Below are 42,267 nucleotides of genomic sequence, written 5' to 3'. Positions count from 1 at the left end.
CAGAACCTGGTGGTCACGGGTTCCCTGGTCACGATCGTTCCGTTGGTGGTCGCGTTCCTGTTGTTGCAGCGGTATTGGCAGTCCGGCCTGGCCGCAGGCGCAGTCAAGGAATGACGTATCGACGCTGAATGGTTGCATGCGCCGGGACATTGCCGATGCGGCGGTCTCGGGCACATGCATCGTTATGGCAATGGTCATGTCGCAAGACCGATATGCCACGAAGGAGACAAGGAGGCCTTCATTGATGAAACACAGGAAATTCCGGTGGCCGGCCGCGCTGGAAGGGCAGCAGGCCCGCATCTGGTACGGCGGCGACTACAACCCGGACCAATGGCCCGAGGAAGTGTGGGACGACGACATCCGCCTGATGCGGCAGGCCGGCGTCAATCTGGTGTCGGTGGGCATCTTCTCATGGTCGAAGATCGAGCCGCAGGAAGGCGTGTATGATTTCGACTGGCTCGACCGCATCATCGACAAGCTCGGCAAGGCCGGCATCGCGGTCGACCTGGCATCCGCCACGGCGTCGCCGCCGATGTGGCTCACGCAGGCCCATCCCGAAGTGTTGTGGAAGGATTACCGTGGGGACACCTGCTGGCCGGGTGCACGGCAGCATTGGCGTCCCACCAGCCCCATCTACCGTGACTACGCCTTGAACCTGTGCCGCAGGATGGCGGAGCATTACAAGGACAACGCGTATGTGGTGGCCTGGCATGTGGGCAACGAATACGGATGCCACAACCGCTTCGACTATTCCGATGACGCGATGCGGGCGTTCCAGCGTTGGTGCGAGGCCCGATACGGCACCATCGACGCGGTCAACGAGGCATGGGGCACGTCGTTCTGGTCGCAGCGCATGAACGATTTCTCCGAAATCGTCCCGCCGCGTTTCATCGGCGACGGCAATTTCATGAATCCAGGCAAGCTGCTCGACTGGAAACGTTTCAGCTCGGATGCGCTGAAATCCTTCTATATCGCCGAACGCGACACGCTGGCCGAAATCACACCGGACTGTCCGCTGACCACCAATTTCATGGTGTCCGCCGCCGGCACCGGACTGGACTACGACGATTGGGGATACGAGGTCGACTTCGTGTCCAACGACCACTACTTCACGCCGGGTGAGGCCCATCTGGACGAGCTGCTGTATTCGGCCTCGCTGACCGATGGCATCGCGCGCAAGAACCCGTGGTTCCTGATGGAGCATTCCACCGGGGCCGTGAACTGGCGTCCGATCAACTACCGCAAGGAACCCGGGCAGCTGGTGCGGGACTCCCTCGCCCACCTGGCCATGGGCGCCGATGCGATCTGCTATTTCCAGTGGCGCCAGTCCAGGGCCGGCGCGGAGAAATTCCATACGGCGATGCTTCCCCATGCGGGCGAGGACAGCCAGGATTTCCGCGACGTATGCGAATTGGGCGCCGATCTGCGGCGTCTGGGCGATGAAGGGCTGCTGGGGACGAAGCTCGCCAAGTCCAAGGTCGCCATCGTGTTCGACTACGAGAGCCAGTGGGCCACGGAGCATACCGCGACGCCGAGCCAGCAGGTGAGGCATTGGGAGGAACCGCTGCAATGGTTCCGTGCCTTCGCCGATCATGGCCTGACCGCCGACGTCGTGCCGATCCGCGGCGAGTGGGACGGCTACGAAGCCGCGGTGCTGCCGAGCGTGTATCTGCTGGACGAGGCGAACACGAAGCGTGTGCATGATTATGTCGCCAACGGCGGCAAGCTGTTCGTGACGTACTATACGGGCATCTCCGACGAGCGTGACCATATCTGGCTGGGAGGCTATCCGGGCTCGATCCGTGACGTGGTCGGCGTGCGGGTCGAGGAATTCGTGCCGATGGGCACGGATGCGCCGGGCGCGATGGATCATCTGGATCTGAGCAACGGCACGGTCGCCCATGACATGGCCGACTGGATCGCATCGGTCGAACCGGACACGCAGGTGCTCGCCACATACAAGGCCGATCCGTGGGCCGGCATGGACGGCGTCCCCGCCATCACCGTCCATCCGTACGGCGAAGGCAAGGCGGCCTATGTGGGATGCCGGCTCGGGCGCGAAGGCCTGGCTCGCAGCCTCGACGCACTGTGCGAGGCCGTGGGGCTTGACCTCCCCGACGCTTCGGGGTCCGTCATGCGCGTGGAGCGCGTGGGCCAAGGCGAACAGGCCGCGACGTTCACGTTCCTGTTCAACCGTACGCATGAGGTTGTCGACATGCCTGTGGAGGGCGAGGCGGTCGTCGCTTCGCTGGCCTGCGTGAACGACGGCACCGCGACGATCAGTCCGAACGGCGTGCTGGTGCTGAAACGATAGCCTGCTGTTCCCGAAGACGAAAGGAGGGGCGCATGATCCGAATGGGTCGTGCGCCCCTCCTTTCGTGGTCTGCGGTCGTTGGCGGACGTCAGATGGAGAATTCGACCGCGGCCCAGGCGATTGCCGGCATCGTGAAGCGGACCGTGCCATCGACGCAGTCGGCGGGCAACGGTTGAGGCGTGACCGCGTTCGGGTCGTCGGCGGTGTTCTGACGATGCGGGTCGTCGTCATGCAGCGTCTTTGCGGCGATGATGCGCAAGGCGGCGGCGTTTGCGCCCGTCAGCGAAGACAGGTCGATGGCGATGCCATGCGCATGCTCGGCGTCGCGGTTGACCGCCAGAAGCAGCCCCTTGCCGGATTCCCCGTCCCATGTGACGACGGCATCCACCGCGGCGACGTCGCCGTAGGCTTCCGTATGGATCATGGGGGAGTCGATGCTCGGTGCGAAGGCGACGCCTCGCGCGTGCATGGCGGCCTCCGCGAACGGGTGGAACACGGTCTGACGCCAGGCCGGGCCGTTCGGCTCCGCCATGATCGGGGCGATCACGTTGACCAGCTGGGCGCGGGAGGCGGAACGGACGCGATCGCAATGCCGGAGCATCGTAATCATCAGCGAACCTTCGACCACCGCGTCGGCGACGGAATAGATGTCTTCCAGCAGATGCGGCGCCTTCGGCCACGGCTCGGCGTGCAGGCCCTCCTTGGCCGCGGCCTTCCACTGCGCCTCCTGTCGGTTCCAGACGTCGGAATACCACACGCCCCACTCGTCGAAGCTCAAGGCGATGTCATGGTCGCCGTCGTTCGCGGCCTTGGCCGCATCGGCGCACTGTGCGACGGTGTCGATGAAGCCTCGCATGTCCTCGGAGCAGGCCAGGTAATCCTGCATGCCGCGCGCGCCGCGTTCGTAGTAGTAGGCGTGGCAGGACACGAAGTCGAGATTGTCGTATGCCTTGGTGAGCACCGTGCGCTCCCAGGCGCCGAATGTCGGCATATGCGCGTTGGACGACCCGCAGGCGACCAATTCCAATCCGGATTCGGCGAGCTTCATCGCATGCGCCGTCCTGTCGACGGCCGCCGCGTATTCCTCCGGCGTCATATGGCCGACCTGTCCGAATATGGGGCCGATGATTTCTCCGACTTCTACACCCCCGGCACCTGGAGCTCCGTGAACCTCAACGGCGGCGTCTACGCACTGCCGATGGATTCCGGCCCGATGGCCTGGTTCTACAACAAGGAGGTCATGGACAAGGCCGGCGTCGATCCGACCCAGGTCCGTACATGGGACGACTTCTACGAGGCGGCCAAGAAGGTCCGCGCCACCGGCTCCTACATCACCTCCGACTCCGGTGACGCCGGCTTCTTCGATTCGATGACCTGGCTGGCCGGCGCATCCCCGTTCGAGACCTCCGAGGACGGCACCTCCGTCAAGATCGATATGACGGGCAGCGACGAAGTGCAGACCTTCGTCGACTTCTGGCAGAAGATGATCGACGAGGATCTCATCGACACCAAGACCGTCGGCTGGTCCGAAGAGTGGAACAAGGGCATGGACGACGGTTCCATCGCCTCCCTGCTGACCGGCGCATGGATGCCGTACAACCTGCTGTCGGGCGTTCCGAACGGTGATGGCAAGTGGCGCATCGCCCAGATGCCGACCGTCGACGGCTCCGAAGTGAACTCCGAGAACGGCGGCTCCTCGCTCGCGCTGATGAAGACCGACGACAAGGCCAAGGCCGAAGCCGCCTACAAGTTCATGGAATACGCCTGCCACAACGCCGACGGCATCAAGGTCCGCGTCGACGGCGGCGCCTTCCCGGCGGACAACGACACCCTGGCCTCCGACGAGTTCCTGAACATGACGTCCCTGACCGATTCCGACGGCAACGCGCACGAGTACTTCGGCGGACAGAAGTTCAACGAGGAGCTCGCCAAGGCCGCGGCCAACGTCTCCACCGGCTACAAGTTCCTGCCGTTCGAAGTGTACGCCCGTAACGTCTTCGCCGACCATGCGGGTGCCGCCTACACCGACAAGTCGGTCTCCCTCAAGGACGGCATCGCCTCCTGGGAGGACGCGCTCAAGGAGTACGCAAGCCAGCAGGGCTACACCGTGGAGTGATGATCCCTGAGAACGTCATCGCCAACAGACGTTCCCCGATGCGACCATGATCAGTGGGTGCCGCCGTGAGGGCGGCGCCCGTTTTCGTATATGCTGTTCCGTATGCCGTTGTTTGGAATCGCACGCAGCAAGCATCAACAGGGAAGCAATATGTCGAAGGGGCGGGCCGGGCGTTTGCTGGCGTCTCTCTCCGCGCTCGCCATGCTGTTCGGCGTCGCCTCCTGCGCGCAGGCCGATACGCGCACCACCATCACCGTATGGTCGTGGGAGCCGAGCATGCAGGCCGTCATCGACGGATTCGAAGCGGAAAACCCGGACGTGCATGTGGTCTGGAAGAACACCAGCGGCTACGACAATCTCAACGACGCGATCCAGAACGGCTACGGCCTGCCGGACGTGGTGCAGCTTGAATATTATGCGCTGCGCCAATACGCGGTCAGCAGCCAGCTTCTCGACATCACCGACAGGACGGCGGGATACGGCGATTTCTACACGCCGGGCACCTGGAGTTCGGTGCGGCTGAACAATCGCATCTACGGTCTGCCGATGGATTCCGGTCCGATGGCGTTCTTCTACAATGATGACGTTTTCCGACAGGCCGGCGTGGATGCGTCGCGGATCCGCTCCTGGAATGATTTCTACGAGGCCGCGAAGAAGCTGAAGGAGATCGGCGTCTACATCGCGGCCGCTTCAGGGGATGCCAGCTTCTATTCCGCGATGATCTGGCTGGCGGGAGGGCGCCCGTATCAGGTTTCCAACGATGGCCTGAATGTGAAGGTCAACCTGGAAGGCGACGCCGGAACGCAGAACTTCACCGAATTCTGGCAGAAGATGATCGATGAGGGGCTGATCGACACCAGGCTGACGACATGGTCGGATGAATGGAAGCAGGCATTGGGCGAGGGGAGCGTCGCCTCCGTGTTCTCCGGCGCCTGGATGCCGTCATTGCTGCTGTCCGACGTGCCCGGATCCGCCGGTCTGTGGCGTGTGGGCAGAATGCCGACAATGGACGGCGACGCGACCAATGCGGAAAACGGCGGCTCCGCGCTGGCGGTGCTGCAGACCTCGCGCAAGCCGGAGGCGTCGTATCGGTTCATCGAATACGCCTGCCATGAAGCGGCCGGCATCAAATCGCGAGTCGACGGCGGCGCTTTCCCGGCCGACAACGACACGTTGAATGATGAGGATTTCCTCGATAAAACGACGATCACCGATTCTCGCGGCATTGAAATCCCGTATTTCGGCGGCCAGAAGTTCAATGAAGTGCTTTCCGCGGCGGCGGAGGACGTGTCCACCGGATACCAGTATCTGCCGTTCGAAGTGTATGCGCGCAACGATTTCAAATCCACCGTCGGCACGGCGTATACGTGGTCGACGAAAATGCTGAGATTGAACGAGCGCTTGGACAAGGTGGAGGCGCGGCTGCGGATCTTCGAAGAGATCAAGGCCTCGAAGCAGGCGGCGGCCGATGCCGCCGAGAAGGCCTCTTCGGATGGGGCGGCTTCGGATGGGGCCGCGGATAAGTCGGATGGGGCTTCGTCCGATGCTGATTCGCCGGATACTACGGATTCCTCTGCTGATTCCGCCGATAAAACGGATTCCGCCGATTCCGCTGCCGATGCTGCCGGCGGCAATGCCTACGCGGCGATCGACGACGACACCATCGAGGAGACGCTGGCTGATTTGCGCGGAAAGCGGCAGGACCTCAGGCAGCAGATCAAGGATCTGAAAGCCGAGGAGGTCAGCCTGATGGACGGCCTGTCCGCCTGGCAGCGCGACCTCAAGGAATACGGCGGCAACCAGGGCTTCGTCATCCAATGATCGCCCTCCTCGTGCCTTCCCGTCCTTTCCTCACGCCTTCCCATTCCCTTCCCGCCCGCAAATTTCGTAACAGCCATGTGGTTTTACGATTTCGGGGGCCTGGGGAGGCTCGACAACGTAATCCCGTACCGTTGCTACGGAATCCGGATCCGGGAAGGGCCCAAAACGTAACGACAGTGCGGGGATGACGGAAGTTGGGGCGTCGGGGCTAGTCGGCGTTGCGGTCGTAGATGTATTTCATGCCTTTGAAGATCAGATCCGGATCGTAGACGTCGATGAGCGCGGTGTCGTCCTTGAAGATACGGCCCAATCCGCCGGTGGCGACGACTTGGAAATCCCCGCCGATCTCCGCGCGGAATTGGTGGATCGTGCGTTCGACGCCGCCCAGATAGCTGTAATACAATCCGGCCTGCATCGCCGGTATCGTCGCCGTCGCCAGAATCGATTTCGGCCTGGTGATCTCGATCTCCGGCAGCTGTGCGGCCTGGCCGGACAACGCCGCGGCAGTGGTGCGGACGCCGGCGGCAACCAGTCCGCACGTGATCGTGCCCTCGACGTCGACATAGTTGAACGTCGTCGCCGTGCCGAAATCGGCGACCAATACCGGGCCGCCATACGTGTAGAAGGCGCCCGCGCAGTCCACAAGGCAATCGGCTCCCAATGATTTGGGATCGTCCAGACGGATGTTGATCCCCGTTTTCACGCCCGGACCGATGATCATCGGATCGATATCCAGGAATTTCACAATGCTGGCGCGGAAGGAATGCATGACCTTCGGCACGACCGATGCGATGACCACATCGTCGACGTCATCCGGATGATATCCGCTCAAAGCAAGGAGTTGGCGAATCATCAAACCGTATTCGTCCGACGTGTGGTCGGCCTTCGTCGTCATGCGATAGGTGCCGACGATATCGTTACCCTCCATGAATCCCAACACGATATTCGTGTTTCCGATATCCACCGCAACAAGCATGTCATCCCCCTTGTCGGCACTGACTGACCTGAATCCTCGGCATTGCAGCCGAACAATTTACAGTATATCGCCGTATGTCAGGACAGGGGGTGGGGCTAGACTGGAATCCGGCGGTCGACCATATGGCGGCCAGCCGGAAACGACAAGAGGAATTGCAACAAGGAAAGTCATGCAGCGCCGCAGGCGACGCCGCATGCCGCGATTCGAGAACAATCGCGATCCACATTCAGGGGAATACAGGAAATGACAGACAACAATGGTGTGCACGCAAACAGCGGCGCAACCACGAACGCTCCCGCATCCAGCACCGACGCTTCGCTTGAAGCGCATGCGAAGAACAGGAACACGAATCAGCCGAAACGCCCATGGACCTGGGTGCTGGTCGCAGTCGTCGCAGTCATCGCGATCATCATCGGCTGGAATATCGCCGAACCGAAGGGGAACGCGACCGGCGACGAAGGCGGCGCCGCCGACACCGTCACCGTCGGCCTCAAATTGGCGCCGACCAATCTCGACATCCGCAATACCGCGGGCTCCGCGTTGGACCAGATTCTGATCGGCAATGTGTACGAAGGCCTCGTCGCACGCGACGCCGACAACAATGTGACGCCCGCCATCGCGAAAACCTGGGAAACCAGTGAGGACGGCACGGTCTACACCTTCCATCTGAACGAAGGCATGACCTTTTCGAACGGCGACGAACTCAACGCCGACGACGTGGTCTGGTCCATCAACGAACTGGTCGACAAGGAATATCATGATTCCACGTCGCTGACCAATTTCGAATCCATCAGCGCCATCGACGCCGACACCGTCGAACTGCGTCTGAGCGCCCCCTATTCGAATCTGCTGTGGACGCTGTCCGGCCGCGCCGGCCTCGTATTCGACAAGGACGCGCACTACGACGCGAAAACCGAGGCGCTCGGCTCCGGCCCGTACACCGTCGGCGAATTCGTGGCCAACGATTCGGTCACCCTGAAGGCCAACAGGAATTATTGGGGCGAAAACAAAGCGAAAACCGACACCATCGTCATCAAGTACTATACGGACGACAACGCCGCCGTGAACGCTCTCAAATCCGGCGACGTGCAAGTGCTGGCGCCGATCAGCGAATCCCTTGCCGGCCCCTTCGCCGAAGACGGCGAACATTACACCGTGCAGGCCGGCGACGACACCGACAAGTATGTGCTCGCCTTCAACAACACCGGCGAAAAGACCTCCGACAAGCGGGTGCGCCAGGCCATTCGCCACGCCATCAACCATGACGAGATCATCGCCTCGCGCGGCGGCGCGGACGCGGCGCTCGGCGGTCCGATCCCGTCCCTCGACCCCGGATACGAAGACCTGACCGACGTGTATCCGTATGATGTCGACAAAGCCAAGGAACTGATGGCCGAAGCCGGATATTCCACGGACGATCCGCTGCGGCTGACCCTGACCTATGCGAATACGTATCCGAGCGAAATCGGCGACCAGCTGCGCTCGCAGCTGAAGGAGATCGGCATCGACCTGGACGTGCGGATCGTGGAATTCTCCACCTGGCTGCAGGACGTCTACACCGATGGCGACTACGACCTGTCATTGGTGGACCATAACGAAAGCCATGACTTCTACCAGTGGGCGACGCCGGACTACTACTACCATTACGACAACGAGGAAGTGCGGAGCCTGTATTCGCAGGCCATGTCCGCGACGTCCGACGAGGAACGCGACGAACTGCTGGCGAAGGCCGCACGCATCGTATCGGAGGACGCGCCCGCCGACTGGCTGTTCAACTATCGTGTGACCACCGCATGGGCGAACGGCGTCGAAGGCTTCCCTGTGAACCTCAACCAGACGCTGCTGCCGCTGTATGACGTCGTATACCGGGCGCAATAGCGCGGGCGCGGAGCAAAGCGATCGCTTACATCGGGATACGACGCGATGCAACGAAGCGAAATCGAAACCAATCGGAGCAAATCGGAGCGACCATGCGTTTTATGATTCGCAGACTGGCCCTGTTCATTCTCGCGCTGTTCTGCATATCCCTGCTGGTATTCGCCGCGCTGCGCATCCTGCCGGGCGACGTCGCCGCCGTCATGGCCGGCCTGAATTCGCCGCCCGAACGCGTGGCGGTGTTGCGTGAGCAACTTGGTCTCAACAAATCATGGGGCGCGCAGTATGCCGATTGGCTGGGCGCGCTGCTGCACGGCGACTTCGGCGTATCCGTGTTGACGGGCCGTTCGATCACCGAACAGGTCGGCGCACGCGCGGCGATCACGTTCCCGCTGATCGCACTCGGCCTGCTGATCGCATTGGCGTTGGGCATACCGCTCGGCTGCGCGTCGGTGACGGCGCGCGGCCGCCGCGCACGCTCCGCCTTCCATATCGTGTCGATCGTCGGCGGCGCGGTGCCGGCGTTGTGGAGCGGTCTGCTGCTGATTCTGCTGTTTTCGCGCGGCGTCGGATTGGTCGGCCTGCTGCCGGCGCAAGGCTTTCCCGCAGAAGGCTGGGCCGATGCTGCAGGCGCGGTCGAATCGCTGATTCTGCCGGCTTTGTCCGTCGGCATCATCGTCGGCGCCAGTCTGATGCGATATACGCGTTCCGCATTGGGGGAGATGCTGCATTCCGGACATGTCGACATGGCGATGGCCTGCGGCATGACGCGTACGCAGGCGCTGCTGCATGTCGGATTGCGTTTGGCGGCGCCGCAACTGGTGTCGGTCATCGGCTTGACGTTTGCCGAAATGATCACCGGCGTGATGGTGATCGAAAACCTGTTCGCTTTGCCGGGCATCGGCAGCGGCCTGATCAAGGATGTCGGCAATCGCGATCTGATAGCGGTGCAAAGCGAGCTGTTCATGCTGTCGGCGTTCTTTTTGCTGATCGGATTGCTGGTCGACCTGCTGCATCGTGCGCTTGACCCGCGTTTGGCGACGGAATCGGATGCCGGCGAGGCCGTCGGCAGGGCCGCCGGCGCGATCGCCGATGGGACCGCCGCGAAAGAGGCGCTGAAGGGGGCGAAGGCATGAAGACTCGTACGAAAGCGCTTATGATCCTGCGTGAGATATGGTCGCGCGGCGAGGGGCGCTTCGCTTTGACCGTGCTGACCTTATGGGTGCTGGTCGCCTTGCTGTCGCTGGTGTGGACGCCGCAATCCCTATGGGAGACGGACGGCTACGCCGCCTGGGCCAAGCCGTCCGCCCAACACTGGCTCGGCACCGACGGCACCGGCGCCGACGTGCTCAGCTGGCTGATGGCCGGCGCTTCGACGAATCTGCTGATCGTCATATTGGCGATGCTGGTCACCGCAGCGTTCGGTCTGCTGCTGGTCACCGCAATGGTCGCACGTTCCGGCGCATTGTCGAATACCGTCGTCGTCGCCATCGACGCGCTGATCTCCATTCCGACCACACTGATCGCGCTGATCCTCGCCGTCCCGTTCGGCGCTTCGATCGCCGTGGTCGTGGCCGCCTGCGGATTCGGATACGGCCTGAATCTGGCCCGCGTCGTCCGTCCGCAGGCGCTGCTGGCCGCCCGATCCGACTATGTGACGTCGGCACTGTCGAACGGCGCGTCGCATCGGCGTGTATTCGTCGACCATGTGCTGCCCAATATCATGCCGACGTTGCTGGTGCAGATGACGCTTTCCGCAGGCACATCGGTGCTCGCGGAAAGCGGGTTGACCTATCTGGGGATCGGCGTGCCGTCCGGCGTGCCAAGCTGGGGGCATTCATTGTCCACTTCGGTCAAATTCATCAACGTGTATCCGTTTACCGTGCTGTGGCCCGGCCTGATCGTCACCGTGGCGGTGGTGGCGTTGAACGTGTTCGGCGACGTGCTGCGCGATGCGGCCGATCCGCTGACGAATCCGCGATTGCGAGGCGTGAAATGAGTGTGATCATACGTGGACTGAACATCGCCATCGGCGGCAAGCCGATCGTGCGCGGCGTCGATATGGATGTCGAAGACGGATGCCGCGTCGGACTGGTCGGCTCATCCGGCTCCGGCAAGTCGATGATCGCCAAGGCGATCATGGGGCTTTTGCCTGCGGACGCCGCCGTCACCGGCTCGATCATGCTGGACGGGCGCGAGCTCGTCGGCCTGCCGGACCGTGATATGGCCGCCCTACGCGGCCGCGCAATGGGCATGGTATTCCAAAATCCCGCCGCATCATTGAATCCTGTGGCGACGATCGGCCAGCAAATCGAATTGCCGTTGCGCCTGCACTATGATCTGGGAAAAAACGAACGCCGCGAACGCGTCATCGCAATGCTGGACAAAGTCGGCTTGTCGGCGGATGCGGTCGGCAAGTATCCCAGCCGGCTTTCCGGCGGTCAGCAGCAGCGCGTCGCCATCGCGGCCGCGCTGATCACATCGCCGCGTTTCATCATCGCCGACGAACCGACCACAGCGCTGGATTCCATCGTGCAGCGCCAAATCGTGGATCTGCTCGTCTCATTGGTCGACGATGCCGGTGCGTCAATGCTGTTCGTCACTCATGATTTCGCCGTGCTGTCCCATGCGACCACGCAATGCTACGTGCTGGACGACGGCGAAATGGCCGAAAACGGGCGGACCGCGGATATTCTGCGGCATCCGCGGACGCCGCAGGCGAAGCGGCTGACGGGCGCGGCGCGTGAATTGACGTTGCAGGCGACGCCGCAGGTGTCGGCGCCGCGAAATGTGACGCCGGAAGAAAGGCCCGCATCATGAATGACGGCACGAATCAAGGTATGAATGCGATCATGAATCGATCCGCGGATGAAATGATGCGTGAAACAATTCATGAAACGGCGAATGGAAACGCTGGCAACGGCATCACAGGCAATGGCGTCGCCGGCAATGGCGTCGCCCAGTCCGGCGGCGAGACCCGATCAAATGGCGTCATCCTGCAGGCCACCGGAGTCAGCAAATATTTCGGCGCCCGCGCGGCGCGACGCCAGGTCTTGTTCGATGTCAGCGCCGACGTGCATGCGGGGGAGTGCCTCGCCGTCATCGGCGGCTCCGGATCGGGCAAATCCACGCTGACCGGCATCATGCTCGGTCTGCGATCCGCCGACAGCGGCACCGTGCGATATCGCGGCCTCGCCGTCACACAGCGCCGCGGCAGCGAGGGCATGCGGATGCTGCGCCGCGAATCCGGGCTCGTCTTCCAAAACCCTTTCGCCTCGCTCGATCCGCGCTGGCCCGTCGAACGCAGCGTGGCCGAGCCGCTTGCACTGCGCCGCGTGCCAGCCGACGAAATCAGCGAATCGGTCGACCGGGCATTGAATATGGTCGGATTGGATCCGGTGATATTCCGAAGCCGCTACCCGATGGACCTTTCCGGCGGGCAGGCGCAACGCGTCGCCATCGCGCGCGCCATCATCACAAAACCGAATGTGCTGCTTGCCGACGAGCCGATGAGCGCCATCGATGTCGCGGCGCGCATCGACATATTGGCAGCCATCCGCGCGATTCGCGAAAGCAATCCCGAAATGGCGCTTATCATGGTGTCTCACGATTTGGGCGTCGTCCAGCACATCGCCGACCGCGTCATCGTGCTGCATGACGGGCGCATCGAAGAGCGCGGCGCATGCGTCGACGTGCTCGCCTCGCCGCAATCCGACTACACGCGCCAGCTCATCGCCGCCGCTTCGCTGTAATGCGGCAATGCCGTAATGCTGTAGTGCGGCAGTGCCGTAATGTCGTAATGCCGCAATGCCGCAATGCGGCATGCGGTAATGTGGCAGTGTCGTATGCGGTAATGCCCGTAATGCTGGGGCTGCCGTGCTGCCGCGGTACTGCAACGCTGCGATGCCGTACCGCCGCGCTGCCGTAATGTTGCAGCCGCAATGCCGCGCGCGGACCTTGCGCTTTGGCGGGACCTCGAAAGACGTCATATATTGACGTATGGTTCTGAAGTCTGCTGTAAGCCGGATGTCGAGGTTCTGCCGGACTTTGCCGGTGCGGATTTCTCTTGTGGTGATGGCCGACAGGCGTGTGTTTTCTCCGGCCGCGAGATTTTTCAGCAAAAGTATTGCTTTTTACCCGTTCCCCCGATACATTGAAGCCCTAAGAAAACACCGAAGCGCCGAACCGCACACAATGTGTGTGGTTTGCCGGCACATTGTGCAGGTGCCACACGCACATTGTGCAGATGGCACATACACAATGTGCGGGTGCCACATACACAATGTGCGTTGGGTGTCGGTCGGGCGCACATTGTGCGTGTGGATGGCGCACATTGTGCGTTGAAACGGGGCACATTGTGCGTGCGACGGGCCTGCTGCGCACATTGTGTGGGTGCCACATACACATTGTGTGGGTAGTACGCGCACAATGTGTGTCTGGATGGGGCACATTGTGTATGTGCCGCAGGCATAGACGCAGGTATATGCGTCGGTCGTGCCGCCGTCAGTGCCATGCGTCGGTCGTGCCGCCGTCATCTGTGCTGCCGACAGTCATGCCGCCGAATGGTTGCGCTGCCGACGGTTGTGCTGCCGACAGCGTCATGCGGCTGCGCCGACCATGTCAGCTGCGTAGGCCGCGTCAGCTGCACAGGCCGCGCCGGCCTGCGGTCCCGCCGCCCGGCTCTTCGATGCTGTTTTCACAATCGCATAAAAGCCCCCGATATATGGAGACTTATGATGACGCTGCCAAATACGACCATGCAAAACGCAAAAGATACGCAAAGCGCAAAAGGCACGCACAGCGCGACATCCGCGCGGACTGCGACAGCGGCCTCAGCCGCGGCGACGAACGTCGCGTCCAGTCGTCTGACCATTCCGGATCTGATCACCATCGGCATTTTCAGCGCCCTGTATTTCGTGCTGGTTGCCGTGGCGACGCTGATCAGCACGGTGATGCTCGCCGGTTTCGGCCAGATTCTGCTGCCTGCGGTCGCCGCGCTGTTGTCCGGCGGCGTCTACATGCTGCTCGCCGCGCGCGTCGGCAAATTCGGCGGTCTGAGCATCATGGGGCTGGTCATCGGCCTGTTTCTGTTCATCTCAGGCCATTTCATCTTCTCCTTCTTGGCCAGCATCGTCTTCCCGGTCGCGGCCGATCTGGTCGCGCGCACTGGCCGCTACCGCAATCGCAAAACGATGCTGCTGAGCTACGTCGTATTCTGCTATGGACTGGTCGGCCCGATCCTGCCATTGTGGTTCATGAAGGACATGTATGTGGCGAGCCTTGAATCACGAGGCAAGGACGCGGCCTACATCGACGGCGTGTTCGCGCAGGTCAACACCGGCTCGTTCTTCATTTCGATGATCGCGATCGCGGTATGCGCACTGCTTGGCGGCCTGTTCGGACAGCGATTGCTGCGCCGCCACTTCGCGAAGGCCGGCGTCGTGCATGCAGGATGAAACATGCTGTGAACATCGCGGCTGCCGGCATCGCCTGCGCCGTCGACTTCCTTTTGTGATCATCGCGATTCCCCGCCGACACCATTGCTGACCTCAAGAAGTAAGACGACTGCATTATGCGAATTTCCTTGGATCCCCGCACGAAACTGGCGCTGCTGCTGCTTGCCAATGTGACGCTGTTCCTGCGCGTCGGCATCGCCGCGGAAGCGATGATGGTCGCGTTGCTGATCGCAGCCATGTGTGTTGCGGGAAAGCGGATCACGGCCATGCATTGGCTGGTGTCGTACGCACTGCTGCTGGCGATGGGCGGCGTCGCCGCGTTGACGGCGGACGCATATGAGTGGATGCATCTGCTGGGGTTGGCGTCATCCGGCGTTCGCATGATGATGCCCAGTCTGATCGCAGGCTCCTACGCTTTCACCACCACGTCGGCCAGCGAATTCGTGTGCGCGCTGCGGCGGATGCGCGTGCCGGAGACCTTCGTGATCCCCTGCATTGTGGTGATCCGGTTTTTCCCGACGATTCGCCGTGATTACCGGCAGATCCGGCATGCGATGGCGTTGCGCGGCATCGCGAACGGCATCGGCGGCCTGCTGAAACGGCCGATGCGAAGTCTGGAATGCGTGCTGGTGCCGTTGATGATGAACGCGACGATCGTCGCGCAGGATCTGTCGATGGCCGCTCTGACCAAAGGATTGGGCCTGCCGGGGGAGCACACCTGCCGTGCGCGGATTCGCATACGACCTGTTGATGTGGTGGCGGTGTTGTGCTGTGCGATTCCGCCGGCACTGCATTTGGGCGGTGTGCTGTGAGCGTGAAAACAGTTGTGAAAACAGCGGTGTCGTCGGAGGGAACGGCGGCGGCAAAGCCGGCGGCGGCATCGGCGCAAGCGGTGTCTGTGGAAGTGGCATCTGAGGGAACGGCGGCAGTGCAATACGCGCCCGCGTTTGTTCCTGCGCAACAGTCGGAAATCGTGCGCTCGCACGACGTCGGTTTCGCCTATCAGACGGCGGACGCAACGGCGTTGCATGATATCGATCTGAACGTCGCCGCCGGCGAAGTGGTGGTGTTGACCGGGCCGAGCGGCTGCGGGAAAACCACATATACGCGCTTGCTCAACAGTCTGGTCCCAGGCCTGCTGCCGGGCGAATTGACCGGAGAGCATACGACGTGCGGACTGCATGCCGGAGCGGAGCCGATCGAAGCGTATGTTCCGCTGGTCGGCAGCGTGTTCCAGAATCCGAAAACGCAGTATTTCAATGCGAACGCCTCCGATGAAATGGCGTTCCCCTGCGAAAACAGCGGCATGGACACGCGAGAGATCGATGATCGGGTTCGCGGAATCGCGAAACGCTACGGCGTCGAAACCCTGCTTGACCGTGACGTCTCGACCCTGTCGGGCGGGCAGAAGCAGCAGCTGGCCGTGGCCGCCGCGATGATGCTCGATCCTAAGCTGGTCGTCATGGACGAGCCGACCGGCAACCTGGATCAGGCGGCGATCGAACGCCTGCATGATATGGTCGCGTCATTGAAGCGGGACGGCGTCACCGTCATCATCGCCGAACATCGTCTCGCGTGGTGCATGGATGTGGCCGACCGATTCATCATCATCGAAGACGGCACGGTCCGGCGGGAATATACCGCCGACCGATTCCGGGCCCTGCCGGCGGAACAGGTCGAAGCCTCAGGCTTGCGCGGTTTGGATATGGCGCCGTATCAGGCCGCGATCCGGCAGAAAATCGTTGCCGAAAACGCGGAAAACGAAGAAACCGCATCGGCGCCGCTAATCGCCACGCAAGGATTGCGCGTGGGCGTCTCGCATCGCCGATGGTTCGGCGGACGGTTTTCCAAAAAAACCGCGCAGTCCTGCGAATTCGCCAAAGACATTGATGATTTCGTCCTGCATTCCGGGCGGATCGTCGGTCTGATGGGGCGCAACGGCGCAGGCAAAAGCACGTTGGCGCGCACATTGTGCGGCCTGCAGCGGCCCCTTGCCGGCCGTGTCATGCTGGAAGGCAAGGCTGCGCCGCGCACCGAGCTGACGGATGCGAGCTTTCTGGTCATGCAGGATGTGAACTATCAACTGTTCGCCGACAGCGTGCGCGGCGAGCTGCTGATGGGGCAGGAGGCGGATACGCCTGAGGAATGGGCGGCGTTGCGGCAGCGCTGCGACGGCATTCTGCGATCATTGGACTTGCTGCAGTTCGCCGACCGTCATCCGATGACGTTGTCGGGCGGGCAGAAACAACGGCTCGCCATCGCTGTGGCGTTGATGTGCGGCAAACGCCTGATCGTTCTCGACGAGCCGACCAGCGGATTGGACCATGCGCATATGATGCAGGTCGGCTCCTTGCTGCGGTCGTTGGCCGACGCCGGGAAAGCCGTGCTGGTCATCACCCACGACGAAGAGCTCGCCGCCCGCTGGTGCGACCGGATCCTCACCGTTTCCGACTCGGCATGATCCGAATCGCCCCCGCTCGATCCTCCCCGCATGCATTAACAATGGAATAGCGGTGCGGGGATTTGCGGAATGGGGAGGGATGAAGAAACGGGGCATGGGGTCGGGGAGTGAAGAGACGGAACGTGAGGTTGAGGAAACGAAGAGTCTGGCGAGCGAAGAGACCGGGACGCGAGACCGGGGCGTGAGGTCGGGATATGAAACTGGGATATGAGACCGGGGAGTCCGATATGCGGGCATATGCGGTGAGGCGATGCGGGGAAGCCGGTATGGTTGGCTGCATGATGCACCGTTATTGTTGTCGCTGAACATGATTCGCCCCTTCAGTGGGCACTTTTGTCGTTCAGTGAGTGCCTCAATGTGTAGTCGCATGTGATGAAATCCTTGAAAAACCCGGAATCGCAACAAGGCCGTTATCCGGATTGAATCCGACGGGTGCCCACTGAACGGGAAAAGTGCCCACTGAATTCCGCAATCGCCCCGATCCGCCGTAAAAACCTTGATTTTCATTGACTCAGACATTCGGATTCGTCGAAACGCCGCCCAAAGGAGCCAACGCCATGACCATCCACAACGACATCACCGAACTTATCGGCAACACTCCGCTCGTCCGCCTCAACCATGTGACCGAAGGCGTCAAGGCGACGATCGCAGTCAAGGTCGAATATATGAATCCGGGCGGCTCGTCCAAGGACCGCATCGCACAGCGCATTATCGACGCTGCCGAACGCTCCGGCGAATTGAATCCGGGCGGCGTGATCGTCGAACCGACATCCGGCAATACCGGCGTCGGACTGGCCCTGGTGGCGCAGCGGCGCGGCTATCGCACGATTTTCGTCGTACAGGACAAGGTCTCCCGCATCAAGCGTTCGGTTTTGCAGGCATATGGCGCCGAAGTCGTCGTCGCGCCGACCGGCGTGCCGCGCGAAGACCCGCGCTCCTACTACAGCGTGGCCAGGCGTCTGGCCGAAGAGATTCCGGGCGCATACATGCCGAACCAATACGAGAATCCGAACGGGCCGCTGAGCCACTATCTGACCACGGGCCCGGAAATCTGGGAAGGCAGCGACCATACGATCACGCATTTCGTTGCGGCCATCGGCACTGGCGGCACGATTTCCGGCACCGGACGCTACCTGAAGGAAGCTTCCGACGGGCGGGTGAAGGTGATCGGCGCCGATCCGGACGGCTCGGTGTTTTCGGCCGACGGTCCTGAAGGAATCCACCCATATCAGGTGGAAGGCGCGGGCAAGGATTTCTATCCGAAGGCGTTCGACCGCGACGTCGTCGACGACATGGTCAGGATCGGCGACTCGGACTCGTTCCTGATGACGCGCCTGCTCGCCTCCCGCGAAGGCCTGCTGGTCGGCGGCTCTTCCGGCATGGCGGTCGCCGCGGCGGTCCGTTACGCCCGTGAGCACGATCTGGGCGCGGACGATGTCGTGGTCGCGTTGCTGCCTGATTCCGGCCGCGGCTATCTGGAAAAGATTTTCGATGATGATTGGATGATCGGACACGGTTTCGCCGACGTGGTCGCCCGTTCGGCGCAGCCCTCGCTGATTCGGTAGCATTCGTCGGTGTTCCCGCTCGGCGGCGCGTACAGCGTAAATCCTCCGTTGTTCAGTGAAGGCGCGTAGACTCAACATTCAAAAGCGTTAAGCCGAAAGCGTCGAACCGAAACGCTGGACCGAAAAACGCTCAGTCAAAAGCGCCAGATCTACACGAGGAAGAGGCAGCGTGCTGCAGATCAGCCATATTTCCAAGCGGTACAAAACCGGTGATTTCATCCAACAGGCACTCGACGACGTCAGTCTGAATCTTCGGGACAATGAATTCGTCGCCATTCTGGGACCTTCCGGTTCGGGCAAAACGACATTGCTGAACATCATCGGCGGCCTTGACCGTTATGATGACGGCGACCTGGTCATCAACGGCACGTCCACGAAGCGATACAAGGACCGCGATTGGGATTCCTACCGCAACCACACCATCGGTTTCGTGTTCCAAAGCTACAATCTGATTCCTCATCAGACGATCCTGTCGAATGTGGAACTGGCCCTGACGATTTCCGGCGTTTCCCGCGCCGACCGCAAGGATCGCGCCCGCAAGGCCTTGGAAAGCGTCGGCCTGGGCGACCATATCCATAAGAAGCCGAATCAGCTGTCCGGCGGCCAGATGCAGCGCGTCGCCATCGCCCGCGCGCTCGTCAACGATCCGGATATCGTGCTTGCCGACGAGCCGACGGGCGCATTGGATTCCGACACTTCCGTGCAGATCATGAATCTGCTGAAGGAAGTCGCAAAGGACCGTCTGGTCGTCATGGTGACGCATAACCCGGAGCTCGCCCACGAGTACGCGACGCGCATCGTCGAATTGCGGGACGGCTCCATCCGTTCCGATTCCGCGCCGTTCAATCCGGAAAACGAATCGGCGGACACGCCAGTGCATCGCACGATGGGCCGCGCCGCCATGTCGTTCGCCACGGCGCTGACGCTGAGCTTCAACAATCTACGCACGAAAAAAGGCCGTACGATCCTCACCTCGTTCGCAGGCTCCATCGGCATCATCGGCATCGCGCTGATCATGTCCGTCTCCACCGGCGTCAACACGTATATCGACGATATTCAGCGCGAAACGATGACCGCGTATCCGATTTCCATCGATGCGCAGACCTTCGATATGAGCAGCATCATGTCTGCCGCGCAGTCGAATGCGGAACAACGGAAAACGCATAAGGACGACGCCATCTATCCGGATGATTCCAGCATTCAGGACGCCTCCAGCATGACCGGCAGCATCACCGAAAACAATCTGAGCGAATTCAAACGATATCTGGACGATCCCGACAGCGGCATCCGGCAATACATCGGTTCGACGGGCGTGCAGTATTCGTATGATACGAAGTTCTCCGTTTTCTCCCACGACCCGGACGACACCTTGGTCACCGCTGACGGCGTCAATTTCGGCGGCGCCAACACGGGCACGCAGTCGATGGCCGCGCAAATGGCGACCAGCGGCACGCAGTCGATGACCACCTCCGATATGACGTCGATGCAGATGTCGATGCTGACCGGCGACAGCGACGAAAACGCCGCTCCGAGCATATTCAACGAGATCATGCCAAGCGCCGACGGCAAGCAGCCGGTCGGCAAGGTGATCCGCGACAATTATGAAATCGTCGACGGCGAATGGCCGTCGGACCGCAACGACGTGGTGCTCGTGCTCGATTCGAACAACAACATGCCGCTGACCACGCTGTACGAGCTGGGCATCCTGCCGCAAAGCGAATACAACGATATGATGAATCAGCTGAATGCCGGCGAAGACGTCACCACCAACACCGACCGGATCGACTATTCGAAGGCCCTCGACCAGAAGCTGTACCTGATCCCCGCCAGCGACCAGTATGAGAAGGGCGAGGACGGGCATTACACCTATAAGGGCGACGACGCCGATTTCATCACGTCGAAGATGAACGACGACACCGCCCTGAACATCGTCGGCATCATCAAGCCGATTGAAGACGCCGACGCGACGCCGTTGGCCACCGGCGTCGGCTATACGCGAGAACTGACCGACTATCTGATCGACCACGCCGAATCCAGCCAGATCGTCGCCGACCAGAAAGCCGACCCCGACCACAGCGTGCTCACAGGCATGACCTTCGCGCCGAGCGACGATGCCGCCAAGGCCGGCGACGCCCGCGATTACGTCGCCTCGCTCGGCATCAGCCAGAAGGCAAGCATGGCCCGCACGCTGCTGACCGCCTCCGCGCGCCAGACCGGCGACGCTTCCGCCGGCGCCGCTTTGGCCGCGGCGGACGAGTCCCAGCTTGCCGCCCAGCTTGACGCCTACATCGCCACCGCCGACCAGGATTCGCTGGTCTCCATCTACGACCAGTACGTATCGCCCGGCTCATACAACGACAACATGTCGGCTTTCGGCGTCGTCAGCCGCGACGCCCCAAGCTCGATCAACATCTACGTCGACAGTTTCGAAGACAAGAATTCCGTCGCCGACGCCATCGAATCCTACAATGATTCGGCGGACGAAGAAGACAAAATCGTATACGTCGACTATGTCGGATTGATGATGAATTCGGTGACGACGATCATTGACGTCATCACATATGTGCTGATCGCCTTCGTCGGCGTCTCGTTGGTGGTCTCCTCCATCATGATCGGCATCATCACGTATATTTCCGTGCTGGAACGCACCAAGGAGATCGGCATTCTGCGCGCGATGGGCGCGTCGAAGCACAATGTCTCACAGGTGTTCAACGCGGAAACCGGCATCATCGGCCTGCTGGCCGGCCTGCTCGGCATCGGCGTGACCCTGCTGCTGCTGATTCCGGGCAACGCGATCCTCCATTACGCGATCGGCACCAACGATGTCAGCGCGGCATTGCCGGTCGGCAACGCGATCGCATTGGTGGTGCTGAGCGTCGTGCTGACGCTGATCGGCGGCCTGATCCCGTCCCGCAGCGCAGCCAAGCGCGACCCCGCCACGGCGTTGCGCACGGAATGAAAACAGCATAAAAACATGGCAATATGGCCTGTATGAATATGGAAAGCACCGCACTTGAAGCGCTGAAACGATACTTCGGCTACGACTCGTTCCGTTCGGGGCAAGCCGGACTGGTCTCATCGATTCTCGCAGGGCATGACGTCCTCGGCGTCATGCCCACAGGTGCGGGCAAATCCGTGTGCTACCAGGTGCCCGCCACCATCCTTGAAGGCCTGACCGTCGTGATCTCGCCGTTGATCTCGCTGATGCGCGACCAAGTGGACGGCCTCAACGAGCAGGGCATCCCCGCCGCATACATCAACACCACGCAATCGTTCGACGAACAGGAAGACGCGCTCGTGGCGGCCGCGCGCGGCGACGTCAAACTGCTGTACGTCGCGCCCGAACGGCTTGAAACCGAACGATTCCGCTACTTCGCGGCGCATGTGCCGATATCGCTGATCGCAGTCGACGAAGCGCACTGCGTATCGCAATGGGGGCAGGATTTCCGCTCCTCGTATCTCGGCATCGGCGAATTCATCGCCGCACTGCCGGCACGTCCCATAGTCGCGGCCTTCACCGCGACCGCCACCGAACGCGTCCGCGCCGACATCATCACACTGCTTGGTCTTGAAAATCCAAACATCACCGTCACCGGATTCGACCGCACCAACCTGTATTTCGACGTCATCAAACTCGAAACCAAGCGCAAGGCGGCATGGGTGGCGCAATACATCGCCGAACACGCGGACGAATCCGGCATCGTCTACTGCGCGACGCGCAAGGACACGGTGGCGCTCGCCGCATCGCTGAACCATGCCGTGCCCGCGTTGCGCGCGGCCGCAGGGGTCGGTGCCGCAATGGGCGGGGGGCGTGTGGCGGTCGCCTATCATGGCGGCATGCCCGCCGAGGAACGCAATCAGGCGCAGCGCGATTTCGTCACCGACCGCGTGCCCGTCGTCGTCGCGACGAACGCCTTCGGCATGGGCATCGACAAATCGAATGTGCGGTATGTGATCCATCACAACATGCCGGAAAGCATCGAAGCCTACTATCAGGAAGCGGGCCGCGCCGGGAGGGACGGCGAGCCCAGCCGATGCACGCTGCTGTGGAACGAATCCGATATCGTCACGCGGCGTCGTCTCCTGGACGCCGATTACGACAACGAGCGCCTCACCGCCGACGAGCAGGAGATCGTGCGCATGTCGAAGCGCCGCCTGCTGGACGGCATGGTGGGATATTGCCGTACCGCCGATTGTCTGCATCGCTATATGACGCGGTATTTCGGTGAAATCGATGATGACGGCGGGAGCGGCGAGGCCGCTGCCGGCGGTGTGTGCGATGACGGCGTCGCTGCCGCCGACGCCGCTGCCGGCCGCGCCACTGTCGCCGGCGACGACATTGGAGGTGCCGCCGGCCGTGCCGCGAAGAGGCATTGCGAAGGCGGCTGCGCGAATTGCGACAGCACTTTCGAAACATTGGACGTCACCGATATCGCGCGCGCGATCAGCCGCTGCGTGCATGATACGGGCGCGCGCGTCGGCTCGGGCAAGATCGTACGTATCCTTCGCGGCTCGCAGGCGCAGGACCTGGCATGGCTGAACCCGGAGACTCTGCCGACATTCGGCATGCTGCGCGACGTGCCGGAAGCGCGCGTGCGCGATGTCCTAAGCCAGATGGCCACCGACGGCTTTCTGCATATCGCCGACGGGCGCATGCCGATCGTCGGGTTCGGCGTGCGCGCGGCCGAAACGGTCGCGCCGGATTTCCATTACGAAATCAAACGCATCGAACGGAAAACCGCAAGCGCGTCGCGTGGCGCGGCTATGGGCGGCGGTCTGGCCGCAGGCGGCGCGAATGCAGACGCTTCAGGCCTTTCCGGCGCTTTCGGCGCATCCGGCGCGGTCATGGAATCGTATGTTCCCGACGACGACGCCGAAGCGCTGTTCCAGCGTCTGCGCGAACTTCGCCTCGAAATCGCGCGCGAAATCGGAAAACCGCCGTACATCGTCTTCTCCGACAAAACGCTGCGCGACATGGCCCGCATCAAACCGGTGACGCCGGCGCAGTTCCTTGCAGTCAACGGCGTAGGCGAAAACAAGCTCAAACTTTACGGCGACCGTTTCATGCAGGCCGTCGCCGCCTTCGTCGGGCAATGATGATCCGCCGGTGTCGGCCGTCCGGTAATGGCCGGTCGGCGCTGGTCGTTCAGTCGCGGATCGCAAGCTGCGGATTGTAGGCATCGAATATTTGACGTCGTCCGAATGCTCGATGTCGTCCGAATATTTGACGTCGTCCGAATATCCGACGTCGTCCCAATATCGCCATCCTGCCGCTGTCGTCACTCGGATGCTGCGATCCAATCAGCATCGATCGTCAAAAATCAAAGCAATCTGCCATATCTGACCCCATCCTTTCGCATTCAATAGTGGACAGCACGCCCAATCGCACTAAAATTTGCGGAATTTTAGTGTGTCCACCATGTTGCTGCCATATCCTGTGTAATCTTGGCGACATGCTGCAGGAAATGTTCACGGACAGGAAGACCGGCTCGTTGCAAAATCTGCGGCTCGTTGCAAAGTCTGTCGGGGGAGTACCCCCGGCCGATATGGGCTTATTCGTTCTGAAACGTGTGCGTTCACACCGGATCCGCTTGGCGATGAGTATCCGAAGGTATCGCGGAAAACCTCCGGGGCCATCACGAGGGCGTCCATGTCGCTTGCCCGCTTGATCGAATTTGGGGAGGGCGTACCGAATCCAGATCTGCTGCGCCGTCCCACCATGCGTCGAGAAGCGCAGAGTATCAGCGCGTTGGAAGGTACGTATGAGCGTTTGGAAACGGTTCTGGCGCGGGATTACGAGCCGGGCGACGACAAACGCGGGTGGAATGAATCGCTGATTGAAGTGTTCAACTATCTTGACGCCGCCGACCATGGCATCGCCAGCATGCGTGAAGGACGATCCATAACGGTATCGCTGATTCGCGAGCTGCGGCGGTTGCTGGTGAGGAACACTTCGTCTGGCAATCCCCAGGCCGGCGAAATCCGCACAAGTCAAGTCTTCATCGGCTCTCCTACGCTCGAGGATCGAGGAGGCGCGTTTCGTGCCGATGCCTCCGGGCCCGGCCCTTGATCTTGCCGTGCGAGGGCTTGCGGATCGGTGGAATTCCCGCAACGAACCCGGCCTGACCGTGCTGGATATGGCCATGTTCCACTACCAGTTCGAGACCTTGCATCCGTTCGCGGACGGCAACGGCCTCAACGGTTTCGAGAACGGCCTGTGCAGCCTCGCTTGCATCCGTTCGCGGACGGCAACGGCCGTATCGGACGTCTGCTGATCCTGCTGCAGATGATGTCACACGGATTGCTGTCGCAGCCTTTGCTGTCGGTGTCTCCCTGGTTCGAACAGCGTCGCCCCGAATATCAGGATCGCATGCTTGCCGTATCGACGCAGGGCGATTGGGAGAACTGGATCCTGTTTTTCTGCCGGGGCATCGAGGAATCCCGCGAGGACGCATTGCTGCGCGTGAAGCGTTTGAACCACATTCGCGAACGATATCGCGACCTGATTCTCGCGCATCGCTACGGCGGCATCGCATTGGACATCGCCATGCCGCTTATCGGCCAGCCATATGTGCATGTGCCGTCGCTGAGACGTCGCTTCGAAAAAAGCGACTCGGCGATCAGAAATGCGCTTGCGCGTTTGGAATCGATCGGCATCGTCAGCGCTCAGCGCTCGCGCGGCGCGTGCCTGTATGTCGTCGACGATGTCGTGCTTGCGGTGGGCGCGGCGCAGGGCGGCGATGTCGATCCGAAAGCGCCGCTGTTTCATGAAAGCCGACGGGCGTAAGGTGAATGCATAATACAAAAGTCGAATGATGCATTGACGGATATTTGACATCATTGAAACGGAGGAATGATGAGCGAACATGATAAGACCGCGGCGAAGCCGGTCGTGGAAAGCTTCCAGCTGGACCACACGAAGGTGAAGGCGCCGTATGTGCGCTATATCGACACGCAGACCGGTCCGAACGGCGATGTGATCTCGAATTACGACCTGCGCCTGGTGCAGCCCAATGAGAACGCGATTCCGACGGGCGGCCTGCACACGATCGAGCATACGATCACGGTACTGCTGCGTGAGCGCATTCCCGGATACATCGATTGTTCGCCGTTCGGCTGCCGTACCGGCTTCCATCTGCTGACTTGGGGCGAGCATTCCACCGAAGACGTGGCGAAGGCCCTGAAGGAGGCGCTGACGTTCATCGCCGAAGAGGCGACGTGGGACGATGTGCCCGCCACGACGGAGGAAAGCTGCGGCAATTACCGCGATCACAGCCTGTTCACGGCGAAGCAGTGGTGCCGCGACATTCTCGCCGAAGGAATCAGCTCCGACCCGTTCGAGCGCAGGGTCGTGTGAGAGCCGCGATGTGAGCGCCGCGCTATGGACGTCGCGCAATAATCGTTCGCAACGCATTGGCTGCCGATGACCGCCGCAAACGCATCCACGGCGCAATGATCGACGCAATGTGACCGCCGTGGCGGAAGATGCCTTTCGCATGTGCACATACCGTGCTAATTTGTACCTTCGGAGTTTTCTGAAGAAGAGTTACGAGGTGTGTGGTGACTGAAGGCACTTCTCCACGGCGTTTCCGTCATGCTACGATGGCGGATTTCCCGCGTATGCAGAAGATCTACGCGCATGCGCGTGAACTGATGGCCCGCAACGGCAATCCGACGCAGTGGGGGCACACATTCCCTCGTGAGGAAGTCGTTCTTGACGATATCGCCAACCAGCGCACGATGCTGCTGGTCGATACGGTGGACGGCAAGGAGCGCATTCTCGCCCAGTTCGCGCTGTGCCCGGGCAAGGATCCGACCTATGCCAAAATCGACGGCGCCTGGCTGGACGACGACACGTATGTGACGATCCATCGCATCGCATCGTCCGGTTTGGCGCGTCATGCCGCCCGCGACTGCATCAAGTGGGCGTTGAAGCATTACGGCAACGTGCGTGCCGACACGCATCCGAACAACAAGGCGATGCAGCATGTGCTGGAAAGCAGCGGGTTCGCGCGTTGCGGCCTGATCCAGCTGCTGGACAGGCCGACCGACACCACACGTATCGCATATCAGCGGCACGAGTGGTGAGCGGCGGCGGCCATTTCATTTGACGGATTCATCCGACCCCATCCGGAATCATTGGTTTCGCCGGATTTGCGGTTCCTTTTCAGTTTTCCGACTGAGCCGTTCGATTAGGCTTGGTCGGCTGCGCCCGATTCATCCGGCGAAGTGCGCAACGCGTCGCTGACTTCGTCGACGATGCGCCGCATGGCTTCGCAGGCTTCGTCTTCATTGCCTCGCCAGATCGCTTCGGCCACGTCGATATGCGCCTGCATGGCCTCCTGTTTCGGCTGCGCCGGATACATGTTGATCTCCACACGCCCGCGCAGAATGGTGGCGATGGTATCGGCGAAGGATGAGAACAATTCGTTGCCGCAGCTTTTTAGGATCAGCGAATGGAATTCGATGTCCAGTTCGTGGAATTTTTCAAGCGGCCCGTTTTCGCCGTATTCCCTCATGTGCAGCGCCATGACCGGCAGTTTCGCTTTGTCTTCCAATGATGCGCGCGCCGCGGCGTAGCGTGCCGCCGCCGGTTCGATGCACAGTCGCAGTTCGGTCAGCGAACGCAGTTCCTGCTTGCGGTGCGATGAATGCAGTTTCCATGTGATGACCTGCGGATTGAGGGCCTGCCATTCGCCGCTTGGCTGGGGGACGAGGCCGACGCGCCTGCGTATGGCGATGGCGTTGGCTGATTCGAGAAGACGAGCCGCTTCGCGGGCGACGGTTCTCGATATGCCGAATTGCGATTGGATCTCTTCCAATGTTTTCGGATTTTCGGCAGGCCATGCGCCGTCGATGATGTCGATGGCCAGTTGATTGGCGACGGGCAGATGCATATGTTCGGCGCTTGGCATTAAGGATTCCGCGGTCATGTGATTCAGATTATCAAGACCAACATATGTAGATATTCAGACGACAATAAAGAGTCTTTTTGATTTGACAAAGACTTATAAAAAGTTTTATAGTATTCTTCAACAGGTGTCGGAGTGGACGCCCGCATATGGATGAACGCACAGAAGCGAAGCAAAAGGAGACCCGATGAAAACGCATGTGGTGGTTATGGGAGTCGCGGGCTGCGGCAAGTCAACCGTCGCCGAAGCGATTCGTGATCGTCTTGGGTATGAGATGGCCGAAGGCGACGTCTTCCATCCGCAGGCCAATATCGACAAGATGAGCGCCGGTATTCCACTGACCGATGAGGACCGTTGGCCGTGGCTGCGCGTTATCAACGCGTGGATGGTGGCCAAGGACTCCATCGGCGTCAACACCGTGGTCTCAAGCTCCGCCTTGAAGCGCGCATACCGTGATGTGCTGCGCGAAAACGTGCCGGTGTTCTTCGTGCATCTGACCGGCAGCGAAGCGCTGATCGGCGAACGCCTCTCCGCGCGTAAAGGCCATTTCATGCCGCCGTCGCTGCTGCCAAGCCAGTTCGCCATTCTGGAGCCGTTGCAGGGCGATGAGCCGGGCGTCGAGGTGTCCATCGAAGGCTCGATCGAAGAGATGGTCGACCGTGCGGTCGCCGCGGTCCGGGCGTATAACGAACGCATGGAACGCGACGGACGCTGATGCTTCAAGGCTTCGTGCCTGTTCACGTCATATTCAACGCATTAAGCGGATTCGAAGAGGAATCATCATGCAACTTATCATTGCCGCCATCATCGGCATCGCAGCGATCGTGCTGCTTATTTCAGTGGTGAAACTGCAACCGTTCCTGTCGCTGCTGTTCGGCTCGTTCATCATGGCCGTCTGCGCGGGCGTGCCGTATGACGAAGCGGTCGACAGCTTCACCGCCGGCGCAGGCTCCACATTCTCCAGCGTCGGCCTGCTGATCGCCTTCGGTTCCATCATCGGCACCATTCTGTTCAGCTTGGGCGGCGCCGACGTCATCGTCGACACCATCATGGCAAAAACCCCGGTCCGGCGCCTGCCATGGGCCATGGCATTGATCGCCTTCATCGTCGGCGTTCCGATGTTCTTCGAAGTCGGCGTCGTCATTCTGATCCCTGTTGTGCTGTTCGCCGCCAAGCGCGCAAAAATGCCGGTGATGCTCATCGCCATCCCTGCGCTGGCTGGCCTGTCCACGCTGCACGCCTTCGTGCCGCCGCATCCCGGCCCGCTTTCCGCCATCGATGCATTGGATGCCAACCTTGGCATCACGCTCGGACTCGGCCTGCTCGTCGCCATTCCGACCGTCATCGTCTCCGGCCCGCTGCTGGGCCGTCTCCTGTCCCGTTGGGTGCCGATCATGGCTCCCGACAGCGGCCCGGCCCGTCAGGATGGCGACGCCGATGCCGGCAACGCCGGCAAACCGACCTTCGCCCAGGCCATCGCCGTGATCCTGTTCCCGGTGGTGCTGATGCTCGCAGCCTCCATCGTGGATCTGACCGGCATGAAGGAAACGGTGTGGGGCCGCGTTCTGGCCTTTATCGGCACCCCGTTGACGGCGCTGTTCCTCACCACGGTTCTTGCGATGATCGTGCTGGGCTTCATGCAGAAGTCCACCCGTGACGCGGTCAATGGCATGGTCGGCAAGTCCTTCGGCAGCGTCGCCGGCATCATCCTCATCGTCGCCGCCGGCGGCGGTTTCAAGCAGACGTTGGTCGACTCCGGCATCGGCGACGTCATCGCTACCTCCATCACCGAATCCGCATTGAACCCGCTGATCGCAGGCTGGCTCGTCGCCGCGCTGATCCGCCTGGCCACCGGCTCCGCAACGGTTGCGACGGTGACCGCCGCAGGCATCATGGTGCCGCTGACCTCCGGCCTTGGCATGACGGAACTGTCGCTTCTGGTGCTGGCCATCGGCGCCGGCTCCGTGTTCCTGTCGCATGTGAACGACGCCGGCTTCTGGTTGGTCAAGGAATACTTCGGCATGACGGTCGGGCAGACGTTCAAGACATGGTCGCTGATGGAAACGGTGCTTTCCGTGGTCGGCCTCGCCTTCACGCTGCTGCTGTCCCTTGTCGTTTAACATTGCGTGACGTCATGTGATTGCGTTGTACAGACGCGATCACATGCAACACGAATTCTTTCGAAAATCATTGAACAGTTAATAATCAGCCAAAATCCTTGGAAAACATCCACGATGCGACGACGCATCGCCGGGAAAGGAAAGGTTATGCATATCGGAATGATCGGTTTGGGCCGTATGGGCGGCAACATGGTCAAGCGTCTGCGCAACGGCGGCCACACGGTCGTGGGTTTCGACATGAACCCCCAGTCGGAGCGTGACGTCGACGGTCTGGAAGCATTGGTGGCGGCGCTGCCCAAGCCGCGCGTCATATGGGTGATGGTGCCTTCGGGCGAGCCGACGGATTCCACGATCGCATCGCTGGCCGCGCTGCTCGAACCGAACGACATCGTCGTGGACGGCGGCAATTCCCGCTACGAGGACGATCCGCGCCATGCCGCGGAATTGGCGGAACACGGCATCCGCTTCCTCGACTGCGGCGTCTCCGGCGGCGTTTGGGGCGCGGAACGCGGATATGCGCTGATGCTTGGCGGCGATAGGGACACGTTCGAAGAAATTCGCCCGCTGCTGGAAACGCTGAAGCCGGAAGGCGAGCATGGTCTGATTCTCGCCGGCCCGGTCGGCGGCGGCCATTTCGCGAAAATGGTGCACAACGGCATCGAATACGGCATGATGCAGGCCTTCGGCGAAGGCTTCGCCACGATGATGCGCAGCCGGTATGTCGACGATCCCGCCGCGACGATGGCCTCCTGGCGTTCCGGATCGGTGGTCGCTTCGTGGCTGCTCGACCTGTTCGACAACGCGACCAAGGACGATCCCGAACTGCGTGATGTGCCGCCGGTCGCCAACGAATCCGGGGAAGCCCGCTGGATGGTCGAAGCGGCATTGGAACTGGGCGTGCCGACGCCCGCGACCGCCGCCGCCCTGTACACCAGGCAATCCTCGCGTGGCGGCGCGGACGATATTCTGCGCGTCGTCACCGCCATGCGCGCCCAATTCGGCGGCCACGTCACCAAAATCGACGAAATAGCGACGCACTGATTGCGGCAAATCAGTAAAACGGCCTTTCAAATCTCCAATAAGCTGTCTCTTATTCCTCGATTCCAAGGAATGGGAGGCGGCTTTTTCTTGGCCCAAATGGAAACGCGACGCCATCTGTAGCACGTGGGTAATGAGAATGTACGTAGGCTTCGCATGCTGCGCGCGGAATAGGTGGGCGTCTAGTATGCAACATCCTGTTATCTCTCATTCAGTGGGCAGATAATCGCTTCAGTGGGCACTCAAAACCGTGATAAACCATCGATGGGCACTGTTTAGTGCGGTTTTCGGTGCCCAGTGAATGAAAAAAGTGCCCACTGAATGGGGCGGGAATGCGTTGTTGGCTGGGCGCAATTCAAAAATCGAGTGAATTGGCTTGTCCCAACGGCCAACTATCACTGAAATCCCTAATGTAGGCTTATGGAAGCTTCTGATGTCAGATTGTGGAAAATCTGCGTCGTCGCAGAGTAGTCCGTATATGGGGCAAGTGTTTGAAAATCTCATCATCGAGGAAACGCGAATCGTATTTCAACCGAGGGGAGGAGCCTCGATCGTTCTTCTACCGTGACGGAAACAAGGTGGAGGTTGACTTGCTGGATTTCACCAATACGCAGGAATGTAAGCTTATTGAAATCAAGCCAGGGCAAGACATACAGGGATTCGTTTACGAAGCATCTCAGCTCGGTCGGAGATCTGCTGGGAGCACCGAAGGAACATCGCTACGTCGTCGCCCGAGTGGAGACAGGATTCGAAACAAATGCAGCCGCAATACGGACGGCAACGGATTGGCTGAACGGTCTGAGATAGTGTCTGAATTTTACTGCTAAAAAGAATTTACCTACGGATTTGTGACACTGAGACGAACGCAGCGGGATTCTGGCGATATCTGAAATTTGTGCTTTCCGATTATCTAACTCGCTGAAAGAAGCGACGCTTTTCCTTGATGCCGGAGGCATCGAATGATGCAAGCCCCGCAAAATCAATTTGTCTGTCGCTTCTTGAATGCATGAAGCGACAGACAAATTGATTACGCAGTTACGTGCGCGGATTGCGTGCGCGGATTACAGAGCACAGAGCACACGCAGAGAGCGCGCATACAGAGTACTCGTACAGAGCATGTGCGCAGAACACGCGTACGGAGCACTCGTGCAAAGAACGCGCGGAGAGCCGCGTGCCGTCGCCGACTATTCGGCCGCCACGGCGGCTTCGCTTTTCACGCCGTTGAGCTTGGAACGCTTGCGGGCGTAGAGGAAGTAGACGGCGAGTCCGAGCACGAACCAGACGGCGAAGCGCAGCCAGGTCTCCCAGTTCAGGCCTGCGATCAGGATCAGGCAGAAGATGATCGCGCAGATCGGCGTGAACGGCACGAGTGGCGCGCGGAAGCCGCGGCGCGCGTTCGGCTGGGTCTTGCGCATCCACAGCACGCCGGCCGAAACGATGATGAACGCGGACAGTGTGCCGATGTTCACCAGCTCGAACAGCACGTTGATGTTGATGAAGCCGCCGGCGAATGCGGTGAGCAGGCCGAAGAACCACGTGCCCTTGTACGGCGTGTGGTGCTTTTCGCTCACTTCTCCGAAGAACTTCGGGAACAGGCCGTCACGGCTCATCGCGTAGCAGATGCGCGACTGGCCGTACAGCTGTACGAGCATCACCGTGGTCATGCCCACGAGCGCGCCGATGTTGACGATGACCGCCAGCCAGTTCATGCCGGTGGCGAGGATCACGCCGGCGACCGGCGCGTCGATGAAGTTCGCGAATTCCTGGTAGGGCACGACGCCGGTCATGATCAGCGTCATCACGATGTACAGCACGGTGGAAACGGCCAGTGAGATCAGGATGCCGCGCGGCAGCGTCTTGTTCGGATTGACGGTCTCCTCGGCGGAGGAGGACACGGCGTCGAAGCCGATGAAGCTGAAGAACACGATGGACGCGGCCGGGATGATGCCGTACGGCTGTGTGGAATCCGGCTGGAACGTGTACAGGCCGTACGGGGAGAACGGCTTCCAGTTGCTGGGCTTGACGTACCAGATCACGCAGATGATGAACAATGCGATGATGGCCAGTTTGACGATCACCATGATGTCGTTCGTCTTCTTCGTCTGATTGATGCCGATGGACAGCACCCATGTGATCAGCAGCACGATAAGGAATCCGGGCAGGTTGAAATATGTGGTGACGCCCGGCGTGGTGCCGTATGCGGCGGTCAGTTCAACGGGAATCTGCAATCCGAAGCCTTCGAGCAGCTGGTTGAAGTATCCCGCCCATCCTGCGGACACCGTTGCCGCCTGCAGTGCGTATTCCAAAATCAGATCCCAGCCGATCATGAACGCGACGACTTCGCCGAACGCAAGATACGCGTACGAATATGCGGATCCCGAGACCGGTGCCATTGCGGCGAATTCGGCATAGCACAGGCCGGCGAAACCGCAGCAGACCGCGGCGAGAAGGAAGGAAACGGAAAGCGCTGGTCCTGCCGTCAGCGCGCCTTTTCCGGTCAGCACGAAGATGCCGGTGCCGATGATCGCGCCGATGCCGAGCATCGTCAGATCGAAGGTTTTCATGGTGCGCTTGAGCGGCGTGGATTCGGCGACAAGCTGATCCACTGATTTTTTGCGAAAAAGATCCATGGTCTTCTCCCAAGATATGCAGTGATTAAGGGCTAGACCGGACGGTTTTCCGGGACCCCGGCACGCCTCAACGCCGGGAATCAGAATATGCGGGGCGTCGGCAATGTTCCATTGATGCCACGCATATGACGGAAAATTGTATTGATGACGTGTGGACAAACCAGGTTCGTTTTGCGTGTTGCCTTTGATAAAACGATTTCGCTTGATGCTTTGACAGGTGAGAACCCGGATGCGTTCTGGGTGTGATTTTCGAATATGCCGCCTGTTCGTCATAGCACAGCGCCACAATAGGCGATATGACTTTGAGCGCAGCACCTGAATGGCAGTTTTCATCCCCTGAAGGCAGGACGAACTATGAGGCCGCCTGCCGGCGATACCCCGCGCAGGCCGTCGTCGATCTTGCCGCATTGCGCGATAATATGCGCCATTTGGTGAATATGGTCGGAGGCGAGGATTCCGGCACTGCCGTCATGGGCATCGTCAAGGGTGACGGATACGGTCACGGCCTGCTGCCCGCCGCGTTGGCGGCGTTGGCGGGCGGCGCGACCTGGCTGGGCACCGCGCAGTCGCATGAGGCGCTGCTGCTGCGCCGGCTCGGCATCGGCCCTGACCGCTGCCATATTTTGACCTGGGTCTACAACGGCATGGCCGCTCCGTTTGATGAGCTCATCGATAACGATATTGATGTTTCCGTCGGATCGTTGTCCGGCATCGAAGCCGTCGCCGCGGCGGCGCGCAGGATTGGCAAGACCGCACGCGTGCATGTGAAGGTCGATTCGGGATTCGGGCGTAACGGCTTCACCGAGGAAAGCTTTGATGAGGCGTTGGCGTTGCTGGCGCCGCTGGCGCGTGAAGGCGTGCTGGACGTGGTGGGGCAGTGGAGTCATCTTGCGGTGGCCGATTCGCCGGACGTGCCCGAATTCGTGGCCTCCACCGACCGTCAGATCGAATCGTTCAATGCGTTCACCAATCGAATGAGCAAGGCCGGCATCGCGCCGCGCATCCGCCATCTGGCCAATACGGCCGCCACGTTGGACCGTCCGGAGATCCGTTTCGAACTGACCCGCCCGGGCATCGGCCTGTACGGTTACGAGCCCGATCCGGCGATGGGCACGCCGTCCACGTATGCGCTGCGCCCGGCCATGACGCTGCAGGCGCAGTTGGGAACAGTCAAGGATGTGGGGGCCGGGCATGGCATCTCCTACGGGCGTACGTATCTGACGCCGGACGACACTTCGACGGCCATCGTGCCGGTGGGCTATGCGGACGGCATCCACCGTTCCGCCTCCGGTTTCGACATGCAGGGCGCGAAGCATGTGGAGAAGGCCGGTGGCCCGGTGCGTGTGATGACCACGCAGGGCCCGCGCCTGTTCCATGTGTCGGGCCGTGTGTGCATGGACCAGTTCATGCTCGACCTGCATGAGCATGCCTCCGCACTCGGCGTGCATGAAGGCGACACGGTCGTATTGTTCGGCCCCGGCCGTGGCGAAGCCTGCTGTGAGCCGACCGCCGACGATTGGGCGCGCGCCGCGGGCACGATCAGCTATGAGATCTTCACCTGCCTGCGCAATCGCATTCCGCGCCTGTACCTGCATGCCGCGGATGTGCTGTCGCCGGAAGACGTCGCGAAATTGGACCCGGCCAGCCTGCTGTAGCCGATCGCAATGAATACGACGGCGTTGATGAAAGCGAGGACCGTATCATGACCGATATGCCGCAACGCATGCAGCCGACGCCGTCATACAGCGCCTTCGACGAGGAGCGCTGGGCATGGGAGCCGGCGAAATCGCAATCCCGCACCGCATTCCAACGCGACCGTGCGCGGCTCATCCATTCGTCGGCATTACGTCGGCTCGGTGCGAAAAGCCAGATACTGGTGGCCGGCACCGACGATTTCGCCCGCACGAGACTGACGCACACGTTGGAGGTCGCGCAGATCGGCCGGCAGATCGCCCAATTGCTCGGCTGCGATCCCGACGTCGTCGACTGCGCCTGCCTCGCGCACGATCTGGGCCATCCGCCGTTCGGACACAACGGTGAACGCGCATTGGCCGCGCTCGCCGCCGGCATCGGTGGATTCGAAGGCAACGCGCAGACCTTGCGCCTGCTCACACGTCTGGAACCGAAAATCGAACACGCCGACGGGCGTTCGGCGGGCGTGAACCTGACACGCGCCTCACTGGATGCGGCCGTCAAATATCCGTGGAATTACGAAACGGTCGCCAAAACCGCGCTGCGACAAGGCGGCGGCATGCCACGCAGCCTGAAATTCGGCGTCTATCCGGACGACATGCCCGTATTCCAATGGCTGAAACAGGGCGTGAAACATCCGCAAACGAAACCCATCGAAGCGCAGGTCATGGATCTGGCCGACGACATCGCCTACAGCGTGCACGATATGGAAGACGCCATCGCCATCGGCGCATTCGATCCGGCCGTCCTCACCGAAATGCGAATCCTCGACGAAATCATCGAAGACACCCACGCATGGTACGGCCGGCAATGGGAAAGCGACGGTCTTATCGCAGCGTTCCAACGCCTGCGGCAGGCGCGGCTCCTGCCCGAATCCTTCGACGGAACGCGTCACGCGCTCGCGCATCTCAAGAACATCACCAGCGCATTGATCGGACGTTTCGCGCAATCCGTCGAACAGGCCACCCGCGATGCCTACGGCGCGGGGCCGCTTGTCAGATATCAGGCCAGCATCGTCACGCCCGAAGACATCGCCTACGAAATCACCCTGCTCAAAGGCATCGCGGCGCATTTCATGATGACGCCGCGCGAACGCGGCGACGAACACCTGCACGAACAGCGCATCGTCACCGATCTGGTCGAAGCGATGATGGAAAACAATCCCGCCATGCCGACTGCGCTCGAGCCGGCCTTCCGCGCCGACTGGCGGACGGCAGGCGGCGACGCCGAACGGTTGCGCGTCGCCATCGACCAGGTCGCGTCGCTCACCGACGGTTCGGCCGTCGCGCTGCACGGCATGCTCTGCCGGCGCGCATGACGGCGCACGGCAGCGCATAATCGCGCAAACGGCGAAGCGCTCCTGCGGCCATATCAACGCGCCGTCCATGATGGGTGGTCACGGTATCCTTGAATGTTATGCCGGGAATGATTCTGAAAGAAGACGTTGAAAAGGTGCGCTCCGCCGCGGACCTGTACGATATCGTATCCGCAACGGTAACGCTCAAGCCCTCCGGCACCGGCACATACGTGGGATTGTGCCCGTTCCATGACGAAAAGACGCCGAGCTTCTCCGTACGCCCCGCGCTCGGCGTATGGCATTGCTTCGGCTGCGGTCTCGGCGGCGATGTATTCGGCTACGTCGAGCAGCGCGAAAACGTGGACTTCCGCGAAGCCGTCGAAGTGCTGGCCGACAAATACCACATCGAACTGCATTACGACCAGTCCGGCAAACGCAACGAACACGCCGGCTCAAAACGCTCCCGGCTGCTCGACGCCAACGAGGAAGCGCAACGATTCTTCACCTCCCAACTCATGACCAAGGAGGCGTTGCCGGCCCGCAAACTGCTTGACGGCAGAAACTTCGGGCAGGCCGACTGCGTGCGCTTCGGCTGCGGCTACGCGCCGCAAGGCTGGGACAATCTCGTACGGCATCTGGCCAACAAGGGCTTCACCCAGCAGGAAATGCTCGACGCGGGCCTCGCACGCCAGGGCCAGCGCGGCATCTACGACTACTTCCGAGGCCGCGTCACCTGGCCGATCCGCGACTCGACCGGCCGCACGCTCGGCTTCGGCGCCCGCAAACTGTACGATGACGACGCCATCAACGCGAAATACATCAACACGCCGGACACGCAGCTGTACCGCAAGAACCAGGTGCTGTACGGCATCGACCTGGCGAAATCCGCCATCGTGAAAAAACGTCAGGTCGTCATCGTCGAAGGCTACACCGACGTCATGGCCATGCATTTGGCCGGCATCGACACCGCCATCGCCACATGCGGCACCGCTTTCGGCGCGGAGCATGCGAAAATCGTACGCCGTCTGATCGCCGACGATTCGCTTGGCGCGGTGCAGCTGATCGGCCCGCTGAAAGTGGAAGGCCAGACGTTAAGCTCCCGCATCGTATTCACGTTCGACGGCGACGCCGCCGGCCAGAAGGCCGCCATCCACGCCTTCGGCCTGGATTCGGCCTTCCTGACGCAGACATTCGTCGCCGTCGCCGAAGACAATCTCGACCCGTGCGACCTGCGCATCGAACGCGGCAACGAAGCGCTGCAGTCGCTGATCGCCAAGGCGAAGCCCCTGTATGATTTCGTGATCGAAGCGGCCATCGCGCGTTTCGACACCGGCTACACGACCGGTCAGATGGGTGCGGTGAAGGCGGTGGCGCCGCTGATCGCGCAGATCCGCGACCGATCATTGTGGGACATGTATGCGCGCAAGGCGGCCCGAAGCATCGGCGTCGAATTGGACATCATGCAGCGCGAAGTGCGTGCGGCCCGCCGCCAGGCGCACGTACGCGACGAGGACGCGTATGCTCCGAAAAAGCGCTATGCGAACACGCCGGCCGAACCGCGGGTGGAGGCGGGGCGCAATCCGTTCGCCAATCCCGCGGCCCGTCGCAATCTGGAACGCCATGATGCGATGAATCAGACCTATTTCAAGGTCGATGACGCCGTGTTCATCTGCGAACAGCAGTTCATGGCGATGCTGATCCAGGTGCCGCGCGCCGTGGATCGTGACCTGTTCGCCGGATTGACGCTGTCGAATTTCATCACGCCCGTATTCCGTTCGCTGTTCCAGGCGATCGCCGCTGCCGGTGGCCTGCCGGAAGACACGACGCCGCAAGGATTGTGGATGCATAATCTGACCAAGGCGGGCGGCCCGCTGCTGGAACCGGTGATCAACGAATTGGCGGTGATGCCGCTGCCGCTGCCCGCAAGCGAGCAGGATTCGCAGGTCGGCGCGGGTGGCGCAGGCGTGTCGCCGGAAGGGGACGCCGCGCAGAATGGCGGTTCCGCCGCCGTGCAGCTGCGCAAGGCCACCCCGGCGGAACGGCAGTATGCCACCGAATTGCTGGCGCGTCTGCTTGATATCGGATTCATGCGCAGGATCGGCGCGGCCCGTCGCCGCATGGCCCAGTTGCCGGACGGCGAAGAGAAAATCGCATTGCTCGGCGAGGTGACCAGCATGGAATCGGCGCGCAAGGACCTGCAAAGCCAGGTGTATGGCAACAACATCGGCTGATATGCGGTTTTGCCGAAGCCGTACGGACGATATGGATGATTGATATACGAAAATGTGGGATTCGAAAAGGAATCGAATCCCACATTCGATGTCGGCCTGTGTCGGATCGTCGGATTGCGGGCCGAAACGCCGACAATCAGTCAGCTTCAGGCGATCTGCCTGAGCAATGCCGGCAGTTCGGACATCGTGTCGATCACGGCGTCGGCGCCGGCCTTGACGAAGGCGTCGCGTACGTCGGCGCGTGCGGCGTTCTTCGCGGCATCCGACATCGCGTCGAATTCGCTTTGCGTCAGGCCCATCTGCGAACTGCCTTCGATGACGCCGATGGTGAACACGCCGGCGGCCTTGCCTTCGCCGATATCGGACAGTGTGTCGCCGACCTTCGCGATGCGGCGCACGTCAGCCAAATGCAGGGCCTGCATATTCGCGAAGATCATGTACGGGTACGGGCGGCCGAAACCGTTCACGCCGTCGGCGCTGATCCAATAATCCGGCGCATAGCCGTTTTCGGCGGCCTTCGGCACGACGATGTCCATCATGGTGTCGGTGTAGCCGGTTGTCGAACCGATCTTCAGGCCCATCGCGCGCAGTTGCGCGATGGCGTCGATCACGCCCGGCTTCGGATCGGCATACTGGTCGAGAATGCCGAGCAGCATCGGCTCGAACTTCGCGTAGACGGCATCCACGTCGGCATCGGTCGGGGCGGCGCCATGCAGGTCCTCCCAGGCGCGGGCGATGCGGTCCATATGCATCATCGTATTGACATGGTCATGCTTGAGCATTCCCATCGGGCGGCGGGTCTCATCCATGGTCGGTTCGATGCCGTATTGGAGGAACGCCTCCTGGAACGCGCGGACGGGCGCGAAGCAGCCGTAATCGACGGTGGTGCCGGCCCAATCGAAAATCACCGCGTCAAAACGAGTGGTCATCAGAGAATCTCCTTCTATCAAACGTGGAATCGCAAATCAAGAAATCGCTGTAATCGTCGTAATGCTCGTGATCGCGGCGACTACGGCAACGTGCAATCGTTGTGAACGCCGCAATCGGTGTCGCTGCGACATCGGTCGCGGCATGAATCAGTGCTGCTGCGCCTTGACGGCGTCGCCGGCGGTGTTCATCGCGGCCAGGGCCGCGGCGAAATCGTCCGATCCGCGCGACGCCTCCAGCAGGCCGCGCTCGGCCATGTACATGGCGAAGAATTCGGTGACGCGCTCGATGTCATCCGTGTGGATCTCGCCGATGTTGCCCAGACGGAAGGTCTCTTCGTCGGTGAGCTTGCCCGGGTAGATCGCGTAGCCGCGCTCCTTGATGTAGACGTACATGTCGGCGAAATCGAAATCGACGCCCTTCGGGTACAGGAACGTGGTGATGATCGGGCCCTGGTGATCCTGCAGGTATGTGGTGAAGCCCAGCGTCTGCATGCGGGCGATCAGCAGATGATTGTTCAGCGCATAGCGGGATGCGCGGGCGGCGAGGCCGCCTTCGGCCATCATCTCGTCCAACGCCTTGGAGAAGGCGAGCACGACGTGGGTGGGGGAGGTGTAGCGCCACTTGCCGCCGTCCTTCTCCAACGTGTTCCACTGATCCCACAGGTCGAGCGAAAGGCTGCGGGCCTTGCCCCTGGAAGCCTCCAGCAGTGCGGTGTTGGCGATGATGAAGCTGAAGCCCGGCACGCCCTGGATGCACTTGTTCGCGGAGGAGACGAGGAAGTCGATGCCCCAATCCTCGACCGGAATGTCCACGCCGCCGAAGGAGCTCATCGCATCGACCATGAACACCTTGCCATGCGCCTTGGCCGTTGCGGCGACCGCCTGGATGTCGTTGAGCAGGCCGGAGGTGGTTTCGGAATGGATCATCGACACATGGGTGATCGACGGGTCGGAGTCAAGGATCTGCGCCACACGCTCGGCGGAGGGGATGCGGTCGTACGGTTCGGCATACTGCACGTAGTCGATGCCGGCATGCTCGCAGATCTTCGCCTGACGGTCGCCGTATGCGCCGTTCGTGCATAGCAGCACCTTTTCGTCGCTGCCGATCACCGAAGTGAGCACGCTTTCGACGCCGAACGTGCCCGAACCCTGCATCAGCACCGCGGTGTAATGCGCCGGATCGCACTGGGCGAGCTCAACGAGCTGACGGCGGATCTTCTGCGTGATGGCCTTGTAGTCGTCGTCCCATGTGCAGTGGTCGAACAGCATCTCCTCTTTGACGGTACGGGTGGTGGTCAGCGGGCCGGGGGTGAGCAGCTTGTATTCGCGGTTCATGTTGTTTCCTAGTTTTTGCTTGTGTGTTGTTGTGTTTGTGTTGTTGTTGTGTGTGTTGTCGTCGGCGATTCGCCGGGTATCCGGACATGCGAAACCGCCCCGGCCGCGTAAGGCGCGGGACGGTTTCATGCACTGCGGTCAGTGGACGGTGGGTGTCAGGCGTGCGGTTCGCCGGCGTCTGACATCAGGCCTGAGCGGCCTCCTTGCAGGCTTCCGAGAATTCCTGATGCTGTTCGAGCAGGTCGACGGTCAGCGCCTGGTCGAAGGTCTTCGGATACGAGGACTGGTTGTCGGCCGCCTTCTCGCCCTCATACAGCGGGTTCGGATAGGTTTCCAGCAGTTCCGTGCGGCCCTTGTCGATGATCGTCGCGGCCATCTTCTGCACGTCCGCCTTGGTCTTGTCGCCCTTGTCGATGACGGCGACGGATTCGGTCAGCGAGAAGTTGCCTTCGGCCGGATCGACGTATTCCATCGGCAGGCCTTCGTTCTTGTCCGCGACCGCCTGATGGCGCAGGCCGAAGCCGACCGCGACCTCACCGGCGCGGACGTTCTTGATCGGGGCGGAACCGGACTGTTCGACGTGCGGGCCGGCGTTCTTGTAGATGTCGGTGAGGATCTCCTTGCCTTCATCGCCTTCGCCGTATGCGGCGATCACATCCTGGATCATCAGCCAGGCGGTGGAGGAGCCCATGATGTCGGGAACCGCGATCTGATCCTTGTATTGAGGATCGGCGAGATCCTTGATGCTGGTCGGCGCATCCAGTCCGGCGGCCTCCAAGGCTTCGGCGTTGTAGAACAGGGCGCCTTCCTGGCTGGTGGTGTCGCGACGGTAATCCGGCGTATCGTTCAGCGGCACGGACTGCACTTCGGTCAGGTCGGCGAACATGCTGTTCTTCTCCTGCGCGCTGTCGATGTAATAGGACGACATCGTGATCATGTCGGCTTCGATGTTCGTCCCCTCGGCCATCAGCTTGCCGCCCAGTTCGGAAGTGCCGAAGCTCTGGATGACGTACTTGCCGGCGTAGCCGTTGTCGTCGAGCGCGTTCTTGAAGGCGGTCACCGCTTCGTCGTCGGCGTTGGTGTAGATGACGACCTGGTCGGCTCCGGCGGCGCTGGCCGAGCCGCAGCCTGTCATGCCGAAGGCGAGTGCGCCTGCGGCGGCAAGAGCGAAGGCGGTACGGGCGAATCGGGAGAAATCATGGGCTTTCATGAGGATTCCTTTCTTGTTGCGGCCGAATTGCTCGGCCGAAGTCGTTGGTTTTCGTTGATGTTTTCTTTGTCGATTTGTCGGTTTCATGTGTTGACGGTCTGTGTGGCGGCCGTCTGTGCCGCGACGGTCTGCGCGGCGGCCGTGCCTGCGGCCTCACGCCCGGGCAGCATCGCCGTCAAACGTGCCGTCAGGCTTTGGCGTTCGCGGCGGCGACGGGCGCGCTCCATCTGCTTGCCGGCCACGCGATGCGTGCCGAGCGAAGTGACGAGCGCGATGATGCCCTTGACCG

31 protein-coding genes and 3 pseudogenes (1 of these 34 cut by a window edge) are annotated in these 42,267 nt (G+C 61.3%); 26 read left to right on the top strand and 8 right to left on the bottom strand.

All coding sequences use genetic code 11. From position 1 onward, the window contains the following. Together AC1AX7_RS05915 and AC1AX7_RS05910 are read left to right on the top strand one after the other, a co-directional pair. Positions 1–114, top strand: a pseudogene (locus AC1AX7_RS05915) (carbohydrate ABC transporter permease); the annotation flags it as partial. Between the two features lie 130 nt (positions 115–244). Further along, entirely contained in the window at positions 245–2,314 is a 2,070-nt protein-coding gene (locus AC1AX7_RS05910) for a beta-galactosidase (protein ID WP_476509171.1), read from the top strand. A gap of 88 nt (positions 2,315–2,402) precedes the next feature. Here the strand turns inward: AC1AX7_RS05910 and AC1AX7_RS05905 are convergent, their stop codons facing one another. Beyond that, a complete protein-coding gene (locus AC1AX7_RS05905) occupies positions 2,403–3,410 on the bottom strand; it encodes an alpha-L-arabinofuranosidase C-terminal domain-containing protein (protein ID WP_476509160.1) in 1,008 nt (335 codons plus the stop codon). Between the two features lie 9 nt (positions 3,411–3,419). Here AC1AX7_RS05905 and AC1AX7_RS05900 point away from each other — a divergent pair. Together AC1AX7_RS05900 and AC1AX7_RS05895 are read left to right on the top strand one after the other, a co-directional pair. Further along, positions 3,420–4,430, top strand: a pseudogene (locus AC1AX7_RS05900) (extracellular solute-binding protein); the annotation flags it as partial. 201 nt (positions 4,431–4,631) lie between these two features. Next, positions 4,632–5,849: pseudogene (locus AC1AX7_RS05895) on the top strand (extracellular solute-binding protein); the annotation flags it as partial. A gap of 610 nt (positions 5,850–6,459) precedes the next feature. Here the strand turns inward: AC1AX7_RS05895 and AC1AX7_RS05890 are convergent. Continuing rightward, positions 6,460–7,227, bottom strand: a complete 768-nt coding sequence (locus AC1AX7_RS05890) for a type III pantothenate kinase (protein ID WP_476509159.1) — start codon at positions 7,225–7,227, stop codon at positions 6,460–6,462. Positions 7,228–7,470: 243 nt separating this feature from the next. Here AC1AX7_RS05890 and AC1AX7_RS05885 point away from each other — a divergent pair, with 243 nt between their 5' ends. The 16 genes from AC1AX7_RS05885 to AC1AX7_RS05810 all read left to right on the top strand — a co-directional run bounded on the left by AC1AX7_RS05885 (position 7,471) and on the right by AC1AX7_RS05810 (position 26,672). Then, positions 7,471–9,105: an ABC transporter substrate-binding protein gene (locus AC1AX7_RS05885; protein ID WP_476509158.1), complete on the top strand. Its 1,635-nt coding sequence runs from the start codon at positions 7,471–7,473 to the stop codon at positions 9,103–9,105. 92 nt (positions 9,106–9,197) lie between these two features. Then, the gene (locus AC1AX7_RS05880) at positions 9,198–10,238 is read left to right on the top strand and encodes an ABC transporter permease (RefSeq protein WP_476509157.1); all 1,041 of its coding nucleotides are present in this window, start codon (positions 9,198–9,200) and stop codon (positions 10,236–10,238) included. Continuing rightward, on the top strand, positions 10,235–11,101 hold the full coding sequence (locus tag AC1AX7_RS05875) for an ABC transporter permease (RefSeq protein ID WP_476509156.1): 867 nt from the start codon (positions 10,235–10,237) through the stop codon (positions 11,099–11,101). The genes AC1AX7_RS05880 and AC1AX7_RS05875 overlap by 4 nt, the downstream gene beginning before the upstream one ends. Beyond that, positions 11,098–11,922 (top strand): ABC transporter ATP-binding protein, encoded by an 825-nt coding sequence (locus AC1AX7_RS05870; RefSeq protein WP_476509155.1) that lies wholly within the window; start codon positions 11,098–11,100, stop codon positions 11,920–11,922. The genes AC1AX7_RS05875 and AC1AX7_RS05870 overlap by 4 nt, the downstream gene beginning before the upstream one ends. A 32-nt stretch (positions 11,923–11,954) precedes the next feature. Then, positions 11,955–12,854 (top strand): ABC transporter ATP-binding protein, encoded by a 900-nt coding sequence (locus AC1AX7_RS05865; protein WP_476509154.1) that lies wholly within the window; start codon positions 11,955–11,957, stop codon positions 12,852–12,854. Positions 12,855–13,835: 981 nt separating this feature from the next. After that, entirely contained in the window at positions 13,836–14,558 is a 723-nt protein-coding gene (locus AC1AX7_RS05860; RefSeq protein WP_476509153.1) for an MptD family putative ECF transporter S component, read from the top strand. Positions 14,559–14,674: 116 nt separating this feature from the next. Continuing rightward, complete coding sequence (locus AC1AX7_RS05855; protein WP_476509152.1) at positions 14,675–15,370, top strand: energy-coupling factor transporter transmembrane component T; 696 nt, start codon at positions 14,675–14,677, stop codon at positions 15,368–15,370. Between the two features lie 86 nt (positions 15,371–15,456). After that, positions 15,457–17,019: an ABC transporter ATP-binding protein gene (locus AC1AX7_RS05850; RefSeq protein ID WP_476509151.1), complete on the top strand. Its 1,563-nt coding sequence runs from the start codon at positions 15,457–15,459 to the stop codon at positions 17,017–17,019. A gap of 557 nt (positions 17,020–17,576) precedes the next feature. Further along, a complete protein-coding gene (locus tag AC1AX7_RS05845) occupies positions 17,577–18,584 on the top strand; it encodes a pyridoxal-phosphate dependent enzyme (RefSeq protein WP_476509150.1) in 1,008 nt (335 codons plus the stop codon). A 169-nt stretch (positions 18,585–18,753) separates the two neighbouring features. Then, complete coding sequence (locus AC1AX7_RS05840) at positions 18,754–21,543, top strand: ABC transporter ATP-binding protein/permease (protein ID WP_476509149.1); 2,790 nt, start codon at positions 18,754–18,756, stop codon at positions 21,541–21,543. Positions 21,544–21,566: 23 nt separating this feature from the next. After that, entirely contained in the window at positions 21,567–23,681 is a 2,115-nt protein-coding gene (locus AC1AX7_RS05835) for a RecQ family ATP-dependent DNA helicase (RefSeq protein WP_476509148.1), read from the top strand. 457 nt (positions 23,682–24,138) lie between these two features. Further along, positions 24,139–24,654 (top strand): Fic/DOC family N-terminal domain-containing protein, encoded by a 516-nt coding sequence (locus AC1AX7_RS05830; RefSeq protein WP_476509170.1) that lies wholly within the window; start codon positions 24,139–24,141, stop codon positions 24,652–24,654. After that, positions 24,632–24,859, top strand: a complete 228-nt coding sequence (locus AC1AX7_RS05825) for a Fic family protein (RefSeq protein WP_476509169.1) — start codon at positions 24,632–24,634, stop codon at positions 24,857–24,859. The genes AC1AX7_RS05830 and AC1AX7_RS05825 overlap by 23 nt, the downstream gene beginning before the upstream one ends. Then, complete coding sequence (locus AC1AX7_RS05820) at positions 24,802–25,371, top strand: Fic family protein (protein WP_476509147.1); 570 nt, start codon at positions 24,802–24,804, stop codon at positions 25,369–25,371. Before AC1AX7_RS05825 ends, AC1AX7_RS05820 begins: the two co-directional genes overlap by 58 nt. 69 nt (positions 25,372–25,440) lie before the next feature. Beyond that, the gene (locus AC1AX7_RS05815) at positions 25,441–25,941 is read left to right on the top strand and encodes an S-ribosylhomocysteine lyase (RefSeq protein WP_476509146.1); all 501 of its coding nucleotides are present in this window, start codon (positions 25,441–25,443) and stop codon (positions 25,939–25,941) included. A 245-nt stretch (positions 25,942–26,186) separates the two neighbouring features. Continuing rightward, the gene (locus AC1AX7_RS05810; protein ID WP_476509168.1) at positions 26,187–26,672 is read left to right on the top strand and encodes a GNAT family N-acetyltransferase; all 486 of its coding nucleotides are present in this window, start codon (positions 26,187–26,189) and stop codon (positions 26,670–26,672) included. Between the two features lie 104 nt (positions 26,673–26,776). Here the strand turns inward: AC1AX7_RS05810 and AC1AX7_RS05805 are convergent, their stop codons facing one another. Continuing rightward, on the bottom strand, positions 26,777–27,499 hold the full coding sequence (locus tag AC1AX7_RS05805; protein WP_476509145.1) for a FadR/GntR family transcriptional regulator: 723 nt from the start codon (positions 27,497–27,499) through the stop codon (positions 26,777–26,779). Positions 27,500–27,683: 184 nt separating this feature from the next. Here AC1AX7_RS05805 and AC1AX7_RS05800 point away from each other — a divergent pair, with 184 nt between their 5' ends. The 3 genes from AC1AX7_RS05800 to gnd all read left to right on the top strand — a co-directional run bounded on the left by AC1AX7_RS05800 (position 27,684) and on the right by gnd (position 30,657). Beyond that, complete coding sequence (locus tag AC1AX7_RS05800) at positions 27,684–28,211, top strand: gluconokinase (RefSeq protein ID WP_476509144.1); 528 nt, start codon at positions 27,684–27,686, stop codon at positions 28,209–28,211. Between the two features lie 67 nt (positions 28,212–28,278). Then, positions 28,279–29,616 carry a GntP family permease gene (locus AC1AX7_RS05795; RefSeq protein ID WP_476509143.1) on the top strand — a complete coding sequence of 446 codons (1,338 nt, stop codon included), beginning with the start codon at positions 28,279–28,281 and terminating at the stop codon, positions 29,614–29,616. Positions 29,617–29,763: 147 nt separating this feature from the next. Beyond that, entirely contained in the window at positions 29,764–30,657 is an 894-nt protein-coding gene (gene gnd / locus AC1AX7_RS05790; RefSeq protein ID WP_476509142.1) for a phosphogluconate dehydrogenase (NAD(+)-dependent, decarboxylating), read from the top strand. 1,181 nt (positions 30,658–31,838) lie between these two features. Here the strand turns inward: gnd and AC1AX7_RS05785 are convergent. Beyond that, complete coding sequence (locus AC1AX7_RS05785) at positions 31,839–33,284, bottom strand: amino acid permease (RefSeq protein ID WP_476509141.1); 1,446 nt, start codon at positions 33,282–33,284, stop codon at positions 31,839–31,841. A 296-nt stretch (positions 33,285–33,580) separates the two neighbouring features. Between AC1AX7_RS05785 and alr the strand changes: the two genes are divergently transcribed. The 3 genes from alr (at position 33,581) to dnaG (ending at position 38,504) form a co-directional block, all read left to right on the top strand. Beyond that, the gene (gene alr, locus AC1AX7_RS05780) at positions 33,581–34,939 is read left to right on the top strand and encodes an alanine racemase (protein WP_476509140.1); all 1,359 of its coding nucleotides are present in this window, start codon (positions 33,581–33,583) and stop codon (positions 34,937–34,939) included. 68 nt (positions 34,940–35,007) lie between these two features. Further along, positions 35,008–36,294: a deoxyguanosinetriphosphate triphosphohydrolase gene (locus AC1AX7_RS05775; protein WP_476509167.1), complete on the top strand. Its 1,287-nt coding sequence runs from the start codon at positions 35,008–35,010 to the stop codon at positions 36,292–36,294. Between the two features lie 98 nt (positions 36,295–36,392). After that, positions 36,393–38,504, top strand: a complete 2,112-nt coding sequence (gene dnaG, locus AC1AX7_RS05770) for a DNA primase (protein WP_476509139.1) — start codon at positions 36,393–36,395, stop codon at positions 38,502–38,504. A gap of 146 nt (positions 38,505–38,650) precedes the next feature. Here the strand turns inward: dnaG and phnX are convergent, their stop codons facing one another. The 4 genes from phnX to AC1AX7_RS05750 form a co-directional block, all read right to left on the bottom strand. Beyond that, positions 38,651–39,433, bottom strand: a complete 783-nt coding sequence (gene phnX, locus AC1AX7_RS05765; protein WP_476509138.1) for a phosphonoacetaldehyde hydrolase — start codon at positions 39,431–39,433, stop codon at positions 38,651–38,653. A gap of 147 nt (positions 39,434–39,580) precedes the next feature. Continuing rightward, on the bottom strand, positions 39,581–40,768 hold the full coding sequence (gene phnW, locus AC1AX7_RS05760) for a 2-aminoethylphosphonate--pyruvate transaminase (RefSeq protein WP_476509137.1): 1,188 nt from the start codon (positions 40,766–40,768) through the stop codon (positions 39,581–39,583). A gap of 184 nt (positions 40,769–40,952) precedes the next feature. Further along, positions 40,953–41,978, bottom strand: coding sequence for an extracellular solute-binding protein (locus AC1AX7_RS05755; RefSeq protein ID WP_476509136.1), 1,026 nt, complete (start codon positions 41,976–41,978; stop codon positions 40,953–40,955). 83 nt (positions 41,979–42,061) lie between these two features. Then, positions 42,062–42,267, bottom strand: the 3' end of a protein-coding gene (locus AC1AX7_RS05750) for an ABC transporter permease subunit (protein WP_476509135.1). Its footprint extends 1,654 nt past the window's final position; 206 of the gene's 1,860 nt are visible here — the last part of the coding sequence; its start codon lies beyond the right edge, outside the window; the stop codon is at positions 42,062–42,064.

The organism is Bifidobacterium sp. LH_449 (genome assembly GCF_056356755.1).
This window is presented reverse-complemented; position numbering and strand designations above follow the sequence as displayed.

What these genes read in the sequence shown, in the direction of transcription:
- AC1AX7_RS05910 (WP_476509171.1), top strand. Translation starts at nt 245, where the DNA reads ATGAAACACAGGAAATTCCGGTGGCCGGCCGCGCTGGAAGGGCAGCAG.
- AC1AX7_RS05905 (WP_476509160.1), bottom strand. Translation starts at nt 3,410, where the DNA reads ATGACGCCGGAGGAATACGCGGCGGCCGTCGACAGGACGGCGCATGCG.
- AC1AX7_RS05890 (WP_476509159.1), bottom strand. Translation starts at nt 7,227, where the DNA reads ATGCTTGTTGCGGTGGATATCGGAAACACGAATATCGTGTTGGGATTC.
- AC1AX7_RS05885 (WP_476509158.1), top strand. Translation starts at nt 7,471, where the DNA reads ATGACAGACAACAATGGTGTGCACGCAAACAGCGGCGCAACCACGAAC.
- AC1AX7_RS05880 (WP_476509157.1), top strand. Translation starts at nt 9,198, where the DNA reads ATGCGTTTTATGATTCGCAGACTGGCCCTGTTCATTCTCGCGCTGTTC.
- AC1AX7_RS05875 (WP_476509156.1), top strand. Translation starts at nt 10,235, where the DNA reads ATGAAGACTCGTACGAAAGCGCTTATGATCCTGCGTGAGATATGGTCG.
- AC1AX7_RS05870 (WP_476509155.1), top strand. Translation starts at nt 11,098, where the DNA reads ATGAGTGTGATCATACGTGGACTGAACATCGCCATCGGCGGCAAGCCG.
- AC1AX7_RS05865 (WP_476509154.1), top strand. Translation starts at nt 11,955, where the DNA reads ATGAATCGATCCGCGGATGAAATGATGCGTGAAACAATTCATGAAACG.
- AC1AX7_RS05860 (WP_476509153.1), top strand. Translation starts at nt 13,836, where the DNA reads ATGATGACGCTGCCAAATACGACCATGCAAAACGCAAAAGATACGCAA.
- AC1AX7_RS05855 (WP_476509152.1), top strand. Translation starts at nt 14,675, where the DNA reads ATGCGAATTTCCTTGGATCCCCGCACGAAACTGGCGCTGCTGCTGCTT.
- AC1AX7_RS05845 (WP_476509150.1), top strand. Translation starts at nt 17,577, where the DNA reads ATGACCATCCACAACGACATCACCGAACTTATCGGCAACACTCCGCTC.
- AC1AX7_RS05835 (WP_476509148.1), top strand. Translation starts at nt 21,567, where the DNA reads ATGGCCTGTATGAATATGGAAAGCACCGCACTTGAAGCGCTGAAACGA.
- AC1AX7_RS05825 (WP_476509169.1), top strand. Translation starts at nt 24,632, where the DNA reads ATGCCTCCGGGCCCGGCCCTTGATCTTGCCGTGCGAGGGCTTGCGGAT.
- AC1AX7_RS05815 (WP_476509146.1), top strand. Translation starts at nt 25,441, where the DNA reads ATGAGCGAACATGATAAGACCGCGGCGAAGCCGGTCGTGGAAAGCTTC.
- AC1AX7_RS05810 (WP_476509168.1), top strand. Translation starts at nt 26,187, where the DNA reads ATGGCGGATTTCCCGCGTATGCAGAAGATCTACGCGCATGCGCGTGAA.
- AC1AX7_RS05805 (WP_476509145.1), bottom strand. Translation starts at nt 27,499, where the DNA reads ATGCCAAGCGCCGAACATATGCATCTGCCCGTCGCCAATCAACTGGCC.
- AC1AX7_RS05800 (WP_476509144.1), top strand. Translation starts at nt 27,684, where the DNA reads ATGAAAACGCATGTGGTGGTTATGGGAGTCGCGGGCTGCGGCAAGTCA.
- AC1AX7_RS05795 (WP_476509143.1), top strand. Translation starts at nt 28,279, where the DNA reads ATGCAACTTATCATTGCCGCCATCATCGGCATCGCAGCGATCGTGCTG.
- gnd (WP_476509142.1), top strand. Translation starts at nt 29,764, where the DNA reads ATGCATATCGGAATGATCGGTTTGGGCCGTATGGGCGGCAACATGGTC.
- AC1AX7_RS05785 (WP_476509141.1), bottom strand. Translation starts at nt 33,284, where the DNA reads ATGGATCTTTTTCGCAAAAAATCAGTGGATCAGCTTGTCGCCGAATCC.
- alr (WP_476509140.1), top strand. Translation starts at nt 33,581, where the DNA reads ATGACTTTGAGCGCAGCACCTGAATGGCAGTTTTCATCCCCTGAAGGC.
- AC1AX7_RS05775 (WP_476509167.1), top strand. Translation starts at nt 35,008, where the DNA reads ATGCAGCCGACGCCGTCATACAGCGCCTTCGACGAGGAGCGCTGGGCA.
- dnaG (WP_476509139.1), top strand. Translation starts at nt 36,393, where the DNA reads ATGCCGGGAATGATTCTGAAAGAAGACGTTGAAAAGGTGCGCTCCGCC.
- phnX (WP_476509138.1), bottom strand. Translation starts at nt 39,433, where the DNA reads ATGACCACTCGTTTTGACGCGGTGATTTTCGATTGGGCCGGCACCACC.
- phnW (WP_476509137.1), bottom strand. Translation starts at nt 40,768, where the DNA reads ATGAACCGCGAATACAAGCTGCTCACCCCCGGCCCGCTGACCACCACC.
- AC1AX7_RS05755 (WP_476509136.1), bottom strand. Translation starts at nt 41,978, where the DNA reads ATGAAAGCCCATGATTTCTCCCGATTCGCCCGTACCGCCTTCGCTCTT.